We start from the raw sequence: 56645 nt of genomic DNA, 5'->3' as shown, positions 1-56645 counted from the left end.
TGTACCTGGCCGGTGTCAGCAAGGTCTACTACGCCTATTCCAACGAAGACGGCGAACCCTACGAGCTGTCCGCCGAGCGTGGCTACGTGGAAATCGCGCGCCCCCTCGAGCAGCGCGAGATGAAGCTCATCTATCAACCGGCGCGTGACGAAGGCAAGGACTTGTACGAGGCCTGGCAGGAAACCCAGGACGCTTGATGGCGCCCACCTGAGCCAACGGTGCCATGGTCCACAGCGTATTCCTGGCACCGATCCTTGGGCATGCCCTGCCGGGCATGCCTTTTTTATTTCAACGCGGTCAGTTCCTTTCCAGCATGCCGGCGACGTCCGGCACCTGTTCGATGAAGGCGTGGGTAGCTGCCCGAAATGCTGACCGGGGCCCAGATGGTTGCTCACCTGGATCAGGTAATGCCTGCTGGTAGGAGAATTGGCTCGAAGCCGCGGAATATATGGCGTCCCAGAGTGGGTTCGAACCACCAACCTTCCCCTTAGGAGGGGGATGCTCTATCCAATTGAGCTACTGGGACACGGCGGACTCACCAGGCCGGTGAGTCGGGAGGACGGGCGGCATGTTAGCGACGTCTGCGTGATTTGTCATGCCTCGCGGGACCGGTGTCCCGCGAGGCGACGTCCTCAGCGCCCGAAGCGCTCTTCGGCCAGGAGGTCAGCCACCGCGGTGGTGGTGCGACCTTCGCTGTCAGCACGCACGAAGATCTCCCGCAGGGTCTCGCCGATGCCTTCGACATGCTTGCGCAGGGCATCTTCACTGCCGCCGCTGCGCTCGTACCAGACGTCGATGATGCCGCCGGCGTTGATGGCATAGTCCGGTGCGTAGAGGGTGCCGCGACGACGCAGTTCCTCGGCCAGGCCGGTGTCGGCCAGTTGGTTGTTGGCAGCGCCGGCGATGATCGGAGCACGCAGGGCCTCAAGGGTCTGCGGATTGATGATGCCGCCGAGGGCGCAGGGGGCGAAGACATCGACGTCCAGGCCGTAGATCTCGTTCTGCCCCACCACCTGGGCGCCCAGTTGTTCGGCGGCGCGGCGCGCGTTGGGTTCGTGAATGTCACAGACCCAGAGCTGGGCGCCCGCGTCCTTGAGGTGTTTGCCGAGGCTGAAACCCACTTCGCCGACACCCTGGATGGCCACCTTCAGGCCAGTCAGGTCGTCACGACCGAGGCGATGCTTCACCGCCACGCGAATGCCGACATAGGTGCCATAGGCCGTGGACGGCGAAGGATTGCCGTCACGCACACCGCCGCCCAGGGCTTGGCGGGTGCCGGCGCCGGCCACGTGGCGGCTGCGCTCGGCCATGATGCGCATTTCGGTGACGCCGGTGCCGGAGTCGGCGGCGGTGATGTAGCGGCCACCCAGGCTGTCGACGAAATCGCCCATGGCCTGGAACAGCGCTTCGCTCTTGTCGCGATGCGGGTCGCCAATGATCACGGCCTTGCCACCACCCAGCGGCAGGTTGGCCAGGGCGGACTTGTAGGTCATGCCACGGGACAGGCGCAGAACGTCGCGCAGAGCCTGTTCGTCATTCAGGTAGGGCCACATGCGGCAGCCGCCCAGGGCCGGGCCGAGGTTGCTGTTGTGGATGGCGATGACGGCCTTGAGGCCGGAGGCCTTGTCGTGGCCGAAGACCACTTGCTCGTGATGATCGAACTCGACGTGGGTGAAGACGGACATGGAAGTTCCTCGATTCGGTATTGGCGTGTTTCAAAGCGAAGAGCGCCTCTCCCCCGGCCCCTCTTCCGCAAGCGGGAGAGGGGGGAGGTTCAGAGCGGCATTGAGGTCAGGCGGCCGGGTCGAACAGGTGCAGGACCTGGATCTCGCTGGCGGTGAGGCGGGCACGGAGCTGCTTCTCCTGCTCGCGCACCTTGGCCAGGGCGCGTTCCTTCACCGGGCCGTAGCCACGGATCTGTTCCGGCAGTTGGGCCAGGGCGACGGCGGTGGCGTAGTTGCTCGGCTTCAGCTCCTTGATCAGCAGGTCCACCAGGGCTTCGTACTCGCCAATCAGCTGGCGTTCGAGCTTGCGCTCTTCGCTGTAGCCGAAGAGGTCGAAGGCGCTGCCACGGAGGACCTTGAAGCGGGCCAGCACGCCGAAGGCCTTGAGCATCCAGGGGCCGAAGCGACGCTTGCGCGGTTCGCCAGTGACCGGATCGGGCTTGGCCAGCCAGGACGGCGCCAGGTGGAATTCCAGGTGGTAATCACCCTCGAACTGCTCCTCCAGCTGCTTGCGGAAGGTGTCGTCGCTGTAGAGGCGCGCCACTTCGTACTCGTCCTTGTAGGCCAGCAGCTTGGCGTAGGCGCGGGCCACCGCACGGGTCAAGGCCTTGTCCTCACCGCTGTCGGCCTGGCGCACGCGCTCCACCAGGGCGCGATAGCGCTCGGCGTAGGTGGCGTCCTGGTAGGCGCGCAGGTGGTCGGCGCGGTGCTGGACGATCTCTTCCAGGGTCTCGCAGCGCGGGGCTTCCACTTCGGCCGGCTTGGCGAGTTTTTCCACCGCCGCCAGGTCGTGGGCAGCGCGGCGGCCCCAGAGGAAGGCCTGCTGGTTGAGAGTCACCGAAACGCCGTTCAGCTCGACAGCCTTTTCGATGGCTTCGGCGGAGATGGGCACCAGACCCTTCTGGTAGGCGTAGCCGAGCATGAAGAGGTTGGTGGCGATGCTGTCACCCAGCAGGCGCGTGGCCAGGCGGGTGGCGTCAACGAAGTGGGTCTTGGCCTCACCCACCGCTTCCATCAGCGCTTCGCGCATCGCTGCGCCAGGCACCTGGGCATCGGGGTTGCGGGTGAACTCGGCGGTAGCCGCTTCATGACTGTTGACCACGGCATGGGCGATGCGGTCGTTGAGCTTGGCGAGGGCTTCCTCGCTGGCGGTCACCACCAGGTCGCAGCCCAGCAGCAGGTCGGTTTCACCGGCGGCGATGCGCACGGCGTAGATGTCGTCCTGCTTGGCGGCGATGCGGATGTGAGTGATCACCGGGCCGAATTTCTGCGCCAGACCGGCCTGGTCGAGCACGGTGCAGCCCTTGCCTTCGATGTGCGCGGCCATACCCAGCAGCGCGCCGACCGTGGTCACGCCGCTGCCGCCAACGCCGGGCAGGAGGATATTCCAGGGACGGGCCAGGCTCGGCTGGCGCGGTTCCGGCAGGGCCACGAAGAGTGCCTTGGCACCCGCCGCCTCAGGCTTGCGCAAGCTGCCACCGTGTACGGTGACGAAGCTCGGGCAGAAACCTTCGACGCAGGAGAAGTCCTTGTTGCAGGCGTTCTGGTCGATCTGGCGCTTGCGGCCCAGTTCGGTTTCCAGCGGCAGCACGGACAGGCAGTTGGATTTCACGCTGCAATCGCCGCAACCCTCGCACACAGCCGGGTTGATGAAGGCACGCTTGGCCGGGTCCACCAGCTTGCCGCGCTTGCGGCGACGGCGCTTTTCGGTGGCGCAGGTCTGATCGTAGATCAGCACCGACACGCCCTTGAACTCGCGCAATTCGCGCTGCACGGCATCCAGTTCGCGGCGGTGGTGGAAGCTGACGATGGGCGCGAAGGTGGCGCGATTCGGGTACTTCTCCGGCTCGTCGGTGACCAGGGCGATGCGCTTCACGCCTTCGGCGAAGACCTGATGGCTGAGCTGGTCGACACGCAGTTCGCCGTCGATCGGCTGGCCGCCGGTCATGGCCACAGCATCGTTGTAGAGAATCTTGTAGGTGATGTTGACCCCGGCGGCGACGGCCGCGCGCAGGGCCAGTTGGCCGGAGTGGAAGTAGGTGCCGTCACCCAGGTTCTGGAAGATGTGCGGGGTTTCGGTGAAGGGGGCCTGGCCGATCCAGGTGGCGCCCTCCCCGCCCATCTGGGTGTAGGTGTCGGTATTGCGGTCCATCCACTGGGTCATGTAGTGGCAACCGATACCGCCTTGGGCGCGGCTACCTTCCGGCAGTTTGGTGGAGCTGTTGTGCGGGCAGCCGGAGCAGAAGTGCGGGGTGCGCACGGTCGTGTGCTTGGGCGCGGCCAGGGCCTTTTCCTTGGCGGCGAGGAAGGCCAGGCGGGACTCGATCTGCTCGCTGGAGTAGATGGGCGCCAGGCGCTTGGCGATGACGCGGGCGATCATGGCCGGGGTCAGCTCGCTGAGGTTGGGCAGCAGGGAGGTGCCTTCTTCGTCGAACTCACCCACCACGCGCGGGCGTTTATCCACAGGCCAGTTGTAGAGCTGGCCGGTGACCTGGTCCTCGATGACGCTGCGCTTTTCTTCCACCACCAGGATTTCGTCCAGGCCTTCGGCGAATTCGTGGACGGAGACAGGTTCCAGCGGCCAGCTCATGCCGACCTTGAGCACCCGCAGACCGACCTTGGCGCACAGTTCCTCGTCCAGGCCAAGGTCGTTCAGCGCCTGTCGCACGTCGAGGTAGGACTTGCCGGTGGTGATGATGCCAAGGCGCGGGTTCGGGGAATCCAGCATCACCTGGTTGAGGTTGTTGGCACGGGCGAAGGCGCGGGCGGCGTAGATCTTGTACATGTTCAGGCGCTTTTCCTGCGCCAGGGGCGGGTCCGGCCAGCGGATGTGCACGCCGTCTTCCGGCAGGACGAAGTCTTCCGGGATCTTCACCTCGATCCGCAGCGGGTCCACATCCACCACGGCGGAGGAGTCGACGTTCTCGGCGATGGTTTTCAGGGCGACCCAGCAGCCGCTGTAGCGCGACAGCTCCCAGCCGATGATGCCGTAGTCGAGGATTTCCTGGACGTTGGCCGGGTTCAGCACCGGGATGGACGCACCGATGAAGGCGTGCTCGCTCTGGTTGGCGATGCTGGAGGATTTGCAGCCGTGGTCGTCACCGGCCAGCAGGAGGACACCGCCATGGGCCGAAACGCCGGCGGAGTTGCCGTGCTTGAAGACGTCGCCGCAGCGATCCACGCCCGGGCCCTTGCCGTACCACATGGAGAACACGCCGTCGTAGCGGGCACCGGGGAACAGGCTGGTCTGCTGGCTGCCCCAGCAAGCGGTGGCGGCCAGTTCTTCGTTGACGCCCGGCTGGAAGTGGATGTGGTTTTCCTTGAGGAAGGATTTGGCTTCCCAGAGGCTCTTGTCGAGGTTGCCCAAGGGCGAACCCCGGTAGCCGGAGATGAAGCAGGCGGTGTTCAGACCGTGGGCTTGGTCCCGTTGACGCTGCAGCATCGGCAGGCGGGTGAGTGCCTGTGTGCCGGTGAGGTAGAGGTGACCGGTTGCGAGACGGTATTTGTCATCCAGGCGGATCTCGGCCAGAGACATGCGGGCGCTCCTGTTGTTTTTATGGCGACCTCGATGGCAAGGGTAGCTGCCATCTGTTGTTCAGCCCGGCGCAGGATCACTGCGTCGGACACGTAGCAAGACTGTGACTTATCGGTGCCGATTTTTTCTTTCTATTTTCGAGCCACAAGGCCAGACTTGCGCATGATCCTTCCAACAAGAAAAAGATTCCGGACTGATTCATGCAGAACCCACTCAGCCCCATCGACCGCAAGATCCTCCGCCTGCTGCAACACGACGCCGACTTGTCCGCCGCCGAGGTGGCGGAAAAGGTGGAACTGTCGCAATCGCCCTGCTGGCGACGCATCCACCGCATGCAGGAAGAAGGACTGATCGAGCGCAAGGTGGCCTTGCTCAATCCCAGGCTGCTGGGCTTTTCGATCACCGTGTTCGTCAACATCAAGCTATCCGCCCACGGCCGCAACCACCTCACCGAGTTCGAGGAAGCCATCGTCGGCTACCCCGAGGTGCTGGAGTGCTACACCATGGCCGGTGGTTCGGATTACCTGCTGAAAGTGGTGGCGCGCGACATCGCCAGCTACGAGCGCTTCCTGCGCGACCAGCTGCTGCAACGCCCGCACGTGCTGGAGGCGCACTCGAACATCGCCATGAGCGAGGTCAAGCGCACCACGGAATTGCCGCTGGACTGAGGTTCAGGCGGAGTCCGGCCACGCGGCCGGGCGATGGTCCTCGATGAGCTGCAGCAGACGCTGGCAGGTCTGGGCCAGGGAGCCGGAGTTGTCCAGCAGGCAGAGGTCGGGATTCTCGCCGGCCAGCAGGGTATCGGCGAAGCCGGCATTGCGCGCCAGGCGGGCTTCGATCTCCTCCGCCGACTCACGACCACGGGCATGCAGGCGCTGGCGCAGCGTCTCGTCCTCCACCGTCAGCAGCACGGCCAGCAGGTGCGGATAGCGCCGCCGGGCTTCCGGCAGGTAGCCGCGTGAGCCGTTCACCAGCACATCGTCGCCCGTGGCCATCCAGTCGTCGATCAGAGCGGGGATGCCGTAGGACAAGCCATTGGCGTACCAGCTCATGGCGAACTCCCCCCGGGCTTCGCGCTGGGCGAACTCCTCGGAGCTGACGGCTTCGGCCGCTTCGCCGCTGGCTTCGGCGGAACGGGTAATGACCCGACGGGCGACGCGGCAACCTTGCCCCGCCAGAGTCGCACGCGCCGCATCGAGCACGCTGTCCTTGCCGGAGCCGGAAGGACCTATGAGATAGATCAGCCTGCCTGTCATCTGAACACCTGGAAGAACGAGATCCGGGCCCTGAATCGAGCCCGAAATGAGAACGGGGTAGCAATGCGAAAATTCTGAACCCGTTTTGCGCAGGATCAAAGGACTCTTTCGCACGCAGCGTGGTCAGACAACAACGGCTACCCTTAAAGGTGATGGCGAGAAGGCATCATGTGGCCGTAATCAACCAGCAGGGCAGCAAATGCATCCGTGGCGACAGGACAAGGTCGGGTGCACCGGTGCGCAGAGGTCGTCCTACAGCGAATTGGGAATAAGCGGAGTGATCAACCAATCGCAAATCGGACAATTGGAGCTGGCAAAAAGCCGCCATTCCAATCACAATCTGACACCAAATTGACGTCAAGGAAACGTTTTGCTGACCTCAGGGTCATACCGATTCGAATCGCGGGACTGGTTGAACAATTGCTGCCAAGGACAGTCAAACCGGTGACAATCTTGCAGCTCATCGCCAGCATCGCTTTCCTGAACTAACCGGTTGAATGTATGCGCCCTATGAAACAGGCTATTTATTCCAGTCGCACGGCTGACAAATTCGTCGTACGCCTCCCCGAGGGCATGCGCGAACGCATCGCTGTCGTGGCCCGCAACCACCACCGCAGCATGAACTCCGAAATAATCGCCCGCCTCGAGCAAAGCATGCTTCAGGAAGGCGCGCTGGATGAAGGCGTTTCCTTGCGCCTGGACAGCCCGGAGCTGACCCTGCACGAACGCGAGTTGCTGCAACGCTTCCGCCAGCTGTCGCGGCGCCAGCAGAATGCACTGGTCGCACTGATCGCCCACGACGCGGAACTGGCTGCGGCCGAAGAGTCCTGAGGCCATCCCGCATCGATTGAAGAAGCCGGCATTTGCCGGTTTTTTCATGGCTGCGCGGCGAGTTTCGGCACGGCCGCTCACGCCTGCCTGCCCCCATACATGAAAAAGCCGCCCGAGGGGCGGCTTTTTTGACTGGGGCGATCAGAGCAGGAACAGCGTGGCCAGCCCCAGGAAGATGAAGAAGCCACCGCTGTCGGTCATGGCGGTGATCATCACGCTGGCGCCCATGGCCGGATCGCGCCCCATGCGCACCAGGGTCATGGGGATCATCACCCCCATCAGCGCCGCCAGCAGGAGATTGAGCGTCATGGCACCGGTCATCACCGCGCCCAGGGACCAGCTGCCGTAGAGGTAGTAGGCCACCAGGCCGATCACCCCGCCCCAGATCAGGCCATTGATCAGGGCCACGCCGAGCTCCTTGCGCACCAGGCGCGATGTATTGCCCGTGCCCACCTGGTCCAGCGCCATGGCGCGGACGATCATGGTGATGGTCTGGTTGCCGGAGTTGCCGCCGATACCGGCAACGATGGGCATCAGGGCAGCCAGGGCCACCAGCTTTTCGATAGAGCCCTCGAACAGGCCGATGACCCTCGAGGCGATAAAGGCGGTGACCAGGTTGACCGCCAGCCAGGCCCAGCGGTTGCCCACTGACTTCCAGACCGAGGCGAAGATGTCTTCCTCTTCGCGCAGACCGGCCATGCTGAGGACTTCGCTCTCGCTCTCCTCACGGATCAGGTCGACCATCTCGTCGATGGTCAGACGACCGATAAGCTTGCCGTTCTTGTCCACCACCGGGGCGGATACCAGGTCGTAACGTTCGAACGCCTGAGCCGCGTCATAGGCGTCTTCGTCAGGGTGGAAGCTCACCGGATCGGTAGCCATGACTTCAGCCACCAGCTTCTCCGGGTCGTTCACCAGCAGACGCTTGATCGGCAGCACACCCTGGAGGACGCCGTCGTAATCCACCACGAAGAGCTTGTCGGTATGGCCGGGCAGCTCCTTGAGGCGGCGCAGATAGCGGAGCACCACTTCCAGGGCCACATCGTCGCGGATGGTGACCATCTCGAAGTCCATCAGCGCGCCGACCTGATCTTCCTCGTAGGACAGCACCGAGCGAACGCGCTCGCGCTGCTGCGCATCGAGGGATTCCATCAGTTCGTGGATCACATCGCGCGGCAGCTCGGGCGCGAGGTCGGCCAACTCGTCGGCATCCATTTCCTTGGCGGCGGCGAGCAGCTCGTGATCATCCATGTCGGCGATCAGCGATTCACGAACGGCGTCGGAAACTTCGAGGAGGATGTCGCCGTCGCGCTCGGCCTTGACCAGTTGCCAGACGGTCAGGCGATCGTTCAGCGGCAAGGCTTCGAGGATGTGGGCGATGTCGGCCGGGTGCAGCTCGTCCAGCTTGCGCTGCAGCTCAGCGAGATTCTGCCGGTGGACGAGATTTTCAACGAGGTCGCGGTGCTGGCCTTCCTGACGATGCGTCAGGTCTTCCACCACCTTGTGGCGATGCAGCAGATCGATTACCTGGGCCAGACGGTCCTGCAGGCTCTCTTGCGGCTTTTTGGCTTCTACTTCAGTCATATAGCGCGCTCCACCCCCAGTGGCAGAGCACGCCAGAAGGGGTCAGACAGTCATTTCGCGATTGTGCAATCGGGATTCTGAGTAACTACTGGGTAAGTCCATGATGGTTGTCCGAATGCCCCGGCGGGGCTGACCGCGCAATGATACCACCGCCTACTGGCCCGCGCGTTACAAAATCATGGAAAGAACAATCGCTTGCATCGCAAAGCTGAGATTCCCTACACCCTGCTGCGACGCCTCCAACTGACTGTAGGACACCCGCGCGAAGCCGAAAGACCCGGATACGCTCGAGAGCCCACGCCAAGGAGACGGCACCATGAAACGACTCTCGATCATCCTCCTCGCTGCCCTGCCCTGCTGGCCCGGAAGCCCGCCATCCGCGGCTCAGGTCTTTCGCTGCAGCGATGACGACGGCAACCTCAGCTTCAACCAGCATGGCTGCCCACCGGGCACCCGGATGGAAGAACAGCGCACCAGGACGCCCAACCTGCTGCGCAACGAGCCGATCCGCCAGGAAGCAAACGCCGGGTACGTTCCGATTTCGAACAGGGGAAGTCCTGAAAATTTCAGGGAAGTCGTCGTAGCAGGTGAAAGGGAGGCCGCATGCGGCGGTCTGATTTCCCAACAGGAGCGCCGCCAGGCGATCATCCGCAAGCAGATTCGCAGCGGCATGACCCGCACGGACGTGGAGAGCGCACTGGGAAAACCGGATCGCATCAGTAGCCGCAATGGCCGGGTCAGTTATCACTACAAGCCGAAGAAGGGCGCCAGTCATCAGGTGACGTTCGACGAGGAAGGCTGCGTGAAGGCCGGCCACTGAAGGCACAAAGAAAAAGGGCCTGCATTTCTGCAGGCCCTTTCGGTATGGCGCACTCAGGAGGATTCGAACCTCCGACCGCCCGGTTCGTAGCCGGGTACTCTATCCAGCTGAGCTATGAGTGCGTATCGGTGCTTTTAGACCAGATCACCGCTGGTTGCTTCATGATCCCGGTATTAACCGTGAATCTTGAATATGGCGCACTCAGGAGGATTCGAACCTCCGACCGCCCGGTTCGTAGCCGGGTACTCTATCCAGCTGAGCTATGAGTGCGTTGTGGGCGCGCATTATAGGGAAGTTTTCACTTTGGTCAACTACTTTTTCGAGAAGTTTCAGTAACTTATCGATCTAGCGCTGAACCGTCCTACAACACTAAATAATGGCGGAGAAGGGGGGATTCGAACCCCCGACACCCTTTTGAGGTGTACTCCCTTAGCAGGGGAGCGCCTTCGGCCACTCGGCCACCTCTCCGCAACACGGGGCGCATGATATCCATGTTTTCCCCGTTTGCAAAGCAAAAAATGCAGAAAAATTAGTGGCTTGGTTCCTGGTCTTTCTCTTTCTGGATGCGCTGGTAGATTTCTTCACGGTGCACGGCAACCTCCTTCGGGGCGTTAACGCCTATGCGCACCTGATTACCTTTCACGCCTAACACGGTCACAGTGACATCGTCACCCACCATCAGGGTCTCTCCGACCCGGCGAGTCAGAATCAGCATTCCTTTCTCCTTACGGATTCGTTTCGGGACAACAGTCTGCAAAAAAGAAATGGTTACGGCCCCAGCATGGAACTGCCGCTGGAGCTTACACCCAAGTATTGACCAGCCCCGGCAAAAGGAAAGTTCCACCGGAGCAGCCAGAAAAACGACAAAAGGCGCGGGGTGAGCCGCGCCTTTTGCTTGCTGCCTTACTCGCCCTGTCGGGTCGGGGCGTCCAGCTCGAAAGCGGTGTGCAGGGCGCGCACCGCGAGCTCCAGGTACTTCTCTTCGATGACCACGGAAACCTTGATTTCCGAGGTGGAGATCATCTGGATGTTGATGGTTTCCTTGGCCAGGGCTTCGAACATGCGGCTGGCGACACCCGCGTGGGAGCGCATGCCGACACCAACGATGGAGACCTTGGCGATCTTGGTGTCGCCGATCACTTCGCGGGCGCCGATTTCCCGGGCGGTCTGCTCCAGCACGCGCAGGGCGTTCTGGTAGTCGTTGCGATGGACGGTGAAGGTGAAGTCGGTGGTGTTATCGTGCGCCACGTTCTGCACGATCATGTCCACTTCGATGTTGGCCGCACTGATCGGGCCCAGGATCTTGAAGGCCACGCCGGGGATGTCCGGTACGCCACGGATGGTCAGCTTGGCTTCGTCGCGATTGAAGGCGATGCCGGAGATGATCGGCTGTTCCATGGATTCCTCTTCATCAAGGGTAATGAGGGTGCCCGGACCCTCCTGGAAGCTGTGCAGCACGCGCAGCGGGACATTGTATTTGCCGGCGAACTCCACCGAGCGGATTTGCAGCACCTTGGAGCCGAGGCTGGCCATTTCCAGCATCTCTTCGAAGGTGATCTTGTCCAGGCGCTGGGCCTGGGGCACCACGCGCGGGTCGGTGGTATAGACGCCATCTACATCGGTATAGATCTGGCACTCTTCAGCCTTCAGCGCTGCGGCCAGGGCCACGCCTGTGGTGTCGGAGCCGCCACGGCCGAGGGTGGTGATGTTGCCGTGCTCATCCACGCCCTGGAAGCCGGCGACCACAACCACGCGACCCGCCTTGAGGTCGGCGCGGATCTTCTGGTCGTCGATCTGCAGGATGCGCGCCTTGTTGTGGGCGCTGTCGGTAAGGATGCGCACCTGGTTGCCGGTGTAGGAGACCGCCGGTACGCCACGCTTGATCAGCGCCATGGCCAGCAGGGCGATGGTCACCTGCTCGCCGGTGGACACCATCACATCCAGTTCACGCGGTACCGGCTGTTCGCTGATCTGTTTGGCCAGATCGATCAGGCGGTTGGTTTCGCCGCTCATGGCGGAAACCACGACCACGATGTCATCGCCGCCTTCGCGGAACTTCTTCACCTTCTCGGCCACCTGTTCGATGCGCTCGACAGTGCCGACCGAGGTCCCCCCAAACTTCTGTACGATCAAAGCCATTTCAAAAGCCGCCTAATCCCGTGAAGGGCGCCCATTAAACAATCAACGCAGAACACTGCCAAGGCCCGCCGGGCGTGGGGCGGGCCGTTGGCGGAGAGTCTCAGAGACCCTGTTCGACGAACGGTGCGGCAAGCGCCAGGGCCTGCTCCAGGGCGGAGGCGTCGGTACCGCCGCCACGCGCCATGTCAGGGCGACCGCCGCCCTTGCCGCCGACCGCCGCCGCGGCCTGCTTCATCAGATCGCCGGCTTTGAGTTGGCCGGTCAGGTCCTGGGTGACGCCGGCGACCAGTGTCACCTTGCCCTCCAGCGCACCGCCGAGCAGGATCACCGCGCGGCCGAGCTTGTTCTTCAGTTGGTCGACCAGCGCCAGCAGCGCGTCGCCATCCAGTCCGTCCAGGCGCGCGGCCAGGACCTTGACACCTTTCACCTCGATGGCGGAAGCGGCCAGGTCGTCGCCGGCGGCGCTGGCCGCCTTGGCCTTGAGCTGCTCCAGCTCTTTTTCCAGCTGGCGGTTGCGCTCCAGCAGCGCGGACAGTTTGTCCAGCAGGTTGTCGCGGCTGCCCTTGACCAGGCCCGCGGCTTCCTTGAGTTGTTCCTCGGCGCCGTTCAGGTAGACCAATGCGGCTGCGCCGGTCACGGCCTCGATACGGCGCACGCCCGCCGCCACGCCGCCTTCGCTGACGATCTTGAACAGGCCGATGTCACCGGTGCGGGAAACGTGGGTGCCACCACAGAGCTCGACGGAGAAACCGCCACCCATGGTGAGCACGCGCACCTGCTCGCCGTACTTTTCACCGAACAGCGCCGTGGCGCCCTTGGCCTTGGCGGTATCGATGTCGGTTTCTTCGGTTTCGACTTCGCTGTTCTTGCGGATCTCGGCGTTGACGATGTCTTCCAGGGCCTTCAGCTGCTCGGGCTTGATGGCCTCGAAATGGCTGAAGTCGAAGCGCAGGCGCTGGCTGTCCACCAGGGAGCCTTTCTGTTGTACGTGGTCACCCAGGACCTGGCGCAGCGCAGCGTGCAGCAGGTGGGTGGCCGAGTGGTTCAGGGCGGTGGCCTGGCGCACCGAGGCATCGACCTGGGCGGTCACGCTGGAACCGATGCGCAGGGTGCCGTGATCGACCACGCCGTGGTGAAGGAAGGCGCCACCGGCCTTGGTGGTGTCACGCACGTCGAAGCGCAGGCCCTGGGCGGCAATGAAACCGCAGTCGCCGATCTGGCCGCCGGACTCGGCGTAGAAGGGGGTGCGATCGAGGACCAGCACGCCCTCCTCGCCTTCGCCCAGCTGCTCGACGGCCTGGCCGTCCTTGAACAGGGCGATCACCTTCCCTTCGCCGGCGGTGCAGACGTAGCCGGTGAAATCGGTATCGGCGTCCACCTTGACCAGGGCGTTGTAGTCCATGCCGAAGGCGCTGGAAGCGCGGGCGCGCTCACGCTGGCCTTCCATTTCACGCTCGAAGCCGGCCTCGTCGATGGTCAGGCCACGCTCGCGGGCGATGTCGCCGGTCAGGTCGACGGGGAAGCCGTAGGTGTCGTACAGCTTGAACAGGGTTTCGCCCGGGATCATTTTGCCCTTCAGGCCCACCAGGTCCTGCTCGAGGATCTTCAGGCCCTGCTCCAGGGTCTTGGCGAACTGCTCTTCCTCGGTCTTCAGCACGCGCTCGATGTGCGCCTGTTGCTGCTTGAGCTCCGGGAAGGCCTCGCCCATCTCGGCCACCAGCGCGGCGACGATCTTGTGGAAGAAGCTGCCCTTGGCGCCCAGCTTGTTACCGTGGCGGCAGGCACGACGGATGATGCGGCGCAGCACGTAGCCGCGGCCTTCGTTGGATGGCAGCACGCCGTCGGCGATCAGGAAGCTGCAGGAACGGATGTGGTCAGCGACCACCTTCAGCGAAGGCGCGTCGTCGTTGGCGCAACCGATGGCTTCGGCGGAGGCTTTCAGCAGGCTCTGGAACAGGTCGATCTCGTAGTTCGAGTGCACGTGCTGCAGCACGGCGCTGATGCGCTCGAGGCCCATGCCGGTGTCCACGCTGGGCGCCGGCAGCGGATGCATCACGCCGTCAGCGGTGCGGTTGAACTGCATGAACACGTTGTTCCAGATCTCGATGTAGCGGTCGCCGTCCTCTTCCGGGGAACCGGGCGGGCCGCCCCAGATGTCCGCGCCGTGGTCGAAGAAGATCTCGGTGCAGGGGCCGCAGGGGCCGGTATCGCCCATGGCCCAGAAGTTGTCCGACGCGTACGGGGCACCCTTGTTGTCGCCGATGCGCACCATGCGCTCGTGGGGAATCCCGACTTCCTTGGTCCAGATGTCATAGGCCTCGTCATCGCTGGCGTAGACGGTGACCCAGAGCTTTTCCTTGGGCAGCTTCAGCCATTTGTCGCCGGTGAGGAATTCCCAGGCGTAGTGGATGGCGTCGCGCTTGAAATAGTCGCCGAAGCTGAAGTTGCCCAGCATTTCGAAGAAGGTGTGGTGGCGCGCGGTGTAGCCGACGTTTTCCAGGTCGTTGTGCTTGCCGCCGGCACGCACGCATTTCTGGCTGGTGGTGGCACGGGTGTAGGCGCGCTTTTCCAGGCCAAGGAAGCAGTCCTTGAACTGGTTCATCCCCGCGTTGGTGAACAGCAGGGTCGGGTCGTTGCCCGGAATCAGGGAGCTGGAAGCGACACGGGTATGCCCCTTCTCTTCGAAGAAGCTGAGGAAGGCTTCACGGATTTCTGCGCTTTTCATAGGTTCTTCCACGGAAACTGCGGCCACGAAGGCGGGTGCAAATCGTTATCGGCGAAGGACGGCAAGCGGGGGCAGGCAAGAAATCAGCAGGATATTCGTGAAAAACCCGGCATTTCCTGCCTTTTCCCCGCATTGCGCGCGAAACTCGCAGCCGCCTGACGACGGGCGTACGAATCACCGGCAAAGGGCCGCATTATATCGGCCTTGCGCCAACGGGATAGTGCCTTTGTGCGATAGAAGGCGCCTATTTGTGCGCGCCGGCGACTCAGCCCTGTCGGAAAGCGGCGAAAGCCTCGACCACCCGGGCAATGTCGGCGGCCTGCACATCCAGATGGGTGACCAGGCGCAGGCGCGCCGCCGGACTCACGCGGATGCCCCGCTGCGCGAGGAAGTCGCCCAGGGCCCGGGCGCGCTCGCCGATCTGCACATAGACCATATTGGTCTGCACCGGCTCGATGGCGAAGCCCAGGTCCCGCAGCGCGACGCCCAGGCGCTCGGCGTTGGCGTGGTCATCGGCCAGGCGTTCGACGTGGTGATCCAGCGCATAGAGCCCCGCCGCCGCCAGCAGGCCAGCCTGGCGCATGCCGCCGCCAACCATCTTGCGCAGGCGCCGGGCCCTGGCGATCAACGCCGCGCTGCCGCAGAGCACCGAGCCTACCGGTGCCCCCAGCCCCTTGGACAGGCACACGGAAACCGAATCGAAATGGCGGGTGATCTCGCGGGCGTCCACGCCCAGCTTCACCGCCGCGTTGTACAGGCGGGCGCCGTCCAGATGCAGGCCAAGGCCGCGACGACGGGTCAGCTCGCGGGCAGCCGCCAGGTAATCCAGGGGCAGCACCTTGCCCTGCATGGTGTTTTCCAGCGCCAGCAGACGGGTGCGGGCGAAGTGGAAGTCGTCCTGCTTGATGGCCGCTTCCACCTTGCCCAGGTCCAGGCTGCCATCGGCCTCGCCGTCGATCGGCTGGGGCTGGATCGACCCCAGCACCGCGGCGCCGCCGCCTTCGTATTTATAGGTATGGGCCTGCTGGCCGACGATGTACTCGTCACCACGCTCGCAGTGGGCCATCAGTCCCAGGAGGTTGCTCATGGTGCCGGTGGGGACGAAAAGCGCGGCCTCGAAGCCCAGGCGCTCGGCGAGGCTGGCCTCCAGGCGGTTGACCGTGGGGTCTTCGCCGTAGACGTCGTCACCCAGTTCGGCGCGCTGCATCGCCTCGCGCATGCCGGTGGTGGGTTGGGTGACGGTGTCGCTGCGCAGGTCGATCAGGCTCATGCCGGGCTCCTTGGATGGGCGAAGAGCCCGATCCTAAGGCCCGGCGCCAGGTCGGTACAGGTACAGAAGAAAGGAAAAGCGCCCGCTACACGTCGGCGGGCACGATCAGAATCCCGGCACGCAGGCCGTTCTTCACCCTGGGGTTGGGGAAGATGATGCGCGCGCCCTGCTCTTCCACGACCCAGCGGGTACCGGCGATGTCTTCGGCCAGCAGGTAGCCCACCGGCAGTTCGCTGAAGTTCTCGATATCCGGCGCCAGATGCAACCGGAAAGACTCGCTGTGCTTGATGATTTCCCGCGACACCGAGAACAACTGCAACCCATCCAGGCACTCGCCATCGGTCTGCGGCTCGCGCCCCTCGATCAGGGCATGCAGGCGGGCCTCCAGGCGGTCGAGGTTGACCTCCTGGTTGCTGCCGAACGGTCGCGCCTTGCCCAGCTCCAGGGTAAAAGCCTCGGCGCCCAGTTGGGCATAGGTGTAGGAACTGAAGGTGATGCCGGTCTTGTTCTGCAGCAGCACGGCGTCGATGCCGGCCTCACGCAGCCGGGCCAGTTCCAACCGCGAGTGCTCGCGCCCTTCGACATAGGGGTAGAGGGCGAACTGCTCGATCTTCGAACCGCGTATGGCGGTATGCAGGTCGTAATGCAGGCGATCCCGTTCGGGCTTGCTGAAGAAGGCGGCGGCGTAGCGCTCCAGCTCGCCGGCGCGCATGGCTTCGAAGCCACTGGATTCGGCGTGGCGGCCATTGAACAGGCGGTTGATGTCCTGCTCGACGAAGCGTTCGCCGCGACGAATGGCTTCCGGGTTACCGAGCAGGAAGAGAATTCTGGCGCGCGGTTTCAACTGGCCGCGGGCGATGGCCTGGACCAGGCGGTCCAGCAGTTCGATGGGGGCGGTCTCGTTGCCGTGCACCCCGGCCGACAGCAGCAGGTCGAGCCCGCTGTCGTCGGCGGCGGGCGGGGTGACGTCCAGCGCCCCCTCACCCAGCCAGTGCAGGCGCACGCCCCCGGATGTCAGCTGGATCTTCTCGGTCGGCTCACGGCCGGCGAGGGTCAGTTCGAGCAGTTTTCCGAGGGCTAGCATCCTGTTACCTCAATGATCGTGGTCGCAGTCGGGACCATGCACATGGTCGTCGTCGGCGTCGACGTCGGCCGGTTCCATTTCCAGTTGCAGGCTGACCAGGTTGGTGGCCAGCGGGCGCAGCAGGAGGTTGGCGTACTCGGTATCGCCCTCCTCCACATCCACGCCGATCAGCAGCTGGCCGTTGCCGGCCTGCTGGATCCAGACTTCCTTGCCCTGCCAGACGACGGCGAACCGGGTGCAGGAGGTTTCGAGCTGGGTGCCGTCGGTATCTTCGAGGATGAGTTGCAGGGCGTCGGACATTTCAGTTTTCTCAGTTGAGCTGGAAGGGATAAACAGCGCCCAGTTTAAGGATCTGCGTCAGTTCATCCAATGCCGTCCGGCACTCCACCAGCAATTGCGGGTCAGCCAGGTCGCTTTCGCTCAGGCGGTCACGGTAGTGCTTCTCGACCCACGCGGTCAGGGTGGCGTGGAGTTCCGGGGTCATGATCACGCCCGGGTTCACCGCCGCCAGCTCGTTTTCCTTCAGGGCCACGCGCAGACGCAGGCAGGCCGGACCACCGCCGTTCTGCATGCTCTGCTTGAGGTCGAAGACCTTCACCTCGCGGATCGGCCCCTGTCCCGAAGTCAACTCGTTCAGGTAATTCCACACGTTGGCATTGCCACGGCACTCTTCCGGCACGATCAGCAGCATGCTGCCGTCGGCGCGGCTGAGCAGTTGGCTGTTGAACAGGTAGGAACGCACCGCGTCCTCCACGCCCACCGCGCTGCGCGGCACGCGCACGGCCTGGAAATGACCGCCGCGCTTGCCCAGCTTGCTGTCCAGCTCGGCCAGCACCTTGTCGGTCTCGAGGAAGGCATCCTCGTGGTAGAACAGCACTTCGCCATTACCCACCGAAATCACGTCGTTGTGGAATACGCCCTGGTCGATCACCGCCGGGTTCTGTTGAGCGTAGACCACACCCTCGGCGCCCAGCCCGTGCAGGCGGGCCACCGCCTGGCAGGCTTCCAGGGTCTGCCGCGCCGGATAGCGCTGCGGGGACGGGAAACGACTGTCGAAAGCACTGCGGCCGAACACGAAGAACTCCACGCCAGCCTCGCCGTACCCCTTGCAGAAGCGGGTGTGGTTGGCCGCGCCTTCATCACCGAACTGGCTCACCGCCGGCAGCGCGGCATGGTGGGCGAAGTGCTGGTCGTTGGCGAACATGGCGCCCAGCACACGGCTGGTCGTGACGTGCTCGATGGAGCGGTGGAACTTGCAGTTCAGGTTGGCTGCGGTGAAGTGCACCCGGCCGTCGGCCGTATCGGCACTGGGGCTGACGGTGCAGGAGTTGGCGGTCCACATGCTGGAGGCGGAGCTGCACGCGGCCAGCAGCGGCATGGCTTCCCTGGCGGCCTGGGCGATCACCTGGGCATCGCTGCCGGAGAAGCCCAGGCTGCGCAGGGCAGCGACATCCTGGCGCTCCTGCGGGGCGAAGACGCCCTGCTTGAAGCCCATTTCCATCAGCGCCTTCATCTTGCCCAGGCCCTGCAGCGCAGCTTCCTTCGGGTTGGAAACTGCCTGGCTGTTGCTCTGCGAGGCGACGTTACCGTAGGACAGACCACCGTAGTTGTGGGTCGGGCCGACCAGTCCGTCGAAGTTCACTTCATAAGCGTTCACAGGCTGACTCCTGGGGTAAGGGTTGCAGGCAGGGCAAGGGTTTCGCTTTCCAGCGAGGCCACCGGATAGGCGCAGTAGTCAGCGGCGTAGTAGGCGCTGGCGCGGTGGTTGCCGGAGGCGCCGACACCACCGAAGGGTGCGCTGCTGGCGGCGCCGGTCAGTTGCTTGTTCCAGTTGACGATGCCGGCGCGGCTCTCGATGAGGAACTGCTGGTAGCGCTCGGCGGAATCCGACAGCAGGCCGGCGGCCAGGCCGTACTGGGTGGCATTGGCTTCACGGATGGCGGCATCGAAGTCGGCATAGCGGATCACTTGCAGCAGCGGGCCGAAGAACTCTTCGTCCGGGCGGCCGGTCACGGCGGTCACATCGAGGATGCCGGGGGTCAGCAGCGCAGCGTTGGCCTGGGGCTGGGTCATGGCCAGCAGGGCCTTGGCGCCCTTGGCCAGCAATTGCTCCTGGGCCTGCATCAGATGCTGCGCAGCGCCGAGCGAGACGACCGAGCCCATGAAGGGCGCGGGCTGGGCATCGAAGGCGCCAACCTTGATGCTGCCGGCCACGGTCACCAGGCGTGCCAGCAGGGCATCGCCCCAGGCGCCTTGCGGCACCAGCAGGCGGCGCGCGCAGGTGCAGCGCTGGCCGGCGGAAATGAAGGCCGACTGGATGATGGTGTAGACGGCGGCGTCCAGGTCCTGGACCTGATCCACCACCAGCGGGTTGTTGCCGCCCATCTCCAGCGCCAGGATCTTGTCCGGGCGGCCAGCGAACTGCTGGTGCAGCAGGTTGCCGGTGCGGCTGGAGCCGGTGAAGAACAGGCCGTCGATGCCCGGGTTGCCGGCCAGGGCGACGCCGGTTTCACGGGCGCCCTGCACCAGGTTGAGCACGCCGGCTGGCAGGCCGGCCTCGACCCAGCACTTGACCGTCAGCTCGGCGACCTTGGGGGTCAGCTCGCTGGGCTTGAAGATTACCGCGTTGCCGGCCAGCAGCGCCGGCACTATGTGGCCGTTGGGCAGGTGACCGGGGAAGTTGTACGGGCCGAACACTGCCACCACGCCGTGGGGCTTGTGACGCAGCACGGCGGTGGCATCGGCCAGGGGGCCACTCTTTTCGCCGGTACGTTCACGGTAGCTCTGGATGGAGATGGCGACCTTGTTGACCATGCTGGTCACCTCGGTGGCCGACTCCCACAGCGGCTTGCCGGTCTCTTCACCGATGCAGCGGGCGAGCTCGTCGGCGTGCTCGCGCAGGACCACGGCGAAGCGTTCGAGGATGCCGATGCGCTCTTCCAGCGGACGGCGGGCCCAGGCCGGGAAGGCGACGCGGGCGGCCTTGACGGCTTCGTCCACCTGGGCGGCATTGGCGCCGCGACCGGACCAGACGACGGCCTGGGTGACCGGGTTCAGCGAATCGAAGGCTTCGCCCTGCCCTGCCTGCCAGTTACCAGCGATCAAATGGGTACTCATTTATACGGACTCCTTGGCCGACAGCGGCACCGCGCGGACCGAGGCGCCGGCGGAGAGTTTCAGGCGTTTGGCCGTCAGCGCGTCCACCACCAGAGTGCCGGCGGCCAGGCGGGCCGGCGCGGCGGTGATGCGGCAGTCTGCACGCTTGCGGTTGTGGATCAGGAACGGCGTGGCGTCGTCACCCGGGGTGCCGACGGCCAGGACCAGGTTCTGACTGTCGCGCACGGCGCGGATCTTCGCCGTCTCGCACTCGATGGCCGGGCCGGCATCGAAGATGTCGACGTAGCCCTGGTAGCTGAAGCCCTCGCCCTTGAGCATGGCCAGCGCCGGCTCGGTGTCGGTGTGCACGCGGCCGATAATGTTGCGCGCGGCTTCGGAGAGGAAGCAGGTATAGAGCGGGAACTTGGGCATCAGCTCGGCGATGAAGGCCTTGTTGCCGACGCCGGTCAGGTAGTCGGCGCGGGAGAACTCCATCTTGAAAAAGTGCCGGCCGAGGCTTTCCCAGAAGGGAGAAACGCCATTCTCGTCGGACATGCCGCGCATTTCGGCAATCACCTTGTCCCCGAAGAGTTCCGGGAACTCGGCGATGAACAGGAAACGCGCCTTGGACAGCAGCCGGCCGTTCAGGCCGCTGCGGTGGCCGGCATGGAGGAACAGCGAGCAGAGCTCGGAGTTGCCGGTCAGGTCGTTGGCCAGGAACAGGGTGGGAATCTGCCGGTGGATATGCAGCTCCTGGGAGGCGCTGACGGTCAGGCCGACCCGGTAGTTGTACCAGGGCTCGCGCAGGCCCACGGCGCCCGCCACGGCGGAAATGCCGACGACGGTGCCGTCGTCGTCCTCGAGGACGAACAGGTAATCCGCGTCGGCGCGCTCGGCCTCGCCACGGAATGCCTTCTCCGCCCAGCCGACGCGATGCGCCAGGCGCTCCTCATTGGCCGGCAGCGTGGTCAGGCCTGCGCCGGTGCTGCGCGCCAGGTCGATCAGGGCCGGTAAATCGGCGCTGCGTACAGGACGAACGATCATGGATCCTCCGGATTAGCTACAAGCTTCAAGCGGCAAGCTACAAGTGGGAAGGCAGGCTGGCTTGCCGCTGGTGGCTTGCAGCTTGCCGCTCTGAATCAGACCGCGATCAGGCGAACGCTGGCGCCTTCACCGACGCCCAGGGCATCGGCGGCCTCCTCGCTCAGTGCCACGGGCTTGCCGGGCACCCAGTCGAGATCGGCGACTATGGCGCGGAAATCCTGCAGTTGGCCGTTGCACACCAGGTACTGGCGACCGCCCTTGCCCTGCTCGCCCAGTCTCACCGGCACGACGCGGCTCTGCGCGATGGAGCGGATACTCGAAGTACGGGCATGCAGGGTCGGGCCACCGTCGAAGATGTCGATGTAGTTGTCGGTCTCGAAGCCTTCGCGCATCAGGATGTCGAAGGTGATCTGCGCCCTTGGGTGCACCTGGCCCATGGATTCCTGGGCCTCGTCCGGCAGCAGCGGCACGTAGATCGGGTAGTGCGGCATCAGCTCGGCGAGGAAGGTGCGGCTCTTGAGGCCCGACAGGCGCTCCGCCTCGGTGTAGTTGAGATCGAAGAAGTTGCGCCCCACGGCGTCCCAGAACGGCGATTCGCCCTGCTCGTCGCTGTAACCGACGATCTCCACCACCACGGCGTCGGCGAAGCGCTCCGGATTGCTGGCCATGAACAGCAGGCGACCGCGGGAGTTGAGCTCGGAGATGGGCGTGTTCACCAGATCGCGCTCGACGTAGAAGCTGGTCAGCAGGCTGTTGCCGGTGAGGTCGTGGCAGAGCGACAGGACGTGGATCTTGTTGTGGATCGAAAGCGAACGAGAGGCGTGCACGAAGGTCTCGTTGCGGAAGCTGTAGAAGGGTTCGGAGAAGCCGGCGGAGGCGACTATCGCCGAACAGCCGGCAAGACGGCCGGTCTTGCTGTCTTCGAGGACGAAGAAGTAGCTCTCCTCGCCATTGAAGCTCACTTCGGCGGAGAAGGACGCCTCGGAGGCGGCGATCTTCTCGCCCAGCACCTGGGCGTCGTCCGGCAGCGAAGTGACACCCACGGGGCTATCCGCGGCCAGGCGCTGGACTTCAGCGAGATCGGCCATTTGCGCGGGGCGCATCACCAGCATGGGGGGTCACTCCTTTTCTTGTTAAAGACTCCGGACGAACCAGTGGTTCCATCCGGAGAAAAGCCGGGCCCCGATGGCCCGGGCTCACGCATGAATCCGTTTCATCCCTGGGGTATACGCGCAGCGCGTCCCTGCGCTGCGTATCGCTGAGACTTACGCCTGGGTCAGCTTGGCGACGGCACGCTCGAAGCGGTCCAGGCCCTCGTCGATGTCGGCATCCGGGATCACCAGGCTGGGCGCGAAGCGCACCACGTCCGGGCTCGCCTGCAGGACCATCACGGCTTCCTTCTCCGCGGCGTTCAGCACGTCCTTCGCCTTGCCCTTCCAGGCGTCGGAGAGGACGGCGCCGATCAGCAGGCCCAGACCGCGAACTTCGGTGAAGATGCCGTACTTGGCGCCAATCGCTTCGAGGCGGGTCTTGAAGCGGTCATGCTTGGCATTGATGCCGCTGAGCACTTCCGGCGTGTTGATCACGTCCAGCACCGCTTCCGCCACTGCGCTGGCCAGGGGGTTGCCGCCATAGGTGGTGCCGTGGGTGCCTACTGAAAGATGCTTGGCGATTTCGCTGGTGGTCAGCATGGCGCCGATGGGGAAACCGCCGCCCAGGCTCTTGGCGCTGGAGAGGATGTCCGGGGTCACGCCGTAGTGCTCGTAGGCGAACAGGTGGCCGCTGCGGCCCATGCCGCTCTGCACTTCGTCGAACACCAGCAGCGCGTTGTGCTCGTCGCACAGCTTGCGGGCGCCTTCCAGGTAGGCCTTGTCGGCCGGCAGCACGCCGCCCTCGCCCTGCACGGGCTCCAGGACCACGGCGCAGGTCTTGTCGGAGATGGCCGCCTTCAGGGCTTCCAGGTCGTTGAAGGGCACGTGGGTGATGCCTTCCATCTTCGGACCGAAGCCGTCGGAGTACTTCGGTTGGCCGCCAACGGTCACGGTGAACAGGGTGCGGCCATGGAAGCTGTTGGTAGCCGAGATGATCTCGTACTTCTGCGGGCCATAGACGTCATGGGCATAACGGCGGGCCAGCTTGAAAGCCGCCTCGTTGGCTTCGGCACCGGAGTTGGCGAGGAACACGCGCTCGGCGAAGGTGGCATCCACCAGCTTCTTGGCCAGGCGCAGGGCAGGCTCGTTGGTGAAGACGTTGGACACGTGCCAGATCTTGTTGGCCTGCTCGGTGAGCGCCTTGACCAGTGCCGGGTGCGCATGACCCAGGGAGTTCACAGCGATGCCACCGGCGAAATCGATCAGCTCGCGACCGGATTGGTCCCAGACTCGGGAACCCTGGCCACGCACCGGGATGAAAGCGGCGGGGGCGTAGTTGGGAACCATCACCTTGTCGAAATCGGCGCGCTCGACCTGCGCATGCTCAACGGACATCAGTTTCTCCTGCCATGTACGGCTAGTGATGAAAGGATTGTAGGGACTGATTCAGGGTTGGCATTGCCGCCATGCGACAACTTCTTACAGCGCCAACCCCACGGAAACCGGCGCTTATGGAAATGCGACAGAAAGCGTCGGGAAGGCGCAGTTTAAACGCTGATCGCCGCCGCTACGCACCAGCCGGGAAATTTTCTCCACGGGGTGACCGGTGGGTATTCATGAAAGGCGGGGGTGGGAAACCTGTAGGGGCGAATTCATTCGCCAAGCAGGCCGCAGGTCTGCACTTCCAAGCCACAGAGGGCAGCGTTGCTGCCCCTGGCGAATGAATTCGCCCCTACAAGAGAAAGAACGCCGGGGAACCCGGGCTCAGCCCCGCTCAGCCACCGCCACCGGCTGCGGCTGGGCTTCGAAGGGACTGGCGCCGCGGCGCTGGTTGCGGTCTTCGCGGGGAGTGACGCCGAAGAAGTTGCGGTAGGCGCTGGAGAAGTGCGGACCGGAAGAGAAGCCGCAGGACAGGCCGATCTGGATGATCGACTTGCTGGTCTGCATCAGCATCTGCCGCGCCTTGTTCAAGCGCAGCTCCAGGTAGTACTGGCTGGGCACGCGATTGAGGTACTGCTTGAAGATCCGCTCCAGCTGACGGCGGGACACGCAGACATGCTGGGCGATCTCGTCGGTGGTCAGCGGCTCTTCGATATTGGCTTCCATCAGCAACACCGCCTGGGTCAGCTTCGGATGGCTGGAGCCGAGGCGGTTCTGCAGCGGGATGCGCTGGCGCTCGCCGCCTTCGCGGATACGCTCCACCACCAGCTCCTCGGACACCGCGCCGGCCAGCTCGGCACCGTGGTCGCGGGCCAGCAGCGCCAGCAGGAGGTCGAGCACCGCCAGGCCACCACAGGCGGTGAGCCGGTCGCGGTCCCAGTCGAACAAATGGCTGGTGGCGATCACCTTGGGGAAGCGCTCGGCGAAATCATCCTGCCAGCGCCAGTGCACCGCCGCGCGATAGCCGTCCAGCAATCCCAACTGCGCCAGCGGATAGACGCCTGCGGAAATGCCGCCGACCACGCAACCGGCACGCACCAGCTGCTTGATGGCCGCTGAGAGTGCCGGGGAAATCTGCGCCGGCGGCTCATCGGCCAGCAGGAACAGGCGCTGCTGGCCTTCCAGCTTGCCGGTCCAGGCTTCGCCGGGCAGGCGCCAGGCACCCTCGGCGGCCGGTTCGGCGTGCAGGAAAGACATCTCGTAAACCACTTCCGGATGCAGTCGCTGGGCGACACGCAGGGCTTCCTCGGCCAGCGCCAGGGTCAGTGCCTTGGTTCCGGGCCAGAGGAGAAAGGCGATTCGATGGGCAGTCATGGCAGGCAGCTTAGCAGACCCCGGCAAAAGGAAATGAACAAGGCGGATATGGGCTTGGAATGCGGTGCGGCGGCCCTGGGGCCGCCGCGTCGGAGCTTACTTCAGGCTGCCGGAGAGGAACTGCTTGAGGCGATCGGATTGCGGATTGGCCAGCACTTCCTTCGGGCAACCACGCTCTTCCACCAGGCCCTTGTGGAGGAACACCAACTGGTTGGAGACCTCGCGGGCGAAGCCCATTTCGTGGGTGACCACGACCATGGTGCGGCCTTCCACGGCCAGGTCCTTCATCACCTTGAGCACTTCGCCCACCAGTTCCGGGTCCAGGGCCGAGGTGGGTTCATCGAACAGCATCACCTCCGGCTCCATCGCCAGGGCACGGGCGATGGCCACGCGCTGCTGCTCGCCACCGGACATGTGCGCCGGGTAGGCGTCCTTGCGGTGGGCCACACCCACCTTCGCCAGGTAGTGTTCGGCTTTCTCGATGGCTTCCTTCTTCGGCACGCCGAGCACATGCACCGGCGCTTCGATCACGTTTTCCAGGGCGCTCATGTGCGACCACAGGTTGAAGTGCTGGAACACCATGGCCAGGCGCGAGCGCATGCGCTGCAGCTGCTTGGAGTCAGCCGCCTTCAGGCCGCCGTCCTTGTTCGCCACCAGCTTGAGCTCCTCGCCATTGAGCAGGATCTTGCCGCCGTGGGGCTGCTCCAGCATGTTGATGCAGCGCAGGAAGGTACTCTTGCCCGAGCCGCTCGAGCCGATGATGCTGATGACGTCGCCAGCCTTGGCCGCCAGGGACACGCCCTTGAGCACTTCGTGGCTGCCATAGCGCTTGTGCAGGTCTTGGACTTCCAGTTTGTACATGGTCTCGGTCTCGTTTGGCTCAGTCGCTCAGCAGGCGTCCCTGACGAATGGGTTCACGGCCGGCCACCTTGGCCAGCCACAGTCCAGGTTGCGCAAAGCGCATGCGCTCCCGCGCGAACAGCACGCCGTCCACGGAAGCACACACCACGGCGTGGCGGTCTTCCAACGGGTCGATCACTTCGAACAGGGGGTCGCCCGCCTTCACCTTCGCCCCGGCGGGCTGCAGGAAACTCACCACACCGGCGTGGGGCGCATAGAGGTATTCGGCGCCCTCGAAGGGAGTGGCCTCACAGCAGGCTTGCGGCGCTGCCGGCCACTGCCCGGTGATCAGACCCTGATCGGCGAGGAAGGCCAGGATGGCTTCGGCACGGGCCTCGGCCAACGGCTTGTCGGTGTCCGCCATGCTGCCCAGCTCGACGGTGGTGGCCATGCAGGCCAGCGGAATCGCCGCAGCGGGGAAACGCTGCGCCAGGCGCAGCCAGGGTAGCGAGCAGGATTCGTCGAAGGAACTGCCGCCGGAATCTTCGGCGGTCAGCACCGCACCGGCCTCCAGCCGTGCCGCCAGCGGACGCAGCCCAGCCCAGTGTTGGGGCAGGCAGTAGAGGTGCACGGCGGCTTCGAAGTCGCAATGCAGGTCCAATACCAGATCGGCGTCGCAGGCATGCTGCAGCAGCAGGCGTTGCAGGCCGGCCAGCTCGGAGCCGGCCGGCGGCAGCGCCGACAGCGCCTCGCCCATGGCCTGGCGGATCAGTGCCACGTTGGCTGCGGCATCGGCGCCCAGCCGCCCGTCCAGGCGGCCAGCCACCAGGCCCGCCAGGTCGGCGAAGTCACGGTTGAAGTTCTTGCCGCTGCCCAGCTCGAAACGCCCCTGCTGGGTGGCCTGAATCAACTGGCCGAGACCGACCGGGTTGGCCACTGGCACCAGTTCGATCACACCATTCAACCGGCCCTGCTCTTCCAGTTCGCGCAGACGGCGCTTGAGCTCCACCGCCACGCGCATACCCGGCAGCTCATCGGCATGCATGGAAGCCTGGATATAAGCCTTGCGCACTCCACTGCCGAAACGGAAGACCGTCAGCTGGCGACGGGTCCCCAGGCAACCCCAGGGCAATTCGTGGTCGATACGTTGCATGGCATCAGGCCTTGCGCGGGGCCAGGTAGGCCAGGTAGCGACGCTCGGCGGCCTTGAACAGGCGCACCAAGATGAAGGTCAGGCACAGGTAGAACGCGCCCGCGGTGATGAACGCCTCGAACGGCAGGTAGTACTGCGAGTTCACGGTGCGTGCGGCGCCGGTGATGTCGATCAGGGTGACGATGGACGCCAGGCTGGTGGTGTGCAGCATCATGATGACTTCGTTGCTGTACTGCGGCAGGGCTCGGCGCAGGGCCGACGGCAGCAGGATGCGGCGGTACAGCTTGGCGCGGGACATGCCCATGGCCTTGGCCGCCTCGATCTCGCCATGGGGCGTGGCCTTGATGCTGCCGGCGAGGATTTCCGCGGTGTAGGCACTGGTGTTGACGGCGAAGGCCAGGCAGGCACAGAAGGTTGCGTTGGACAGGTAGGGCCACAGCGCACTCTCGCGCACCCCCTCGAACTGAGCCAGGCCGTAATAGATGAGGAACAGCTGCACCAGCATCGGGGTGCCGCGGATCACGTAGGTGTAGAGCCAGGCCGGGAAGTTCACCCAGGGCTGCTTGGACACCCGCATCAGCGCCAGCGGAACCGCGGCGGCCAGGCCGAGGGCCAGGGAGATGGCCAGCAGCTTGAGGGTTACCAGCACGCCACCGAAGTAGAGCGGCAGGCTCTCCCAGATCACGTTGTAGTCGAAGATCATAGTTCAGCCGCCTTGATGCCCACCGAGTAGCGACGCTCCATGAAGCGCAGGGCCAGCAGGGAAACGCTGGTCAGCACCAGGTAGAGCGCGGCAACCGCGAGGTAGAAGGTGAAGGGTTCACGGGTTGCGTCCGCTGCACTCTTTGCCTTGAACATCATGTCCTGCAGGCCGACCACCGAAATCAACGCGGTGGCCTTGGTCATCACCAGCCAGTTGTTGGTGAAACCGGGAATCGCCAGGCGGATCATCTGCGGCACCAGGATGCGGAAAAACACCTTGGGCCCGCTCATGCCATAGGCCAGGCCGGCCTCACCCTGCCCTTTCGGGATCGCCATGAAGGCGCCACGGAAGGTTTCAGAGAGGTAGGCGCCGAAGATGAAGCCCAGGGTGAAGACGCCGGACCAGAAGGGATCCAGGTCGATGTAGTCCTCGTAGCCGACCATGGGCGCCACGACGTTCACCAGCTGCTGGCCGCCGTAGAAGATCAGCAGGATCAGCACCAGGTCGGGAATGCCGCGGATCACCGTGGCGTAGGTTTCACCCATCAGGGCCAGCCACTTGACCGGGGAAAGCCGGAAGGCTGCACCGATCAGGCCGAGCACCACCGCCATGGTTATGGAAGAAAGGGCCAGCAACAGGGTGAGCCAGGCACCATCGAGAATGGTCGAGCCGTAGCCGTTGAGCATGATCAGATCCTCATGCAGCGCGCCGGAATACACCGAGCGGCACCGCCACAACGAAAAAGTGGCACAAACCGCTATCTGAAGTTTGTGCCACTTTCAGGGAAATGCGATTACTCGCCGTAGACGTCGAACTTGAAGTACTTGTCCTGCACTTCCTTGTACTTGCCATTGGCGCGGATGGCCGCGATGGCAGTGTTGATCTTCTCGGCAAGGGCCTTGTCACCCTTGCGCACCGCGATGCCGGCACCTTCACCGAAGTACTTCTTCTCGTTGAAGTCCGGACCCACCAGGGCAAAGCCCTTGCCGGCGTCGGTCTTGAGGAAGCCGTCGTCGATGTTGACCACGTCCGCCAGGGTGGCGTCGAGGCGGCCAGCGGTCATGTCCAGGAAGATCTCGTTCTGCGAGCTGTAGCGCACCACTTCAACACCGGCCGGAGCGAAGACGTCGGTGGCGTAGCGGTCATAGATGGAAGCGCGCTGCACGCCAACTTTCTTGCCCTTGAGGTCAGTCAGCGGGTCGTTGATGACGGTGCCTTCCTTCATCGCGAGGCGAGCAGGGGTGTGGTAGTACTTGTTGGTGAAGTCGACCGACTTAAGACGCTCTTCGGTGATGGTCATGGACGACAGCACGGCGTCGAACTTGCGCACTTTCAGGGCCGGGATCAGGCCATCGAATTCCTGCTCGATCCACTGGCACTTCACTTTCATCTCTGCGCACAGGGCGTTGCCGATGTCGTAGTCAAAGCCGGTGATGGTGCCTTCCGGGGTTTTGTAGGCGAAGGGCGGGTAAGCCGCTTCGATACCGATGCGCAGGGGCTTGGCGTCGTCAGCGATGGCGGCCAGCGGCGACAACAGGGACAGCGCCATGGCGCCGAGAAGTGCAATCTTCTTCATCTTATGACTCCTTCAAAGGGGTATGGCTTCTGTTGGCAGCGTGAGATTTCGCCCAGACGGTCCACGAAATTGTAGAAAGAGTCGTCGTCTTTGCTGGCTGAAGGCCCTAAGCAAAAGGCTCCGACTGGGTGTGCGGCATTCTAGCCACAGCCCTTAAGTCGATATTTCTTCAATGCGACAACAAATTACAGAAGCGCCGGAGCGGGGGAGAAAGAGGATTGACAGGCACAGGGAAAAGTGCCGAGAAAGCAAATTTCAAAACCCTGTATAAAGGCAATTATCAGGCCACAAAAAAAAGAACCCCGACATTTCGGGCATTGCGGCATTTTGACTTGCTGACCACGGCCGGAAAAATGCCCCGGATCAGTCTCGGCCGTTCCCGATGGAACCAGGTTGGCGCGGGGCGTAACGAACACTGTTACTGCAACGCCCCTCCCCTGCCGAAAATCCGATATCCAATCGGCATTTGCAGCCGCGAGTTCACGCCCTTCTTTCAAGGGCAATTTCGAACACGACAATCGCCAGGCTTCGCCTACGCGGCATCGTCCTCCCCTGACAACAGCACCCCAAAATGCAAAACCCCGCCCCGGCTTGTGGCCAGGGCGGGGTTTTGTGGCAGCGCCGGATCAGGCGGCCTGCATGGTGCGATGAGTATCGATCAGGTGTTGCACCACTCCGGGATCAGCCAGGGTGGAGATGTCGCCAAGGGCATCGTATTCGGCGACGGCGATCTTGCGCAGGATGCGGCGCATGATCTTGCCCGAGCGGGTCTTCGGCAATCCCGGAGCCCACTGGATCACATCCGGGGTGGCGATCGGACCGATCTCCTTGCGCACCCAGGCCTTCAACTCCTGACGCAGTTGCTCGGAAGCCTCCACGCCGGCGTTCAGCGTGACGTAGACATAGATGCCCTGCCCCTTGATGTCGTGCGGTACACCGACCACCGCAGCCTCGGCCACCTTCGAGTGGGCGACCATGGCGCTCTCGATCTCGGCGGTGCCCATGCGGTGACCGGACACGTTCAGCACGTCATCGACGCGGCCAGTGATCCAGTAGTAGCCGTCTTCGTCGCGACGGGCGCCGTCGCCGGTGAAGTACATGCCCTTGAAGGTCTTGAAATAGGTGTCGACGAAGCGGTCGTGGTCGCCATACAGGGTACGCGCCTGACCCGGCCAGGAATCGATGATCACCAGGTTGCCTTCGGCCGGCCCCTCGATGAGGTTGCCAAGGTTATCCACAAGCGCCGGCTGTACACCGAAGAAGGGACGCGCGGCGGAACCCGGCTTCAGCCCGTGGGCGCCCGGCAGCGGAGTCATCAGGCAGGCGCCGGTCTCGGTCTGCCACCAGGTGTCGACGATCGGGCAGCGGCCCTGGCCGACGTTCTCGTAGTACCAGTGCCAGGCTTCCGGGTTGATCGGCTCGCCCACCGAACCCAGCAGGCGCAGGCTGGAACCGTCGGCGCCTTCGACCGCCGCCTTGCCCTCGGCCATCATGGCGCGAATGGCGGTCGGTGCGGTGTAGAGGATGTTGACCTTGTGCTTGTCGACGATCTTCGCCACGCGGGTGATGTCCGGGTAGTTCGGCACGCCCTCGAACATCAGGGTGGTGGCGCCGTTGGCCAGCGGGCCGTAGACCAGGTAGGTGTGGCCGGTCACCCAGCCGATGTCGGCGGTGCACCAGAAGACTTCACCCGGACGGTAGTCGAACACGCGCTCATGGGTCAGCGCGGCGTAGGTGAGGTAACCGCCGGTGGTGTGCAGCACGCCCTTGGGCTTGCCGGTGGAGCCGGAGGTATAGAGGATGAACAGCGGGTCCTCGGCGCCCATTTCCTTCGGCGCGCAGACGCTGCCGGCGACTTTCATCAGGTCTTCGTACCAGACATCGCGATGCTGGTTCCACTTGATCTCGGAACCGGTGCGCTTGACCACGATGATCTTCTGCACGCTGCTGGTTTCAGGGTTGGTCAGGGCGTCGTCGACATTGGCCTTCAGCGGGACCTTGCGGCCGCCGCGCAGGCCTTCGTCGGCGGTGATCACCAGCTTGGAACGGCAGTCGATGATGCGGCCGGCCAGGGCCTCGGGGGAGAAGCCGCCGAAGACCACGGAGTGGATGGCGCCGATGCGGGTGCAGGCCAGCATGGCGACCACGGCTTCCGGAATCATCGGCATGTAGATGGTCACCACGTCCCCGCGGTGCACGTCCTGGCCACGCAGGGCGTTGGCGAACTTGCAGACGCGCTCGTGGAGGTCGCGGTAGGTGATGACCTGGTGTTCGGAGGGATCGTCGCCCTCCCAGATGATGGCCGGCTGGTCGCCGCGTTCGGCGAGATGGCGATCGAGGCAGTTGGCGGACACGTTGAGGGTGCCGTCGGCGAACCACTTGATGTCGACGTGGTGGTCGTCGAACGAGGTCTGCTTCACCTTGGTGAAGGGCTTGATCCAGTCCAGGCGCTTGGCCTGCTCACGCCAGAAACCGTCGGGGTTGATGACGGATTGCTGGTACATGGCTTTGTAGGTCGCTTCGTCCGTGAAGGACTTGGCGGCCACTTCAGGGCGGACCGGATACAGTGAAGCAGCACTCATGGGGTCTTACCTCGGTGGGTAGTTGTTTTTGTATGGAGCCTTTTGTATCCCCCGCACTTTAGTGGGGCCATACGACCATCGTCTTACCAAAGTCGGACTATGGTCGAAACGGCTTAGATCGTGCCCAGCCAAAACCTGCCGGAACCTGCTGACGCAATCGCCCGCAATCACCTGGACAAAAAAAACCGGCCCATGTCCGAGGACATGAGCCGGTGAAGCACTATCGGGTCGTAGGTGAGAGCCCGGGCAAGCCCGGATGACGGCACGCGGACGACCAGCCGCGTGCCGCACAGAATCAGACGTGGGCGTCCTGGTATTCCTTCTCGGCTTCGTCGAAGCGCTTGATCATGGCAGCGGACGGGCCGTTGCCGAAGCGGCTGAAGATCAGGATGCCGAGGGTGCAGAGGATGAAGCCCGGAATGATCTCGTACAGGCCGGTCCAGCCGAAGAAGTTCTTCCACAGGACCACGGTCACCGCACCGAGGATCATGCCGGCCAGGGCGCCGTTACGGGTCATGCCTTTCCAGATCAGCGACAGGATCACCACCGGACCGAAGGCAGCACCGAAGCCGGCCCAGGCGTAGGACACGAGGCCCAGCACTTTGCTTTCCGGGTCAGCGGCGATGACGATGGAGATCACCGCCACCAGCAGCACCATGGCGCGACCGACCCAGACCAGCTCGGCCTGGCTGGCGTTCTTGCGGAAGAAGGCCTTGTAGAAGTCTTCGGTCAGGGCACTGGAGCAGACCAGCAGCTGGCAGCTCAGGGTAGACATCACGGCCGCCAGGATGGCGGACAGCAGCACGCCGGCGATCCAGGGGTTGAAGAGGATCTTGGCCAGCTCGATGAACACGCGCTCGTGGTTGGCGGTAACGGCGCCAGCCAAGTCAGGATGCGCGGAGAAGTAGGCGATGCCGAAGAAACCGACGGCCACCGCGCCGCCGAGGCAGAAAACCATCCAGGTCATGGAGATGCGGCGGGCGTTCGGAATGGATTTGACGGAGTCGGCAGCCATGAAGCGCGCCAGGATGTGCGGCTGGCCGAAGTAGCCCAGGCCCCAGGCGAGCAGGGAAATCACGCCGACGAAGCTGGCACCCTTGAGCATGTCGAAGTGCGCGGCATCCTTCATCTCGATGGCGACGAAGGTGGTGTCCATGCCACCGGTGGCGATCATCACGATGACCGGGGTGAGGATCAGGGCGAAGATCATCAGGCTGGCCTGGACGGTGTCGGTCCAGCTGACCGCCAGGAAACCACCGACGAAGGTGTAACAGATGGTCGCGGCAGCGCCGGCCCACAGGGCGGTTTCGTAGGAGATGCCGAAGGTGCTCTCGAACAGGCGGGCACCGGCGACGACGCCGGAAGCGCAGTAGATGGTGAAGAACACCAGGATCACCACGGCGGAGAAGATGCGCAGGATGCGGCTGTTGTCTTCGAAGCGGTTGGTGAAATAGTCCGGCAGGGTCAGGGCGTTGCCGTTGTGCTCGGTCTGCACGCGCAGACGGCCGGCAACCAGCAGCCAGTTGAGGTAGGCACCGATGATCAGGCCAATGGCGATCCAGCTTTCGGAGAGACCGGAGAGGTAGACGGCACCCGGCAGGCCCATCAGCAGCCAGCCACTCATGTCGGAGGCGCCGGCGGACAGCGCGGTAACGAAGCTGCCGAGGCTGCGACCACCGAGGATGTAGTCGGAAAGGTTGTTGGTGGAGCGATAGGCGGCGAAGCCGATCAGCACCATGGCCGCGATATAGATCACGAAGGTGATCAGCATCGGGTTGCTCATACTCATGGGGGTCTCCCCTGTTCGTTTGTTTTTATTCGGAGGCGGCGGGTTGTCCGCTTCCTTGGTTGCTGTATGGCAAGCACTTGTGGCGCCTGCCGGTTCGATTCTCGACCGAGTCAGCCATGGGGCCGATGCAATCCCGGTCGAGCAATGGCAGCAGGGCGTCCTGCCCTGCCAATGCGATGACCCCAGCCTCGGAAGGCCAGGTCGGCCATGCGAATCAATGGAATTCCTGGTATGCCCCGGCAATGCCGGAGACGGGGGTTGCAACCGCCACGGGGCAGTCACTGGAAGCGCCTAGTACAACCTGCGGCGCGATCAAGGCACTGGGTGCGTCTACCGGTCGCAGGGCGCGTGCGAAATTTAGAGATATGGCACTCCACCTTCTTGTCAGATCCTCTGATTCCTTTATTGAAACCTCTGATTCAGGGAACTTTCCGCCAAAAGGTGCAACCTCCTCCCACCCATACGCCATAAGGATCTTCCACAATGGGCTGGCAAATCCCCCAAACAGGGTTGCTCCCTAAAGGTACAACCCGTCAGTCCAAACCTGACGATGGTTGCACCACCTATTCAAGGGCACAGGAGAGCGCCCATGGCCGACCGGCGATAGGCGCGGATGCGTCAGTGATGGAGAAGCGTCATTCCGCGCCGCGGAGGCGCTTGGGCGTCAGGCCCAGGTAGCGGCGCATGGCCGTGGTCAGGGCGCTCTGGCTGGAAAAGCCGCACTCCTCGGCGATGCGCACCAGAGGCCGGTCGCTCTCGCGCAACAGGCGGGCGGCGCGATCGAGGCGGGTCTTGAGCAGATACTGGTGAGGGGTCAGGCCCATGCCGTCCTTGAACTGGGCATGGAAATGGCTGGGGCTCAGGCAGGCGACCTGGGCCAGTTCGGCGACACTGATGCGCCGTGCCAGGTTGTCCCGGATGTAGTCGTCCAGACGCTCCATGTCGAGGCTGCCGGCCGGCCGCCGCCGCGCCTCGCCGAACAAGCGCAAGTAGAGGGCTCGCAGCAGGATGCCGCCCAGGGAACGCGCCAATAGCGGGTCACTGCCGTAACGAGCGAGTTCGGCGCCTGCGTAGTTCAGGAGATTCTGGAAATCCGCATCCAGCTCGGGATAACGCGGCGTCTCGAACAAGCGGCCGAGCATGTCGAGATCCTCGGCCGAGGTGCCTTGCCCGTCCAGATCGAGGATCAGCATGCGGTTATCCCCCATGCCGGCGAACTGATGGCCGGCATCGCCCGGCACCAGGCACGCGCGCATGCGACAGACCTCGCCGCCACGGCCGTCCACCTCGAACTCGGCGCGGCCGGCGAGGGACAACACCAACTGGTGGTGGTCATGGGCATGGTGGTGGGCCTGATCGTCCAGGCGCAGGAGGCGGGCGTCGAGCATTGGGCGCTTTGATCAAAATTTGCGCATTCTAGCGATGACGTTCCGGATTGCCCAGCGCCACCGGGCAGGGGACATGGAGGAATGCGGTTGAAATGCCCTGCGCCCTGCCCCATCTAGGCTTAGTGAACCAATTGCCAGGTGCCCCCATGAGCGATCAGGACATCAACGCCGACATCGTCGAAGAAGCCACTTCAAGCCAACGGACCGGCCTGGTGCTGCCCGGCCAGGCCTTGCCGGACAAGGTCTACATCATTCCGATCCACAATCGCCCGTTCTTCCCGGCCCAGGTGCTGCCGGTGATCGTCAATGAAGAGCCCTGGGCGGAAACCCTGGAGCTGGTGGCCAAGACCGACCACCACTGCCTGGCGCTGTTCTACATGGAGAACCCGCCGGAAGACCCGCGTCATTTCGACACCAGCACCCTGCCCGAGCACGGCACCCTGGTTCGGGTCCACCACGCCAGCCGTGACGGCGGCAGACTGCAATTCGTTGCCCAGGGCCTGTCGCGGGTGCGCATCCGCGGCTGGCTCAAGCGCCATCGCCCGCCTTACCTGGTGGAGGTCGACTACCCACAGAGCCCGGCGGACCCGCGCGACGAGGTCAAGGCCTACGGCATGGCCCTGATCAACGCGATCAAGGAACTGCTGCCGCTCAACCCGCTGTACAGCGAGGAGCTGAAGAATTATCTGAACCGTTTCAGCCCGAACGATCCGTCCCCGCTGACCGACTTCGCCGCCGCCCTGACCACCGCCCCGGCCCACGAGCTGCAGGAAGTCCTGGACACGGTGCCGGTGCTCAAGCGCATGGAGAAGGTGCTGCCGCTGCTGCGCAAGGAAGTGGAAATGGCGCGGCTGCAAAGCGAGCTCTCCGCGGAGGTGAACCGCAAGATCGGCCAGCACCAGCGGGAGTTCTTCCTCAAGGAACAGTTGAAGCTGATCCAGCAGGAACTGGGTATCACCAAGGACGACCGCAGCGCCGACAGTGAGCAGTTCACCCAACGCCTGGAAGGCAAGGTTCTGCCCGATCAGGCCAGAAAGCGCATCGACGAAGAGCTGAACAAGCTCTCGATCCTGGAAACCGGTTCGCCGGAGTACGCCGTCACGCGCAACTACCTGGACTGGGCCACCTCGGTGCCCTGGGGTGTCTACGGCGCGGACAAGCTCGACCTGAAGCACGCACGAAAGGTGCTGGACCAGCACCACGCCGGGCTCGACGACGTGAAGAACCGCATCCTCGAGTTCCTCGCGGTGGGCGCCTTCAAGGGCGAGATTTCCGGCTCCATCGTGCTGCTGGTGGGGCCGCCCGGTGTCGGCAAGACCAGCATCGGCAAGTCCATCGCCGAATCCCTGGGACGCCCCTTCTACCGTTTCAGCGTCGGCGGCATGCGTGACGAGGCGGAGATCAAGGGCCACCGCCGCACCTACATCGGCGCCCTGCCCGGCAAGCTGGTGCAGGCGCTGAAGGAGGTGGAAGTGATGAATCCGGTCATCATGCTCGATGAAATCGACAAACTCGGCGCCAGCTACCAGGGCGACCCGGCCTCGGCCCTGCTGGAGACCCTGGACCCGGAGCAGAACGTCGAATTCCTCGACCATTACCTCGACCTGCGCCTTGACCTGTCCAAGGTGCTCTTCGTCTGCACCGCCAATACCCTTGACTCCATCCCGGGTCCGCTGCTGGACCGCATGGAAACGATCCGTCTCTCCGGCTACATCACCGAAGAGAAGCACGCCATCGCCAAGCGCCACCTGTGGCCTCGCCTGCTGGAGCGTACCGGCGTGCCGAAACAGCGCCTGTCCATTACCGACGGTGCGCTGACAGCTGTGATCGAGGGCTACGCCCGGGAGGCCGGGGTGCGCCAGCTGGAGAAGCAGCTGGGCAAGATCATCCGCAAATCCGTGGTGCAGCTGCTGGACGAGCCCGACGCAAAGATCAAGGTCGGGCAGAAGGACCTGGAGCATTACCTGGGCCTGGCGCCCTTCCGCAAGGAGCAGCTCCTGGCGGGCGTCGGCGTGATCACCGGCCTGGCCTGGACCAGCCTGGGCGGCGCCACCCTGCCCATCGAGGCAACGCGTATCCACACGCTCAATCGCGGCTTCAAGCTCACCGGCCAATTGGGTGACGTCATGAAGGAGTCCGCGGAGATTGCCCACAGCTATATAAGTTCGCACCTGAAGCAGTACGGTGGTGACCCGAACTTCTTCGACCAGGCCTTCGTCCACCTGCACGTGCCGGAAGGCGCCACGCCCAAGGACGGTCCCAGTGCCGGCATCACCATGGCCAGCGCCCTGCTTTCCCTGGCGCGCAACCAGGCGCCGAAGAAGGGCGTGGCCATGACCGGCGAGTTGACCCTCACCGGCCAGGTACTGGCGATTGGCGGGGTGCGCGAGAAGGTCATCGCCGCCCGGCGGCAGAAGATCTTCGAGCTGATCTTGCCCGAGGCCAACCGCGGCGCCTTCGAAGAGTTGCCGGACTACCTCAAGGAAGGCGTGACGGTGCACTTCGCCCGGCGTTTCTCCGAGGTGGCCAAGGTGCTGTTCGATTGAGATAGCGCACCCGGCCCCGTGGGAGATTCCGTGTCAATCGACGCGTAGGGTGGAAATCCCTTTCGGGATTTCCACCATCGGTGCCTTTGCTTGGCTTCGCTGGTGGATAGAAGAGCGCAATCCCCCTACAGGGCCAAACCACGACTCGGCACTGGCACTTTTCGTCCAGAGCCTACGCAAAGGCGGAGCCAGCCGTTATGCTGGCCCCGCCCCTGACCGACGGAGTCGCCGATGTCATTCGCCCCCTCCCCTCGCCTGCTGTTGCCCCTGGGCCTCGCCCTGCTCGCCGCCTGCGCCCAGCAGCAGACCGGCCCGGTGGTGGTCCAGGACCAGCAGGATGATTGCCCGCTGTCCCTCGAACAGGGCCAACCCCTGGTACTGACTCTGCCCAGCAACCCCACCACCGGATTCCGCTGGGTGGTACGCGACGCCGCGACCAATGTGCTGCAGAGCCTTGGCCCGGAAGTCTACTCGACACCGGAAGACGCCGGCCTGGTGGGCAGCGCCGGCCAGTCCACCTGGCGTTTCAAGGCCAGCCAGCCCGGCGAGGGCCGCCTGCACCTGGACTACCAGCGCCCCTGGGAAGCCGGCGTTGCGCCTGCCGAGAGCTTCGACTGCCAGGTCAGCGTCAAATAGCGCCAATTGCCCGCGCCGCAGGCATCAGCCGCCTGGCGTTACGGGTGGTGACTGCCTGTGGCGGTACCACCTTCACCCTGCCCTGACGCGCCCTCGCCCGCCCGGGAATCGGCTCCGACCGCCAGTCGGCGCTGATGGCGACGGGTGGAGCGGCGCTCGTGGTATTGCCCGACAGCCTGATCGGCATCGCCCCTTTCGTACCCCCCGTCAATGGCGCGAGTTACTTCATCATCGTCGGTTTCGGGCTCGGCCAGTGGGGCAGCGCTACGTCCGCCATGGCATTTCCGCGCGCCACCTCATTCCGGAAAAATCCATCGGCACCCTCCCGGGAAATCGGCTATAGCAATTAGGCGGATACTCAAACTAGGGAGCGTGCGATGGGCAGCCTCGTACAACTGTGGAGCTTGCTGTGCTGTACAGCTCTTCTCTCGGGTTGCGGTAGCCTGCTGCCCAGCGAGCGTGCCGAAGTGCTGTCACCATTTCGGGACTATACCGATGCGGAGATCCGCTATTCCCAGGCCATACCGGGCAAGACAACCCGCCCGGAACTGTTTTCCCTGGGCTTCGACCCGCTGATCCAGGGCAACGGCAAGATGCTCTCCTTTATCGACGTGCGCCTGATGTTCGTGCAGCCCAACGTGCCCATCGACTACCTCCCCGACGGCCTGATGAAATGCCTGGAAGCCAAGGATCGCTGCATCGGCTATGCCTTCGAGTTCACCAAGACCGATACCCAGCGGGTCGGCAGTTTCTGGGCCGACGTCTTCAACTTCCGCAAGAACCGCGAGCTCCAGGGCTGGACCTTCCGCGCGGTGTTCGTACTGGTGGACGACGTGGTGGTGCACAAGGTGAGCAATGGCGAGCCGAACATCCGCCGCTTCGAGGTCAAGCGCAACCCGCTTGGGCCGCTGCAGGGCGCGGGCGAGTTCTTTTCCGATCAGCTGAAGTAAGGGAGGTTTGGCCGCGTCGCCCAGTCCGTTAGAATGCCGGCCTTTTCCCTTGCTGGTACCGGCCCGTGACCGAAAGTCCCGATCGCATCTACGCCAATCCCCAGGCCCAAGTCGCCGACTTCGCCTTCAACGAGGACGTGGTCCGGGTGTTCCCGGACATGATCAAGCGCTCGGTGCCGGGCTACCCCACTATCGTCGAGAACATTGGCGTGCTGGCCGCCCAGTTCGCCCAGGCCGGCACTCCGCTCTATGACCTCGGCAGCTCACTCGGTGCCGTGACCCAGGCCCTGCGCCGCCATGTGAAGACCGACGGCTGTCGGGTGATCGCTGTGGATAACTCCAACGCCATGGTGGAACGCTGCCGCGAGTACCTGCACGCCCAGGACGCCATGTTCCAGGAACTGCTGCCAGTGGAGGTGATCGAGGCCGACATCCTCGCCCTGGACTTCCAGCCCTGCTCCCTGGTGGCAATGAATTTCACCCTGCAGTTCGTGCCCCGCGAACACCGCACCGGGCTGCTCAGCCGCATCCGCCAGGCGCTGCTGCCGGGTGGCGCCCTGATCCTCTCGGAGAAGCTGCGCTTCGAGGACGCCGAAGAGCACCAACTGCTCACCGACCTGCACATCGCCTTCAAGCGCGCCAACGGCTACAGCGAGCTGGAAATCGCCCAGAAACGCAGCGCCCTGGAGAACGTCATGCAGCCCGACAGCCTGGAAGAACACCGCGAACGCCTGTTGGCGGCCGGTTACTCCAAGGTGGTGCCCTGGTTCCAGTGCCTCAATTTCGCCTCGCTGATCGCCCTGCCATGATTCGTACGCTGGACCTCGACGCCCTGCAGCAAGCGCTGGCGGGCACCCCCCTGCAGGATTGGGCGGCCGACCTGCCCGGACAACTGGACACCAAGCTGGCGCTCGGCCATGGCGACCTGGAGCGCTGGAGCGCTGCGGTCAACGCCCTGCCCCCTCTGCAACCGCAGCAGGTGGAACTGACCCAGCGTTTCCTGCTGGATGGCCCCTGCGACGACGCCACCCGCGCGGCGCTGAAGGCCGCCCTGCAGGGGCTGATTCCGTGGCGCAAGGGCCCTTTCGAGCTGTTCGGCGTACAGGTCGACACCGAATGGCGTTCGGACTGGAAATGGTCGCGGGTGGCCCCCCACCTCGACCTGCGTGGCCGCCGCGTGCTGGATGTGGGCTGCGGCAACGGCTACTACCAGTGGCGCATGCTCGGTGCCGGCGCCGACAGCGTGGTGGGCATTGACCCCAACTGGCTGTTCTTCTGCCAGTTCCTGGCCATGAAGCGCTTCCTGCCCGATCTGCCGGCCTGGCATCTGCCCCTGGCATTGGAAGAACTGCCAGCCAAGCTGGAAGGCTTCGACACCGTGTTCTCCATGGGTGTGCTTTACCATCGCCGCTCGCCCATCGACCATCTCTTCGATCTCAAGGACTGCCTGCGCCGCGGCGGCGAACTGGTGCTGGAAACGCTGGTGGTAGAAGGCGACGCCCAGCAGGTGCTGGTGCCCGAGGACCGCTACGCGCAGATGCGCAATGTCTGGTTCCTGCCCTCAGTGCCGGCCCTGGAACTCTGGCTGCGCCGCGCGGGCTATGTGGATATCCGCTGCGTGGACGTCAGCTACACCAGCGTCGAGGAACAGCGCAGCACCGAATGGATGCGCTTCCAGTCCCTGCCGGAATTCCTCGATCCTGCCGACCACAGCCGTACCATCGAGGGCCTGCCGGCGCCGGCCCGGGCCGTATTGATCGCCCGCAAGCCCTGAGCACGTTCGGGACCGCTTCGCGGTCCATGGCGAATGAATTCGCCCCTACAGGAAATGCACGAAACCCTTGTAGGGGCGAATTCATTCGCCAAGCAGGCCGAAGGCCTGCCCTTCTCAGCCCTTGGCGGCGGCCGAAACGATCAGCTGCTTCATCTCCACCACCGCCTGCTTGAAGCCGACGAACAGCGCGTGGGCGACCAGGGCGTGGCCGATGTTCAGCTCGTTGATGCCGGGAATCGCCGCCACCGGCTCGACATTGTGGTAGTGCAGGCCGTGGCCGGCATTGACGATCAGGCCGAGCTTCAGGCCCAGGGCGACGCCCTCCTCGATACGCTGCAGTTCGCGGGCAGCCTCCTCCGGGGTGTGGGCGTCCGCATAACGGCCGGTATGCAGCTCGATAGCCGGAGCGCCGACGCGATGGGCCGCCTCGATCTGCGCGGCGTCGGCGTCGATGAACAGCGAAACCTCGCTCCCCACCTTGGCCAGGCGCTCCACCGCGGCCTTGATTCGCGCTTCCTGACCGGCAACGTCGAGGCCGCCTTCAGTGGTCAGTTCCTGGCGGGTTTCCGGTACCAGGCAGACGTGTGCCGGGCGAATCTCCTCGGCGAAGGCCATCATTTCCTCGGTCACGCCCATCTCGAAGTTCATCCGGGTCTGCAGCACCTCCTTGAGCAGGCGCACATCGCGCTCCTGGATGTGCCGGCGGTCCTCGCGCAGATGCACGGTGATGCCATCGGCACCGGCTTCCTCCGCGTCCAGGGCGGCCTTCACCGGGTCGGGGTAGCGGGTACCTCGGGCCTGGCGGAGGGTGGCGACGTGGTCGATGTTGACACCGAGAAGTACGCGGTTGGCTTCAGTCACGGGGAGGTTCCTTGATCGTCATGAAAAGCTCGCGGCTGACCAGCGGCCGGCCGCCCAGGTGTGGTGCCAGGGCCTGACGCATGAGGCGCTTGGCTGCGCCAAGGGCGCCCGGCGCGCTCCAGTCGGCTTCGGCCAGGGCGAGGAGTTCGCGGCCCTGGAACAGGCCGGGCTGCAATTGCCCCACCGGCTCCAGCCCGGCATCGGGCACGAGGCGGTAGATGCCGTCGGCGGCGATGGGTTGCCCGGTCAGGTCCGTATCCAGGGCGAAACCATAGCCCAGCTCATCCAGCAGGCGCCATTCGAATGCACGCAGCAGCGGCTCCAGCGGACGATTGGCCGCCAGTGCCTGGAGCGTCGCGGCATAGTGATCGAACAGCGCCGGCTGCGGGTCTTCGGCGGGCAGCAGGCGGACCAGCAGTTCGTTGAGGTAGAGGCCGCTGAACAGTGCTTCGCCCGCCAGCAGATTGGGGATGCCGATAGTTTCCAGGCGGACCACGTTCTTCAGCTCGCCGCGGCCGCGGAACTCGACTTCGAGGGGCAGGAAGGGGCGCGCCAGGGTGCCGGCCCTGCCGCGGGCGCCACGCAACACGGCGCGCAGGCGGCCTTCGGGGGTGAAGAAGTCGACCAGCGCGCTGCTTTCCCGATAGGCCCTGCTGTGCAGGACGAACGCCGGCAGCACCGCGCCGATCATGGACAGGCTCAGAGGTCGTTGTAGCCCAGGGAACGCAGGGCACGCTCGTCATCGGACCAGCCGCCCTTCACCTTCACCCAGAGGTTGAGCATGACCTTGGAGTCGAACATGGTTTCCATGTCCTTGCGCGCGTCCTGGCCGATGCGTTTGATGCGTTCACCGCCGTCGCCGATGATGATCTTCTTCTGGCCGTCGCGCTCCACCAGGATCAGGGCGTGGATGTGCAGGACGTGGCCTTCCTGCTTGAACTCTTCGATCTCCACGGTGATCTGGTAGGGCAGCTCGGCGCCCAGCTGGCGCATGATCTTCTCGCGCACCAGCTCGGCGGCGAGGAAGCGGCTGCTGCGGTCGGTGATCTGGTCTTCCGGGAAGAAGTGATCGCCTTCCGGCAGGCGTTCGGCCACCAGGCGCTCCAGGGTGTCCAGATTGAGCCCCTGCAGGGCGGAGATGGGCACCACTTCGGCCGTCGGCAACTGCTCCTGGAGCCAGGCCAGGTGCGGAATCAGCTCGGCCTTGTCATCAAGGCGATCGGCCTTGTTGACGGCGATCAGCACCGGCCCCTGCACGTACTGCACGCGCTCCAGCACCAGTTGGTCTTCCTCGGTCCAGCGATTGCGGTCAACCACGAAGACCACCACGTCCACGTCCTTCAGGGCGGCCGAGGCGCTGCGGTTCATGTAGCGGTTCAGCGCCTTGTCGCTTTTCTTGTGCAGGCCGGGGGTGTCCACGTAGATCGCCTGCACATTGTTCTCGGTCTTGATGCCGAGCATGTTGTGGCGGGTGGTCTGCGGCTTGCGCGAGGTGATCGCCAGCTTCTGCCCGAGGATGTGGTTGAGCAGCGTCGACTTGCCCACATTGGGGCGGCCGACGATGGCGACGTAGCCGCAGCGGGGGGTATCGATATCAGTCATTGCCATTCTCCACACCAAGGGCGACCAGGGCGGCGGCGGCAGCCACCTGTTCGGCGATACGGCGGCTCGCGCCCTGGCCCTGGGTCTTGTCATTCAGCAGGGTGACCTGGCACTCGACGAAGAACGTACGGCAGTGCGGTTCACCCTGGATATCCACCACTTCATAACGTGGCAATTCGCAGGCCCGGGACTGCAGGAACTCCTGCAGGCGGGTCTTGGGATCCTTGTTGGTATCCACCAGGGTCAGGCCTTCGAGTTCGTTGGCCAGCCAGGCGAGGACGCGCTCGCGCGCAGCCTCCATGCCTGTATCCAGGTAGATCGCGCCGATCAGCGCTTCCAATGCGTCGGCGAGAATCGACTCGCGACGAAACCCGCCGCTCTTCAGTTCGCCCGAACCCAGTCGCAGGTACTCGCCCAGTTCGAAGCCACGGGCCAGCAGGGCCAGGGTCTCACCCTTCACCAGTCGCGCACGCAGGCGCGAAAGCTGGCCTTCGCGAGCCTGGGGGAAACGCTCGAACAGCGCCTCGCCGGCGACGAAATTGAGGATGGCATCGCCGAGGAATTCGAGGCGCTCGTTGTTACGCCCCGCGAAACTGCGGTGGGTCAGGGCCAGGGTCATCAGACTCTGGTCCTTGAAGGTATAGCCGAGCTTACGCTCGAGACGGCTGAGGGATACGCTCACTGGACTCGCACACGGAATTCTTTGTCGAAGCGCACCACCAGATCGAGGTTCTCGACCAGGGGCTCGCGTTTTTCATATTTGAGGTGAGCCTGGAACTCGTTGTTTTCCAGGGTCACCTTCAGTGCCTTGTCCAGGTCCAGGTCACGAATGCCGTTGACCTGCATGCCCTTGCTGACATGGCTGTAGAAATCGGGGATGGTCCTGATCTCCAGGGCTTTCTCGGTTTCCACCGAGCTGATGATCTTCTCCAGGGAGAAGTAATCGAGGTAATGCGGAATGATCTTGAAGGCGGTGCTGGCCAGGAAAGCCACTACGGCCAGGACCAGCAGCCAGCCCAGTACCGACATACCCTTCTGCTTACGCGCGAACGTCATGATCGACCTCAATGTCTGTGTTTTTATGGAGGCCGAATGGCCCGCAAGCAAGACTATATAGCGCTTGCGGCGCTGTCATGAACAACGCCGCAAAACCGCGATGGCGAGCGGGAAATCAGTGAATCAGGCCCACTCGGGAGAAATTTGGCAGGTTACGCATCTTGGGATCGGGCCAGCTCATCCAGACCGCGAAGGCCTTGCCGACGATGTTGCGGTCCGGAACCATGCCGAGCAGTTCCCTGGGGATGCGCGGATCGTTCCAGTAGCGACTGTCGTTGGAGTTGTCGCGGTTGTCGCCCATCATGAAGTAGTGCCCCTGGGGTATCACCCACTCGCGACCCGGCTCCATGCGGTAGCGCTTCATTTCCTTGCGGATCAGGTGCTCGGCCTCGCCCAGCTTCTCCTGGTAGAGCATGGCACTGCCCAGGGTGCCCGGCTCCTCGCCCAGCAGCTTCTCGGCTACCGGCTGACCATTGATGGTCAGGTGCTTGTCGCTGCTGTAGGCGATGCGGTCGCCCGGCAGGCCGATCACGCGTTTGATGTAGTTGATGTTCGGGTCGCTGGGGTAGCGGAACACCATGACATCGCCGCGCTGCGGATCACCGACCTCGATCACCTTGTTGTCCAGCACCGGCAGGCGGATGCCATAGGCGAACTTGTTGACCAGGATGAAATCACCCACTTCCAGGGTCGGCTTCATGGAGCCGGAGGGAATCTGGAAGGGTTCCACCAGGAACGAGCGCAGTATCAGCACGATGGCCAGGACCGGGAAGAAGGACTTCCCATACTCGACCAGCAGCGGTTCCTTGTTCAGCTTGTCGAGCACTTCCGGGTCGGGCTCGCTGACTTGCCCCTCATAGGCGGCAATCGCGGAGCGCCGGCGCGGGGCCAGCAGAACCAGATCGACAAGCGCGAGCACGCCGCAGACAGCCACGGCGATAACCAACAACAGCGGGAAATTGATCGACATAGACCCTAGCTATCCACTTTGAGCACAGCGAGGAAGGCTTCCTGCGGGATTTCCACGCTGCCGACCTGCTTCATCCTTTTCTTACCGGCCTTCTGCTTCTCCAGCAGCTTTTTCTTACGGCTGACGTCGCCGCCGTAGCACTTGGCCAGAACGTTCTTCCTGAGCGCCTTTACGGTAGTACGTGCAACGATCTGTCCACCGATCGCCGCCTGGATCGCCACGTCGAACATCTGACGCGGGATCAGTTCCTTCATCTTCTCGGTCAACGCGCGGCCTTTGTAGTGGGCCTGATCGCGATGCACGATGAGTGCCAGTGCATCGACCTTCTCGCCGTTGATCAGTACGTCCAGCTTCACCAGATTAGCCGGTTCGAAACGATCGAAGCTGTAATCCAGCGACGCATAGCCACGACTTACCGACTTCAGGCGGTCGAAGAAGTCCAGCACCACTTCGTTCATCGGCAGGTCGTAGCAAACCTGAACCTGGGAGCTGAGGAATTGCATGTCGCGCTGGACGCCACGCTTCTCGATGCACAGGGTAATGACGTTGCCGAGGTGTTCCTGGGGTACCAGGATGTTGGCGCGCACGATGGGTTCGCGCATCTCGGCGATGGACGCGAGGTCGGGCAGCTTGGACGGGTTGTCGACGTATATCGTCTCGCCGTTCTTCTGCACGATCTCGAAGACCACGGTGGGTGCGGTGGTGATCAGGTCCAGGTCGTATTCGCGCTCCAGGCGCTCCTGGATGATCTCCATGTGCAGCATGCCGAGGAAGCCGATGCGGAAGCCGAAGCCCAGGGCCTCGGAGCTTTCCGGCTCGTACTGCAGGGCGGCGTCGTTCAGGGTCAGCTTCTGCAGGGCTTCGCGGAAGTCCTCGAAGTCATCGGAGCTGACCGGGAACAGGCCGGCGTAGACCTGCGGCTTGATGCGCTGGAAGCCCGGCAGCACGTCCACGTCCGGCGTGTTGGACAGGGTCAGGGTGTCGCCCACCGGGGCGCCGTGAATGTCCTTGATGCCGGCGATGATGAAGCCCACTTCGCCAGCCTTGAGGTCGGCCATCTCGGTGTGTTTCGGGGTGAATACGCCGACGCTGTCCACCTGGTGGATCTTGCCGGTGGATTTCACCAGGATCTTGTCGCCCTTCTTCACCCGGCCGTGCTTGACCCGCACCAGCGAGACCACGCCCAGGTAGTTGTCGAACCAGGAGTCGATGATCAGGGCCTGCAGCGGTGCCTCGATCTCGCCTTCCGGCGCCGGGATCACTTCGACCAGGCGCTCCAGCACGTCGATCACACCCATGCCGCTCTTGGCGCTGCAGGGCACGGCGTCGGTGGCGTCGATGCCGATGATGTGCTCGATCTCGTCCTTGACCCGCTCCGGCTCGGCCTGGGGCAGGTCCATCTTGTTCAGCACCGGCATGACCTCGAGGCCCTGCTCGATGGCGGTGTAGCAGTTGGCCACGGACTGGGCTTCCACGCCCTGGCCGGCGTCCACCACCAGCAACGCACCTTCGCAGGCCGCCAGGGAACGGCTGACTTCGTAGGTGAAGTCCACGTGGCCGGGGGTGTCGATGAAGTTCAGCTGATAGGTCTTACCGCTCTGCGCCTTGTAGTGCAGGGTGACGCTGTGTGCCTTGATGGTGATGCCACGCTCGCGCTCCAGGTCCATGGAATCCAGCACCTGGGCCTCCATCTCGCGGTCGGACAGGCCGCCGCACATCTGGATGAAGCGGTCTGCCAGGGTCGACTTGCCATGGTCGATGTGGGCGATGATGGAGAAATTGCGGATATGACTCAGGTCACTCACGGATGAACACTCGAAAAAGCCGCGAGCAGGCTTGCTCGCCGAAAAATAGCGGGGGAGTTTACCTGATCGGCGGCCAGCCCGTCACGCCCATGCGGCGGACGGCAGAAACGAAAAAGGGCGGCCATTGGCCGCCCTTTTCGTACTGGAACCGCTTTACTCGGCCAGTTTGAAGGTAATGAAGCTGGCGCGCCCCTGGCGCAGCACACGCATGGACACCGAACGGTTCTTCGGCAGCTCCTTGGCGACCTGGGTGAAGGCCTTCGCGGAGGTGATCGCCTGGTTGTTCAGGTGGGTGATCACGTCGCCCGGACGCAGGCCCATCATGGCCGCCGGGCCCTCCAGCACGTCCTTGATCACTACGCCACCCTGGATGTCCAGGGCCTTTTTCTGCTCGTCGGTCAGCTCGACCACGCTGACCCCGAGGCGGTTGCTGCTGCGCTCGACGCCATCACCGGCGGCGGCAGCCATCTCGTCGCCGTCCTCCGGCAGGGCGCCGATGGCCATGTCGAGAGTCTTGCGACTGCCGCCGCGGACCACTTCGAGGCTGATCTTGCTGCCCGGCTTGAGATTGCCCACCAGGTGCGGCAGGTCGGCGGAGACCACGATCGGCTGGCCGTTCATGCTGAGAATGACGTCCCCCACCTGCAAGCCGCCCTTGGCCGCCGGTCCGCCTTCCTGGACCTGGGCCACCAGTGCGCCGGCAGGCTTGTCCAGGCCAAAGGATTCGGCCAGGTCCTTGTTCACTTCCTGGATCACCACGCCCAGCCAGCCGCGGCTGACCTTGCCTTCGGTCTTGAGCTGGTCGGCCACGGTCATGGCCACGTCGATCGGGATGGCGAAGGACAGGCCCATGAAGCCGCCCGAGCGGGTGAAAATCTGCGAGTTGATGCCGACGACCTCGCCATCCAGGTTGAACAGCGGGCCGCCGGAGTTACCCGGGTTGATGGCCACGTCGGTCTGGATGAAGGGGACATAGTTCTCGTTCGGCAGGCTGCGGCCCTTGGCGCTGACGATACCGGCGGTCACCGAGTGGTCGAAACCGAAGGGCGAGCCGATGGCCAGCACCCAGCCGCCCACTTTGAGATCGTCGGACTTGCCGATCTTCACGGTCGGCAGATCCTTGCCCTGTACCTTGAGCAGGGCCACATCGGTGCGCGGATCGGCGCCGATCAGCTTGGCCTCCAGCTCGCTGCGGTCGGACAGGCGCACGATGATTTCATCAGCGTCGGCCACCACATGGTTGTTGGTCAGGACATAGCCGTCCTTGGAAATGATGAAGCCGGAACCGAGGGACTGGGCCTCGCGCTGGCGGCCACCCTGGGGATTGCGCGGCACCTGCGGCATATTGCGCTCGAAGAACTCACGCAGCATGGGCGGCAGCCCTTCCAGGTCGGGCATCGCCTGGGCACCGGCGGCGCGTTGGGGCAGCTTCTGCCGGGTGCTGATGTTGACCACCGCCGGGGACGCCTCTTCGACCAGGGGCGTAAAGTCCGGCAGTTCGGCACGGGCCACGAGGGTTTGACCAAGCAGCAGCAGGGCTGCCAAGGCGGTCATGCAGGATTTGAGGTTAAGCATCGACATACAGCTCCCGTCGCATAACGAGTGGTATGAACTCGCCGGGCCACCCGGCCCTGCGAGCAAAACAGAAACACAAAAGCAAAAACGAGCCTGGAGCGTCAGCCCCAGGCCCGGTGGAACATCGTGAAAAAGGCAAGGCCGGAGCCGCGGCTCCCGCGCCTTGAAAAGGTAGTAGGTCCTGTAGCGAAGATCATTGCGTGGCCGAGGCCTCCGCAGCTCGCATGGACAGGGCCACCCGCTCGGCCGTCCCCAGGGGGATCTCGCCGACCACCGTGACCATCACATCGCCATCCTTCGTGCTGACCCGCTTGGAGACCATGACCGTGGGCCCCAGTTGGCTGCGGGCGTCTTCCACCACAGCACCGTGCAGGGGCTCGAGAAACACCGAGAATCGCGCCAGGCCATCGCTGTAGAGCAGGCTCGACACGGCGTCGGAAGAAGCAGGACTACGGCGTTCCTGCGTACTGGTCAGGCTGAAGCCCGGCGGCAGCCATTCGGAACGCCAATGAGCGGGCTTGTCGCTCTGCGCCTCGCTGACCCGTACCGCCTTGCAAGCCGAACTCGGCTGCAGGTCGGGGTCGGCCGGGGTGCCCGCGGTGTCGATGCGGGTGAACTGGAATCGTTCCAGCAACTGACCCTTGTCGCTGAGCAGCAGCGACTTGAGCGGCAGGCCGGTATCCCGGTCCAGATGCAACTCAAAACCGTAACGGTGCTGATCGCGGGGCGCCAGGGTCAGGACCACGGCCGGCCGGCCAGCGACGCGGGACTCGCCCGCCAGACGCAGGTCATACCATTCGGAGAGCTGCTTGGCGTCGAGTGCGCGGGCAGGCCATACCTGACCATCGGCCATCTGATCGGAAAGGGAGCCACTCACGCACTGGATGCGTCCATTGACACGCACCACTTCCTGCGCCGGACCATCGAGCTGCAAAAGACGCTCGCGCACTTCCCCACCCTGCTGGACCTGGTGCCAGACCTGGTGAGTGGAGAAACTCCCATTTCGTTCGTAAACGAACGTTCCCTGGAAATTCTGGCGCTGCTCCACGTCAGCGAGGCGCTGCAGCCAGTCCTGAGCGTCGGCGGCATGGGCTGATTGAGTCAGCCAGCCGCCAAGCAAGATGAATACCGGAAGTGCGCGCATGTTCCTCCTCAGCGGCTCTCCAGACTGGCGGCGCGAGCGTAGGGCAGAGCGCTGTCGCTACCGCTCATCGCGGCCTGCTGGGCATGTTGCCGCAGGTAGGCCGGCAAGCGTTTCTCGTGCCAACCGGAAGACGACTGGGTCGCACCGATCGGCTGCTGCGCCTGCTGGCCATCTTCACTATAGCCAGCCAGGACGGCACCTTGCTGCGCCTGCGGCATCACCATCGCCGGTTGGGCGGCCTGCTGTTGCGCCAGTTGCTGGGTGCCTGCGACCTCGTCCTGGTTATACAGGCGCACGCCGGCCAGCACGGCCAGGGTAACCGAAGCGGCAACGGCCAGGCGGCCCAGGTTGCGCCACGGACCCGGCACGGCCTTGGCCGGCGGCGCCGCTTCCTCGGCCAGGGCGGCCGAAACCGCCGCGGCGATGTCAAGGCGCGGCTCCAGCAGCTCCTTGTGCATCACGGCACGGGCAATCTGGTAACGCGACCAGGTAGCCCGCAATTCTTGATCTTCGCTGGCGGCGAGAACTCGACGCAGCTCCAGTTCGTCCGCCTCGTTATCCATCACCGCGGACAGCGATTCCTGCAAAGCTTCACGACTCATGGCGGTTCCCCTCTTGGCTGTCGCCGCTGTCTCAGGTTCCATGCAACAAAGGTTGCAAGGCTTTATCGATGGCTTCCCGCGCCCGAAAGATGCGGGATCGCACAGTACCGACCGGACACTGCATGACACTCGCAATGTCTTCGTAACTAAGGCCGTCGAACTCGCGCAGGGTCAATGCCGTGCGCAGATCCTCGGGCAACTGCTGGATGCTCCGGTGCACTGTGGCCTCGATCTCGTCGCGAAGCAGGGCTCGCTCGGGCGACTCGATATCCTTGAGAGCGTGGTCGCCGTCATAGAACTCGGCGTCCTCTGCACTTACATCACTGTCCGGCGGGCGTCTTCCACGCGCCACCAGATGGTTTTTCGCCGTATTGATGGCGATGCGGTACAGCCACGTATAAAAGGCGCTGTCACCGCGAAAATTCCCGAGTGCGCGGTAAGCCTTGATAAAGGCTTCCTGAGCCACATCCTGAGCTTCCTGGGCGTCATGCACGAAACGCACGATCAGCCCGAGGATCTTGTGCTGGTACTTCAACACCAGCAGATCGAAAGCCCGCTTGTCGCCCCGCTGCACCCGTTCGACCAGCTGCTGATCCTGTTCCTGGGTTAGCATGAACACTCCTCGTCGATCTCGAAGGGGTGTCGCGCCAGCCAGTGGATCGGCTTGCCAAAATAGACTCGGGCGTTGCGCAAAAGTTCTCCCCTCCAAGCAAGCTTCCTGCAGATAGTTTTTTTACCTGCACGGAATGACGCAGCACGACCCGCGGCCATGCTGCGCCGAATATGTATCGCTTGATCTACAGGCATCCGGGTTGCACATTTGATGTGCATTCGTTGCATCGTAAGCAAGCAGCGTCTCTTCAAAATGGTGACCCTGAATGGAACCTGAGCGACTAAAAAAGTTCCCTGGCACCATACATGGTCATAAGCGAGCTATTGTGCCGCCCACCCCGGCTATATACTAGCCGCCGCTCTTTTTGCGGGAACCGACATGAGCCAACATCTCCAGCATGACGTACTGGTCATCGGCAGCGGCGCCGCTGGCCTGACCCTGGCCCTCACCCTGCCCTCGCACCTCAACATAGTCGTACTGAGCAAGGCCGACCTCAGCAATGGTTCGACCTTCTGGGCCCAGGGCGGCGTGGCCGCGGTGCTGGACGACACCGATACGGTCGATTCCCATGTCGAGGACACCCTCGTTGCCGGCGCCGGTCTGTGCCGCGAGGACGCCGTACGTTTCACGGTAGAACACAGCCGCGCGGCCATCCAATGGCTGATCGACCAGGGCGTGCCTTTCACCCGCGACGACGAGAACGGCCGCGAAGACGGCGGCTTCGAATTCCACCTCACCCGTGAGGGCGGCCACAGCCACCGGCGCATCATCCATGCCGCCGACGCTACCGGGGCCGCGATCTTCAACACCCTCCTGGAACAGGCGAAGAAGCGGCCGAATATCCAGCTGCTCGAGCAGCGGGTGGCGGTCGACCTGATCACCGAGCGCAAGCTCGGCCGCAAGGGCCAGCGCTGCCTGGGCGCCTATGTGCTGAATCGCAACACCGGCGAGGTGGACACCTTTCATGCGCGCTTCACCGTGCTCGCCTCGGGCGGCGCGGCCAAGGTCTACCTCTATACCAGCAACCCCGACAGCGCCTGTGGCGACGGTATCGCCATGGCCTGGCGCGCCGGCTGCCGGGTGGGCAACCTGGAGTTCAACCAGTTCCACCCCACCTGCCTCTACCACCCGCAGGCCAAGAGTTTCCTGATCACCGAAGCGGTAAGGGGCGAAGGCGGCCTGCTCAGGCTGCCCAACGGCGAGCGCTTCATGCAACGCTTCCACCCGCGCGCCGAACTGGCCCCGCGCGATGTGGTAGCCCGCGCCATCGACCACGAGATGAAGCGTCTGGGCGTCGACTGCGTCTACCTGGATATCAGCCACAAGCCCGCCGAGTTCGTGAAGAGCCATTTCCCCACGGTCTACGAGCGCTGCCTGGACTTCGGCATCGACATCACCCGCGAGCCCATCCCGGTGGTACCGGCGGCGCACTACACCTGCGGCGGCGTGGTGGTGGACCGGCACGGCTGCACCGACATACCTGGCCTCTATGCCATCGGCGAAACCAGCTTCACCGGCCTGCACGGCGCCAATCGCATGGCCAGCAACTCGCTGCTGGAATGCTTCGTTTATGGCCGCTCGGCAGCGGAGCACATGCTCAGCCAGCTGAACCAGGTGTCGATGCCCATCAACCTGCCCACCTGGGACGCCAGCCAGGTGACCGACTCGGACGAGGACGTGATCATCGCCCACAACTGGGACGAATTGCGCCGCTTCATGTGGGACTACGTGGGCATCGTGCGCACCAGCAAGCGCCTGCAGCGCGCCCAGCACCGGGTACGCCTGCTGCTGAGCGAGATCGACGAGTTCTACAGTAATTACAAGGTCAGTCGCGACCTGATCGAACTGCGCAACCTGGCGCTGGTCGCGGAGCTGATGATTCGTTCGGCCATGCAACGCCACGAAAGCCGCGGACTGCACTACACCCTGGACTACCCGGACCTGCTGCCCGAAGCCAAGGACACTATTCTGGTGCCGCCCACCTTCGGCGACTGAACCCCAGCCTCACGCGCAACCGGCGGTGCTGCTCCTGTTCCAGGGCGTCCGCCGGAATGCACAGCCCTCTCGCCCACCGCTCTCCCGAAAGACGGAAGCGCAGGATGACCGCCTGCGGCAAGGCCAGGCTGTCCGGGCGCAATTGCACCGGCTGCCAACCGTCGGACTCGCGCCACAACTGCCAGCCGTCACCATCCAGGCGCAAGCCGGTAAATGCCTTGGGAGAAGTCAGCAGAATCTGCCTGGGCAGGCACCCGAGCGCATGAAGCACGCAGGCGAGCAGGCCGGCCAGCCGTGCGCCGAGGGGAAGCTGCGCCACCGACAGGGCCAGGACGGCCAGGAACCACAGGGTCAGGTAGAGGACCAGCAGGCGCCGCGACGGGCGCCAGTGGCATTCGAAGGCGTTACTTGGGCTGGACACGGTCCAGGATCATGCGAACCATGCGTCGCAGGTCGGCATCTTCCGGCTCGCCGCGCTGCATGAACCAGCCGAACATGTCCTGATCCTCGCATTCCAGCAGCTTGCGATAGCGGGCCTGGTCCTCGGCATCGAGGTCCGGATAGACCTCCTTCACGAAGGGCACCAGGAGCACATCCAGTTCGAGCATGCCGCGACGGCTGTGCCAGAAGAGTCGGTTGAGTTCAATTGCGTCGGCCATCACAGCGCCTCCAGGGAAGAGGCGGGCATTATAACCACAGCCGCCGCCCCGGGCACCCGCTGACAAGCCACCAGCAGGACTCTATGATGGCGCCCCAGACTTTTTTCCGGCGATCCGCAATGGCCGATTCAGCATTCTTCTGTCCGCTCACCCATGAAGGCCTGCTCGCCGTCCGCGGCGTGGATGCCGCGAAATTCCTTCAGGGCCAGCTGACCTGCAACCTCAACTACCTGGACCAGGCCACCAGCAGCCTGGGCGCCCGTTGCACGCCCAAGGGCCGGATGATCTCCAGCTTCCGCATCATCCAGGAAGGCGACGGACTGCTCCTGGCCATGTCCGGCGACCTGGTCGAGGCCCAGTTGGCCGACCTCAAGAAATACGCCGTCTTCTCCAAGTCCACCCTGGCCGATGAAAGCGCCGACTGGGCGCGTTTCGGCCTCAGCCAGGGCGATGGCGCCCTGCTGTCCCTGGGACTGGACCTGCCGCAGACCGCCGACAGCGTCGCCCGTGACGGCCGACTGATCGCCCTGCGTCTTGCCGATGGCCGCGCCGAACTCTGGGTTCCCCGTTCCGAGGCCTCGACGATCGAATCGCGCCTTGCCGCCCAATTGCCTGTGGCAGCGCTGGACGCCTGGCTGTTGGCTCAGGTACGCGCCGGTATCGGCCAGGTCTTCGGCGCCACCCGCGAGCTGTTCATTCCCCAGATGATCAACCTCCAGGCCCTGGGCGGCGTCAGCTTCAAGAAAGGCTGCTACACCGGCCAGGAAATCGTCGCCCGCATGCAGTACCTGGGCAAGCTCAAGCGCCGCCTCTACCGCCTGGCGCTGGCCGAAGGCGAGGTCCCCCAGGCCGGCCTCGAACTCTTTTCCCCGGTGCATCAGAGTTCCGTGGGCGAAGTGGTGCTGGCGGCCCCTGCGGCGAACGGCTGCGAACTGCTGGCTGTGCTGCAGGAAGATGCCGCGAACGACGGCCGCATCCACCTGGGCGCCGCCGACGGCGCCGCCCTGAGACTGCTCAGCCTTCCCTATACCCTGGACGCCGACCGGGAAATCCAACGCTAGCCCGCCCTTGCCGGCCCCCGACGAGAAATCCAATGAGCAAGCTTGCCGAGAAAGTCCAACAGGATCTGATCCGGGCCATCGACAACGATGAGCTGGTGCTGCCGACCCTGCCGGAAGTAGCGCTCCGCGTGCGCGAAACCGCCGAGGATCCGAATGCCAGCATCCAGGACCTGACCAAGGTGATCGGCAACGACGCCGCGCTGACCGCTCGCATCATCAAGGTGGTGAACAGCCCGCTGCTGCGCACCAACAAGGAAATCACCGACCTGCAGATGGCCATCAGCCGGCTGGGCATGAATTACACCAGCAACCTGGCCACCGGCCTTGCCATGGAACAGATGTTCCAGGCCACCTCGGACGTGGTCGACCGCAAGATGCGCGAGGTCTGGAACAAGAGCACCGAGATCGCCGGCATCTGCCACGTGCTCTGCCGCCACTACACCCGCCTGATGCCCGACCAGGCCACCCTGGCCGGCCTGGTGCACCAGATCGGCGTGCTGCCCATCCTCACCTACGCGGAAGAACACAACGAGCTGCTGGCCGACTCCATCAGCCTCAACCATGTGATCGAGCGCATTCATCCGCTGATCGGCGACCGCATCCTGCGCACCTGGGAGTTTCCCGAGCCGATCGCCGCCGTGCCCGGCCAGTACCTGGACTTCAGCCGCAATTCCGCACGCGCCGACTACATCGACATCGTCCAGGTCGCCACCCTGCAAAGCTACCTCGGCAGCGAACACCCCTACACCCAGCTCGACTGGAGCCAGGTGTCCGCCTTCGCCAAGCTCGGCCTCGATCCAAACGTCGACATGCAGGCCGACGAGGACCTCTCCGCCGCCATGGAAGCGGCCATGGGCATGCTCCAGTAAGAGTTGCGCGCAGTCCGTCCAGCGCTAGACTCAGGCATCCCCTGACGTCGCTGGATGGAACCGCATGCGCGTGCTGCTCCTCGTGTTCTGCCTGCTATGCCAAGGCCTCGCCGGCGCAGAAGAGGTGCGCCTGACCAACGGCGAGTGGGCGCCCTACCTCGGAGCCAGGCTTCCCCACCAGGGCGTGGCCTCGCGCATAGTCGCGGAAGCCTTCGCCCTGGAAGGCGTCCAGGTGCGCTGGGAGTTCTACCCCTGGGCCCGCGCCCTGCACCTCGCCGAACAAGGTGAGCGCGCCGGCACCGCCGTCTGGCTGCGTAGCCCTGAGCGGGAGCGACGCTTCTACATCAGCGACCCGGTAGTGGAAAGCGCCTACTACTTTTTCCACCGCAAGGACCGCCCGCTGGACTGGCGGCAAGTCTCCGACCTCGCCGGCCTGCGCCTGGGCGGCGCACTGGGCTACGACTACGGCGCGGCCTTCCAGCAGGCCGAGCGCGAACGGCACATCCAGGTCCAGCGGCTGAGCGGCGAGGAGCAGGGCCTGCGCATGGTCCTGGCCGGCCGCCTGGACGCCTTCCCGATGGACAAGGTGGTTGCCTTCGCCCTGCTCAACGCCCAGTTCAGTTCCGCCGAACGCGCCCGGATGAGTTTCCACCCCCAGCCCCTGCGCAGCGACAGCCTGCACCTGCTGCTCTCCCGCGACGTACCCGGCAACGCCGAGTTGATGGCGCGTTTCAACCGGGGCCTCGCCGAGCTGCGGGAAAGCGGCAAGATGGCGCAGTACCTGATGGAAGTGCAGCAGCCTCTGAGCCTGGCGCCGTAGATACCGTCTTGCCCCTTAGTGGGCAAGGGCCAGTTTCGGATCGAATGGCCGACCCGATTTCAGCACGCCATAGGCGATGTGCAGCAGCTTGCGCATCGCCGCGCAAACGATCTGCTTGCCCGC

The 56645-nt window shown here is 64.1% G+C and carries 50 protein-coding genes, 4 tRNA genes and 1 pseudogene (1 of these 55 running past the window's edge); 13 read left to right on the top strand and 42 right to left on the bottom strand.

Going from position 1 to position 56645, the window contains the following annotated elements; all coding sequences use genetic code 11:
• Positions 1-197, top strand: partial view of a nucleoside deaminase gene (locus tag ACFW0H_RS12150; protein ID WP_422914152.1) — the end only. 271 nt of this gene lie to the left of the window's left edge; only the last 197 of its 468 coding nucleotides appear in the window; the start codon falls outside the window, past its left edge; it ends in the stop codon at positions 195-197.
• Between the two features lie 252 nt (positions 198-449).
• Here the strand turns inward: ACFW0H_RS12150 and ACFW0H_RS12145 are convergent.
• From ACFW0H_RS12145 to ACFW0H_RS12135, 3 genes are all read right to left on the bottom strand, one after another.
• Positions 450-526: transfer RNA gene (locus tag ACFW0H_RS12145), tRNA-Arg, on the bottom strand.
• Positions 527-632: 106 nt separating this feature from the next.
• Positions 633-1685 (bottom strand): Glu/Leu/Phe/Val dehydrogenase dimerization domain-containing protein, encoded by a 1053-nt coding sequence (locus tag ACFW0H_RS12140; RefSeq protein ID WP_422914151.1) that lies wholly within the window; start codon positions 1683-1685, stop codon positions 633-635.
• A gap of 106 nt (positions 1686-1791) precedes the next feature.
• Positions 1792-5259 carry an indolepyruvate ferredoxin oxidoreductase family protein gene (locus tag ACFW0H_RS12135; RefSeq protein WP_422914150.1) on the bottom strand — a complete coding sequence of 1156 codons (3468 nt, stop codon included), beginning with the start codon at positions 5257-5259 and terminating at the stop codon, positions 1792-1794.
• Positions 5260-5459: 200 nt separating this feature from the next.
• Between ACFW0H_RS12135 and ACFW0H_RS12130 the strand changes: the two genes are divergently transcribed.
• Positions 5460-5927 carry an Lrp/AsnC family transcriptional regulator gene (locus ACFW0H_RS12130; protein ID WP_422914149.1) on the top strand — a complete coding sequence of 156 codons (468 nt, stop codon included), beginning with the start codon at positions 5460-5462 and terminating at the stop codon, positions 5925-5927.
• A gap of 3 nt (positions 5928-5930) precedes the next feature.
• Here ACFW0H_RS12130 and phnN read toward each other — a convergent pair whose 3' ends face one another.
• Positions 5931-6515, bottom strand: coding sequence for a phosphonate metabolism protein/1,5-bisphosphokinase (PRPP-forming) PhnN (gene phnN, locus ACFW0H_RS12125; RefSeq protein ID WP_422914148.1), 585 nt, complete (start codon positions 6513-6515; stop codon positions 5931-5933).
• 501 nt (positions 6516-7016) lie between these two features.
• On the opposite strand from phnN, the gene ACFW0H_RS12120 reads away from it, so the two are divergent.
• Positions 7017-7346 (top strand): Arc family DNA-binding protein, encoded by a 330-nt coding sequence (locus ACFW0H_RS12120; RefSeq protein WP_422914147.1) that lies wholly within the window; start codon positions 7017-7019, stop codon positions 7344-7346.
• Between the two features lie 141 nt (positions 7347-7487).
• On the opposite strand, the gene mgtE is transcribed toward ACFW0H_RS12120, so the two are convergent.
• The gene (gene mgtE / locus ACFW0H_RS12115) at positions 7488-8930 is read right to left on the bottom strand and encodes a magnesium transporter (protein WP_422914146.1); all 1443 of its coding nucleotides are present in this window, start codon (positions 8928-8930) and stop codon (positions 7488-7490) included.
• Positions 8931-9246: 316 nt separating this feature from the next.
• Here mgtE and ACFW0H_RS12110 point away from each other — a divergent pair, with 316 nt between their 5' ends.
• The gene (locus ACFW0H_RS12110; protein ID WP_422914145.1) at positions 9247-9750 is read left to right on the top strand and encodes a DUF4124 domain-containing protein; all 504 of its coding nucleotides are present in this window, start codon (positions 9247-9249) and stop codon (positions 9748-9750) included.
• Positions 9751-9795: 45 nt separating this feature from the next.
• Here ACFW0H_RS12110 and ACFW0H_RS12105 read toward each other — a convergent pair.
• The 23 genes from ACFW0H_RS12105 to ACFW0H_RS11995 all read right to left on the bottom strand — a co-directional run bounded on the left by ACFW0H_RS12105 (position 9796) and on the right by ACFW0H_RS11995 (position 34984).
• Positions 9796-9872: transfer RNA gene (locus ACFW0H_RS12105), tRNA-Arg, on the bottom strand.
• Between the two features lie 71 nt (positions 9873-9943).
• Positions 9944-10020, bottom strand: a tRNA-Arg gene (locus ACFW0H_RS12100).
• 107 nt (positions 10021-10127) lie between these two features.
• A tRNA-Ser gene (locus ACFW0H_RS12095) sits at positions 10128-10218 on the bottom strand.
• A gap of 61 nt (positions 10219-10279) precedes the next feature.
• Positions 10280-10465 (bottom strand): carbon storage regulator CsrA, encoded by a 186-nt coding sequence (csrA, locus tag ACFW0H_RS12090; protein WP_003283978.1) that lies wholly within the window; start codon positions 10463-10465, stop codon positions 10280-10282.
• 188 nt (positions 10466-10653) lie between these two features.
• A complete protein-coding gene (locus tag ACFW0H_RS12085) occupies positions 10654-11889 on the bottom strand; it encodes an aspartate kinase (RefSeq protein WP_422914144.1) in 1236 nt (411 codons plus the stop codon).
• 100 nt (positions 11890-11989) lie between these two features.
• Positions 11990-14614 (bottom strand): alanine--tRNA ligase, encoded by a 2625-nt coding sequence (gene alaS / locus ACFW0H_RS12080; protein ID WP_422914143.1) that lies wholly within the window; start codon positions 14612-14614, stop codon positions 11990-11992.
• A gap of 265 nt (positions 14615-14879) precedes the next feature.
• A complete protein-coding gene (gene ltaE, locus ACFW0H_RS12075) occupies positions 14880-15884 on the bottom strand; it encodes a low-specificity L-threonine aldolase (RefSeq protein ID WP_422914142.1) in 1005 nt (334 codons plus the stop codon).
• An 85-nt stretch (positions 15885-15969) separates the two neighbouring features.
• On the bottom strand, positions 15970-16968 hold the full coding sequence (gene astE, locus ACFW0H_RS12070) for a succinylglutamate desuccinylase (RefSeq protein ID WP_422914141.1): 999 nt from the start codon (positions 16966-16968) through the stop codon (positions 15970-15972).
• 9 nt (positions 16969-16977) lie between these two features.
• The gene (locus ACFW0H_RS12065) at positions 16978-17268 is read right to left on the bottom strand and encodes a topoisomerase II (protein ID WP_422914140.1); all 291 of its coding nucleotides are present in this window, start codon (positions 17266-17268) and stop codon (positions 16978-16980) included.
• A 10-nt stretch (positions 17269-17278) separates the two neighbouring features.
• On the bottom strand, positions 17279-18625 hold the full coding sequence (astB, locus tag ACFW0H_RS12060; RefSeq protein WP_422914139.1) for an N-succinylarginine dihydrolase: 1347 nt from the start codon (positions 18623-18625) through the stop codon (positions 17279-17281).
• A complete protein-coding gene (astD, locus tag ACFW0H_RS12055) occupies positions 18622-20085 on the bottom strand; it encodes a succinylglutamate-semialdehyde dehydrogenase (RefSeq protein WP_422914138.1) in 1464 nt (487 codons plus the stop codon). The genes astB and astD overlap by 4 nt, the downstream gene beginning before the upstream one ends.
• Positions 20086-21108, bottom strand: a complete 1023-nt coding sequence (gene astA, locus ACFW0H_RS12050) for an arginine N-succinyltransferase (RefSeq protein WP_422914137.1) — start codon at positions 21106-21108, stop codon at positions 20086-20088.
• A gap of 95 nt (positions 21109-21203) precedes the next feature.
• Positions 21204-22220 carry an arginine/ornithine succinyltransferase subunit alpha gene (gene aruF / locus ACFW0H_RS12045; RefSeq protein ID WP_422914136.1) on the bottom strand — a complete coding sequence of 339 codons (1017 nt, stop codon included), beginning with the start codon at positions 22218-22220 and terminating at the stop codon, positions 21204-21206.
• 153 nt (positions 22221-22373) lie between these two features.
• Entirely contained in the window at positions 22374-23594 is a 1221-nt protein-coding gene (locus tag ACFW0H_RS12040; protein ID WP_422914135.1) for an aspartate aminotransferase family protein, read from the bottom strand.
• A 369-nt stretch (positions 23595-23963) separates the two neighbouring features.
• Positions 23964-24953, bottom strand: coding sequence for a transcriptional regulator ArgR (gene argR / locus ACFW0H_RS12035; RefSeq protein ID WP_422914134.1), 990 nt, complete (start codon positions 24951-24953; stop codon positions 23964-23966).
• A gap of 96 nt (positions 24954-25049) precedes the next feature.
• Positions 25050-25814 carry an arginine/ornithine transport ATP-binding protein AotP gene (gene aotP, locus ACFW0H_RS12030; RefSeq protein ID WP_422914133.1) on the bottom strand — a complete coding sequence of 255 codons (765 nt, stop codon included), beginning with the start codon at positions 25812-25814 and terminating at the stop codon, positions 25050-25052.
• 19 nt (positions 25815-25833) lie between these two features.
• Entirely contained in the window at positions 25834-26946 is a 1113-nt protein-coding gene (locus ACFW0H_RS12025) for a succinylglutamate desuccinylase/aspartoacylase family protein (protein ID WP_422914132.1), read from the bottom strand.
• 4 nt (positions 26947-26950) lie between these two features.
• On the bottom strand, positions 26951-27649 hold the full coding sequence (locus ACFW0H_RS12020) for an ABC transporter permease (RefSeq protein ID WP_422914131.1): 699 nt from the start codon (positions 27647-27649) through the stop codon (positions 26951-26953).
• On the bottom strand, positions 27646-28335 hold the full coding sequence (locus tag ACFW0H_RS12015; RefSeq protein WP_422914130.1) for an ABC transporter permease: 690 nt from the start codon (positions 28333-28335) through the stop codon (positions 27646-27648). Before ACFW0H_RS12015 ends, ACFW0H_RS12020 begins: the two co-directional genes overlap by 4 nt.
• Before the next feature lie 107 nt (positions 28336-28442).
• The gene (locus ACFW0H_RS12010) at positions 28443-29225 is read right to left on the bottom strand and encodes an ABC transporter substrate-binding protein (protein WP_422914129.1); all 783 of its coding nucleotides are present in this window, start codon (positions 29223-29225) and stop codon (positions 28443-28445) included.
• A gap of 626 nt (positions 29226-29851) precedes the next feature.
• On the bottom strand, positions 29852-31807 hold the full coding sequence (gene acs, locus ACFW0H_RS12005) for an acetate--CoA ligase (RefSeq protein ID WP_422914128.1): 1956 nt from the start codon (positions 31805-31807) through the stop codon (positions 29852-29854).
• Between the two features lie 295 nt (positions 31808-32102).
• Positions 32103-33596 carry a sodium/proline symporter PutP gene (putP, locus tag ACFW0H_RS12000; RefSeq protein ID WP_422914127.1) on the bottom strand — a complete coding sequence of 498 codons (1494 nt, stop codon included), beginning with the start codon at positions 33594-33596 and terminating at the stop codon, positions 32103-32105.
• A 635-nt stretch (positions 33597-34231) separates the two neighbouring features.
• A complete protein-coding gene (locus ACFW0H_RS11995) occupies positions 34232-34984 on the bottom strand; it encodes an AraC family transcriptional regulator (protein ID WP_422914126.1) in 753 nt (250 codons plus the stop codon).
• Positions 34985-35130: 146 nt separating this feature from the next.
• Between ACFW0H_RS11995 and lon the strand changes: the two genes are divergently transcribed.
• The 5 genes from lon (at position 35131) to cmoB (ending at position 40890) form a co-directional block, all read left to right on the top strand.
• On the top strand, positions 35131-37530 hold the full coding sequence (gene lon, locus ACFW0H_RS11990) for an endopeptidase La (protein WP_422914125.1): 2400 nt from the start codon (positions 35131-35133) through the stop codon (positions 37528-37530).
• A gap of 231 nt (positions 37531-37761) precedes the next feature.
• Positions 37762-38166, top strand: a complete 405-nt coding sequence (locus ACFW0H_RS11985) for a protease inhibitor I42 family protein (RefSeq protein ID WP_422914124.1) — start codon at positions 37762-37764, stop codon at positions 38164-38166.
• A 377-nt stretch (positions 38167-38543) separates the two neighbouring features.
• Positions 38544-39116 (top strand): hypothetical protein, encoded by a 573-nt coding sequence (locus ACFW0H_RS11980; RefSeq protein ID WP_422914123.1) that lies wholly within the window; start codon positions 38544-38546, stop codon positions 39114-39116.
• A 65-nt stretch (positions 39117-39181) separates the two neighbouring features.
• Positions 39182-39925, top strand: a complete 744-nt coding sequence (cmoA, locus tag ACFW0H_RS11975; RefSeq protein ID WP_422914122.1) for a carboxy-S-adenosyl-L-methionine synthase CmoA — start codon at positions 39182-39184, stop codon at positions 39923-39925.
• Positions 39922-40890: a tRNA 5-methoxyuridine(34)/uridine 5-oxyacetic acid(34) synthase CmoB gene (gene cmoB, locus ACFW0H_RS11970; protein ID WP_422914121.1), complete on the top strand. Its 969-nt coding sequence runs from the start codon at positions 39922-39924 to the stop codon at positions 40888-40890. Before cmoA ends, cmoB begins: the two co-directional genes overlap by 4 nt.
• A gap of 114 nt (positions 40891-41004) precedes the next feature.
• Here the strand turns inward: cmoB and pdxJ are convergent, their stop codons facing one another.
• The 11 genes from pdxJ to rpoE form a co-directional block, all read right to left on the bottom strand.
• On the bottom strand, positions 41005-41751 hold the full coding sequence (pdxJ, locus tag ACFW0H_RS11965; RefSeq protein ID WP_422914120.1) for a pyridoxine 5'-phosphate synthase: 747 nt from the start codon (positions 41749-41751) through the stop codon (positions 41005-41007).
• Positions 41744-42442, bottom strand: coding sequence for a DNA repair protein RecO (recO, locus tag ACFW0H_RS11960; protein ID WP_422914119.1), 699 nt, complete (start codon positions 42440-42442; stop codon positions 41744-41746). The genes pdxJ and recO overlap by 8 nt, the downstream gene beginning before the upstream one ends.
• Positions 42443-42450: 8 nt before the next feature.
• Entirely contained in the window at positions 42451-43353 is a 903-nt protein-coding gene (era, locus tag ACFW0H_RS11955; protein WP_422914118.1) for a GTPase Era, read from the bottom strand.
• Positions 43346-44035, bottom strand: coding sequence for a ribonuclease III (rnc, locus tag ACFW0H_RS11950; protein ID WP_422914117.1), 690 nt, complete (start codon positions 44033-44035; stop codon positions 43346-43348). Before rnc ends, era begins: the two co-directional genes overlap by 8 nt.
• Positions 44032-44409, bottom strand: a complete 378-nt coding sequence (locus tag ACFW0H_RS11945; RefSeq protein WP_422914116.1) for a DUF4845 domain-containing protein — start codon at positions 44407-44409, stop codon at positions 44032-44034. The genes rnc and ACFW0H_RS11945 overlap by 4 nt, the downstream gene beginning before the upstream one ends.
• A gap of 115 nt (positions 44410-44524) precedes the next feature.
• Positions 44525-45379, bottom strand: a complete 855-nt coding sequence (gene lepB / locus ACFW0H_RS11940; RefSeq protein WP_422914115.1) for a signal peptidase I — start codon at positions 45377-45379, stop codon at positions 44525-44527.
• Positions 45380-45384: 5 nt separating this feature from the next.
• A complete protein-coding gene (lepA, locus tag ACFW0H_RS11935) occupies positions 45385-47184 on the bottom strand; it encodes a translation elongation factor 4 (protein WP_422914114.1) in 1800 nt (599 codons plus the stop codon).
• Positions 47185-47337: 153 nt separating this feature from the next.
• Positions 47338-48759, bottom strand: a complete 1422-nt coding sequence (locus ACFW0H_RS11930; protein ID WP_422914113.1) for a DegQ family serine endoprotease — start codon at positions 48757-48759, stop codon at positions 47338-47340.
• Between the two features lie 193 nt (positions 48760-48952).
• On the bottom strand, positions 48953-49903 hold the full coding sequence (locus tag ACFW0H_RS11925; RefSeq protein ID WP_422914112.1) for a MucB/RseB C-terminal domain-containing protein: 951 nt from the start codon (positions 49901-49903) through the stop codon (positions 48953-48955).
• 8 nt (positions 49904-49911) lie between these two features.
• A complete protein-coding gene (locus tag ACFW0H_RS11920; protein ID WP_422914111.1) occupies positions 49912-50505 on the bottom strand; it encodes a sigma-E factor negative regulatory protein in 594 nt (197 codons plus the stop codon).
• Between the two features lie 31 nt (positions 50506-50536).
• Positions 50537-51118, bottom strand: a complete 582-nt coding sequence (gene rpoE / locus ACFW0H_RS11915; protein ID WP_044870604.1) for an RNA polymerase sigma factor RpoE — start codon at positions 51116-51118, stop codon at positions 50537-50539.
• Between the two features lie 378 nt (positions 51119-51496).
• Here rpoE and nadB point away from each other — a divergent pair, with 378 nt between their 5' ends.
• Positions 51497-53113 (top strand): L-aspartate oxidase, encoded by a 1617-nt coding sequence (nadB, locus tag ACFW0H_RS11910; protein ID WP_422914110.1) that lies wholly within the window; start codon positions 51497-51499, stop codon positions 53111-53113.
• Here nadB and ACFW0H_RS11905 read toward each other — a convergent pair.
• Together ACFW0H_RS11905 and ACFW0H_RS11900 are read right to left on the bottom strand one after the other, a co-directional pair.
• Positions 53082-53534 (bottom strand): protein YgfX, encoded by a 453-nt coding sequence (locus ACFW0H_RS11905; protein WP_422914109.1) that lies wholly within the window; start codon positions 53532-53534, stop codon positions 53082-53084. The two genes, nadB and ACFW0H_RS11905, sit on opposite strands and share 32 nt — an antisense overlap.
• On the bottom strand, positions 53518-53772 hold the full coding sequence (locus ACFW0H_RS11900) for an FAD assembly factor SdhE (protein WP_422914108.1): 255 nt from the start codon (positions 53770-53772) through the stop codon (positions 53518-53520). Before ACFW0H_RS11900 ends, ACFW0H_RS11905 begins: the two co-directional genes overlap by 17 nt.
• A gap of 119 nt (positions 53773-53891) precedes the next feature.
• Here ACFW0H_RS11900 and ygfZ point away from each other — a divergent pair, with 119 nt between their 5' ends.
• From ygfZ to ACFW0H_RS11885, 3 genes are all read left to right on the top strand, one after another.
• Positions 53892-54833: a CAF17-like 4Fe-4S cluster assembly/insertion protein YgfZ gene (gene ygfZ / locus ACFW0H_RS11895; protein WP_422914107.1), complete on the top strand. Its 942-nt coding sequence runs from the start codon at positions 53892-53894 to the stop codon at positions 54831-54833.
• Between the two features lie 32 nt (positions 54834-54865).
• Complete coding sequence (locus ACFW0H_RS11890) at positions 54866-55702, top strand: HDOD domain-containing protein (protein WP_422914106.1); 837 nt, start codon at positions 54866-54868, stop codon at positions 55700-55702.
• Between the two features lie 64 nt (positions 55703-55766).
• Positions 55767-56522: a substrate-binding periplasmic protein gene (locus tag ACFW0H_RS11885; protein ID WP_422914105.1), complete on the top strand. Its 756-nt coding sequence runs from the start codon at positions 55767-55769 to the stop codon at positions 56520-56522.
• 15 nt (positions 56523-56537) lie between these two features.
• Here ACFW0H_RS11885 and ACFW0H_RS11880 read toward each other — a convergent pair.
• A pseudogene (locus ACFW0H_RS11880) lies at positions 56538-56645 on the bottom strand (IS110 family transposase); the annotation flags it as partial.

It is taken from the genome of Metapseudomonas cellulosilytica, assembly GCF_049334135.1.
GTDB lineage: Bacteria > Pseudomonadota > Gammaproteobacteria > Pseudomonadales > Pseudomonadaceae > Metapseudomonas.
Note: the sequence above shows the minus strand (reverse complement) of the source record. Positions and strands in the feature narration are given on the sequence as shown.

Bases quoted from the DNA above. Each gene is read 5' to 3' on its own strand.
- aruF (WP_422914136.1), bottom strand. From the start codon at position 22,220: ATGCTGGTGATGCGCCCCGCGCAAATGGCCGATCTCGCTGAAGTCCAG.
- ACFW0H_RS11995 (WP_422914126.1), bottom strand. From the start codon at position 34,984: ATGCTCGACGCCCGCCTCCTGCGCCTGGACGATCAGGCCCACCACCAT.
- nadB (WP_422914110.1), top strand. From the start codon at position 51,497: ATGAGCCAACATCTCCAGCATGACGTACTGGTCATCGGCAGCGGCGCC.
- ACFW0H_RS12130 (WP_422914149.1), top strand. From the start codon at position 5,460: ATGCAGAACCCACTCAGCCCCATCGACCGCAAGATCCTCCGCCTGCTG.
- ACFW0H_RS11890 (WP_422914106.1), top strand. From the start codon at position 54,866: ATGAGCAAGCTTGCCGAGAAAGTCCAACAGGATCTGATCCGGGCCATC.
- ACFW0H_RS12120 (WP_422914147.1), top strand. From the start codon at position 7,017: ATGCGCCCTATGAAACAGGCTATTTATTCCAGTCGCACGGCTGACAAA.
- ACFW0H_RS11925 (WP_422914112.1), bottom strand. From the start codon at position 49,903: ATGCGCGCACTTCCGGTATTCATCTTGCTTGGCGGCTGGCTGACTCAA.
- csrA (WP_003283978.1), bottom strand. From the start codon at position 10,465: ATGCTGATTCTGACTCGCCGGGTCGGAGAGACCCTGATGGTGGGTGAC.
- recO (WP_422914119.1), bottom strand. From the start codon at position 42,442: ATGATCGGCGCGGTGCTGCCGGCGTTCGTCCTGCACAGCAGGGCCTAT.
- ACFW0H_RS11900 (WP_422914108.1), bottom strand. From the start codon at position 53,772: ATGGCCGACGCAATTGAACTCAACCGACTCTTCTGGCACAGCCGTCGC.
- ACFW0H_RS12015 (WP_422914130.1), bottom strand. From the start codon at position 28,335: ATGCTCAACGGCTACGGCTCGACCATTCTCGATGGTGCCTGGCTCACC.
- rpoE (WP_044870604.1), bottom strand. From the start codon at position 51,118: ATGCTAACCCAGGAACAGGATCAGCAGCTGGTCGAACGGGTGCAGCGG.
- ACFW0H_RS12085 (WP_422914144.1), bottom strand. From the start codon at position 11,889: ATGGCTTTGATCGTACAGAAGTTTGGGGGGACCTCGGTCGGCACTGTC.
- ACFW0H_RS12040 (WP_422914135.1), bottom strand. From the start codon at position 23,594: ATGTCCGTTGAGCATGCGCAGGTCGAGCGCGCCGATTTCGACAAGGTG.
- ACFW0H_RS11980 (WP_422914123.1), top strand. From the start codon at position 38,544: ATGGGCAGCCTCGTACAACTGTGGAGCTTGCTGTGCTGTACAGCTCTT.
- ACFW0H_RS12140 (WP_422914151.1), bottom strand. From the start codon at position 1,685: ATGTCCGTCTTCACCCACGTCGAGTTCGATCATCACGAGCAAGTGGTC.
- ACFW0H_RS12110 (WP_422914145.1), top strand. From the start codon at position 9,247: ATGAAACGACTCTCGATCATCCTCCTCGCTGCCCTGCCCTGCTGGCCC.
- lepB (WP_422914115.1), bottom strand. From the start codon at position 45,379: ATGTCGATCAATTTCCCGCTGTTGTTGGTTATCGCCGTGGCTGTCTGC.
- era (WP_422914118.1), bottom strand. From the start codon at position 43,353: ATGACTGATATCGATACCCCCCGCTGCGGCTACGTCGCCATCGTCGGC.
- ACFW0H_RS12135 (WP_422914150.1), bottom strand. From the start codon at position 5,259: ATGTCTCTGGCCGAGATCCGCCTGGATGACAAATACCGTCTCGCAACC.
- aotP (WP_422914133.1), bottom strand. From the start codon at position 25,814: ATGTACAAACTGGAAGTCCAAGACCTGCACAAGCGCTATGGCAGCCAC.
- argR (WP_422914134.1), bottom strand. From the start codon at position 24,953: ATGACTGCCCATCGAATCGCCTTTCTCCTCTGGCCCGGAACCAAGGCA.
- astA (WP_422914137.1), bottom strand. From the start codon at position 21,108: ATGATCGTTCGTCCTGTACGCAGCGCCGATTTACCGGCCCTGATCGAC.
- lon (WP_422914125.1), top strand. From the start codon at position 35,131: ATGAGCGATCAGGACATCAACGCCGACATCGTCGAAGAAGCCACTTCA.
- ACFW0H_RS12020 (WP_422914131.1), bottom strand. From the start codon at position 27,649: ATGATCTTCGACTACAACGTGATCTGGGAGAGCCTGCCGCTCTACTTC.
- ygfZ (WP_422914107.1), top strand. From the start codon at position 53,892: ATGGCCGATTCAGCATTCTTCTGTCCGCTCACCCATGAAGGCCTGCTC.
- putP (WP_422914127.1), bottom strand. From the start codon at position 33,596: ATGAGTATGAGCAACCCGATGCTGATCACCTTCGTGATCTATATCGCG.
- astE (WP_422914141.1), bottom strand. From the start codon at position 16,968: ATGCTAGCCCTCGGAAAACTGCTCGAACTGACCCTCGCCGGCCGTGAG.
- alaS (WP_422914143.1), bottom strand. From the start codon at position 14,614: ATGAAAAGCGCAGAAATCCGTGAAGCCTTCCTCAGCTTCTTCGAAGAG.
- ACFW0H_RS12065 (WP_422914140.1), bottom strand. From the start codon at position 17,268: ATGTCCGACGCCCTGCAACTCATCCTCGAAGATACCGACGGCACCCAG.
- astD (WP_422914138.1), bottom strand. From the start codon at position 20,085: ATGAGTACCCATTTGATCGCTGGTAACTGGCAGGCAGGGCAGGGCGAA.
- ACFW0H_RS11945 (WP_422914116.1), bottom strand. From the start codon at position 44,409: ATGACGTTCGCGCGTAAGCAGAAGGGTATGTCGGTACTGGGCTGGCTG.
- ACFW0H_RS11930 (WP_422914113.1), bottom strand. From the start codon at position 48,759: ATGCTTAACCTCAAATCCTGCATGACCGCCTTGGCAGCCCTGCTGCTG.
- ACFW0H_RS11920 (WP_422914111.1), bottom strand. From the start codon at position 50,505: ATGAGTCGTGAAGCTTTGCAGGAATCGCTGTCCGCGGTGATGGATAAC.
- ltaE (WP_422914142.1), bottom strand. From the start codon at position 15,884: ATGAGCCTGATCGACCTGCGCAGCGACACCGTCACCCAACCCACCACC.
- ACFW0H_RS12025 (WP_422914132.1), bottom strand. From the start codon at position 26,946: ATGCAACGTATCGACCACGAATTGCCCTGGGGTTGCCTGGGGACCCGT.
- ACFW0H_RS11885 (WP_422914105.1), top strand. From the start codon at position 55,767: ATGCGCGTGCTGCTCCTCGTGTTCTGCCTGCTATGCCAAGGCCTCGCC.
- acs (WP_422914128.1), bottom strand. From the start codon at position 31,807: ATGAGTGCTGCTTCACTGTATCCGGTCCGCCCTGAAGTGGCCGCCAAG.
- ACFW0H_RS12010 (WP_422914129.1), bottom strand. From the start codon at position 29,225: ATGAAGAAGATTGCACTTCTCGGCGCCATGGCGCTGTCCCTGTTGTCG.
- phnN (WP_422914148.1), bottom strand. From the start codon at position 6,515: ATGACAGGCAGGCTGATCTATCTCATAGGTCCTTCCGGCTCCGGCAAG.
- mgtE (WP_422914146.1), bottom strand. From the start codon at position 8,930: ATGACTGAAGTAGAAGCCAAAAAGCCGCAAGAGAGCCTGCAGGACCGT.
- cmoB (WP_422914121.1), top strand. From the start codon at position 39,922: ATGATTCGTACGCTGGACCTCGACGCCCTGCAGCAAGCGCTGGCGGGC.
- ACFW0H_RS11985 (WP_422914124.1), top strand. From the start codon at position 37,762: ATGTCATTCGCCCCCTCCCCTCGCCTGCTGTTGCCCCTGGGCCTCGCC.